Genomic DNA, 57,671 nt, shown 5'->3' with positions numbered 1-57,671 from the left:
GTTAAGTTTGAAGGTAAATCTATAGACGATGTTCTAAATCTTACCATTGATGATGCTATTGCATTTTTTGAGAAGCATAATCAAACTAAAATTAAAGGAAAACTACAACCACTTCAAGATGTTGGTTTAGGCTATGTTACTTTAGGACAGTCCTCTTCTACCCTTTCTGGTGGTGAAGCGCAACGTATTAAGCTCGCTACATTTTTAGGAAAAGGTAGTAAAAGTGATAATGCGCTTTTCATATTTGATGAACCAACCACAGGACTTCATTTCCACGATATTAAGAAGTTATTGAAATCCTTTCAAGCGTTAATTGCCAAAGGTCATTCAATTATTGTGATTGAACACAATATTGATTTGATAAAATGTGCCGATTACATCATTGATTTAGGTCCAGAGGGAGGAAAACATGGTGGACAACTCGTTGCGGCAGGCACTCCTGAAGCCATTGTGAAAAATAAGAATTCGGTTACAGGAAAGTATCTTAAAGAAAAATTATAAGATGGCTTTACCCGAAGATTTTCATAACGATGTTATTGAAACTAGAGAAAATACGCTTAGTGATACTAATAGTATAAAGTCTAGAGTTTCAATCTCGCCTTTAAAACCTGGTGGATCCAGTTTTAAAACGCATGTTTTAATTCAGGCATCTCCTTCAAAATTAATTTACAAGCCTTCCATTGGTGCTGCCATCTTCAGCTTCATATTCTTTGCTGTTGGTTTGGGAGTTTTATTTTTTAATCTCGTTCCTTTTTTTAAAGGTAATACAGAATCCGTTTCAATCAATTGGTTTCTCATCCTTTTTGGGTTAATATTTGCTGGAGCTGGTGGTTTTATGTTTTATATATTTTATAAACCTCGAGTTTTCGATAAACAAATCGGCCTGTATTATACCACATATGCTTTTAAACGTAATGAATCGCGAAAATCATTATCTAAAGATTATGTGCCGTTACCCTCTATAATAGCGCTACAAATTATAGGAGAACATGTAAGCAGTGACGATGGTTCTTATAAAAGTTTTGAACTCAACTTAGTTTTAGATGATGCTTCTAGAAGAAACGTTGTTGATCATGGTAATTTAAAATCTATTATTAAAGATGCTGAAATGTTGAGTGCATTTTTAAACATACCTATTTGGCATGCTGGCTCTAATAACAACTAATAATACATAAAAGCAAAAAGCCCTATTACTATTACTGCTATTAATACAAAAGGAAAGAACACCATAGTAGATAGAGACGTCTTAACAAAACTTAAAAACCATCCTTGATTATAAAAGCGTTTTATAGCTATGAAAAGATATATAAAACAAGATAACGCAATTAAAAAATCTATCGAATCTGGTATTTCATAAATTAAGTTGATACCAAAGATGATACTCAACACGGTAAAAATAAACGAAAAATAGTAAAAACTAAATACCAAGTGATGTGCATAAGTTCCTCTTTTAAAATAGAACAGTTTAAGAATTAAAGCAAAAATTGGTAGAACAAAAAACAAGGCAATAGGCACCGTATCATAAAATGTACCCACAATATTACCTGCATCCTTTGATTTGTAAAACTTAAGGACCTGAGCATATAATTTTCGCAAAAACCAGCCATCATCTTCCTCTAATCCCATGGATTTGTATATAACCTCATCAGATGCGTTAACACTAAGTAAAGAATCTATTTCTGACTCATCAAAACCAAATGATATGTCATTCTTCTTAGGTAAGGTATCTAATTTAATTATAGAATCAATTTCTTTATCGCTCATTCCTGTAATGAACTTATTCTTCTTAAGTGCCATTTCAATTTCTTTTCGAGCCACAGAATCTTTAACTTGTTTTATAGAGTCTCTTTTTCTGGTTTGAATTGAATCTAAAACTACTGTACTGTCTTTGTCAAAAATTTCTTGAAAATCATTGTTTAGCGTATTAACCTGATCTCTTGCCGTAAACGAAAAAATAAAAAAGAACACTACAGAAATAAACAAATACATCTGTGCAGGATGTAGATACATTAAACGTTTTCCTTTTATAAATTCTTTAGCTAAATAACCAGGTTTAAACATTAAAGGAATAAAGCTTACAAAAAAACGCGCATCAAATGAAAAGTAATTACTAATAGTATTATAAAATAGCACACTAATGGTCAGCTCATCATTTGCTTTTTGACCACAATGAGGACAAAATTGAAAACTCTCATCAAAAGATTGTTCACAATTCTGGCAATGTATTTGATTCGGTTTCATGGTCGATTGTTCGTCTTGCTTTAAAAGTAATAAAATTTACAACATCTCAAGTATAAATATTAAAGCACATACTACTAATTGTGGCTAATTCAGTTACACTTGTTTAAAACACACTAACAATCAATGTTTTATATTTTTGGCACACTGTTTGTTTTATACTAACTGAGTTTAATTTAAAACCCAATTATTATGAAACGAATACTATATTTATTTGCAGCTTTAGTCGCTATAAGCACTACGGCATTCGCAACCAACACAGCAACATCGGAAGCAGATGCTTCAATTAATAACTATGTGAGAGGTTATGGTAATTCTTTCATATTTACTGAAGCAGGCATAGAATTTTCGGTTTTTGCAGATGGTCAGTTTGATTTTTACTTACCTAATTATGGACCAGACGTAAGCGTTGGAATTAATACTCCTGGTTTTAGTTTGAGCTTTAATACTGGTTATGATTACAATCCATATGTACAGTATGATGAATTTGGAGCAATAATTCAAATTGAGAATACTCCAATCTATTACGATTATTATGGACGTGTAAATCAAATTGGAAACATTTTAATCAATTACAACAGTTTTGGTAGAATAAGTCGTGTTGGTGGATTAAATGTATATTATAGAAACAATGTGTTTTATAGATATGATGGTTTCATCAATATTTACAACAGATCTTATGTTTACAGACCATGGCATAGATTTTATGCTGTACCACATATGGATTTTCGTGTTGTTCATGTCAACCCATACAGACAGTTTTATGCACCTGTAAGACATATATATTACAGACCTTATACTAACAATGTAAGACATTATAATATTAGAAGAGCCAATAATGGTCATGCGGTAAGACGAGCAACTACGATACGAAGAAGTGTAAGTTATGCTCAAACTCCAAGAAATAGAACTGAACGTAGCATCAGAACACGCGTAACACGAAATAATGCCACTATTGCGAACACGAGAGCAGCTCGTATAAATAGAACGGCTAGAACAAGTACTCAACGCCCTTCTAATCGATCTGCCACTACACGTTCTAATTCTAGAGTTTCTACGCCTCATAGAACGGTAACAACAAGAACTGTTACCACGCGTTCTAACGGACCTACTACAACTTCAACACGAACAGCAAGAAATAGTAGTGCAAATACTAATAGAATTAAAAATAATGTGACCAGAAGTAAAACTACTGTGTCTAACAATACAAGAAGCACTTCGGTAAGAAAACCGAACACAGCAAATTCTCGTATACATAACAAAAGTACATCCAATACGAGGAGTCAACGAAGTGCTGTACAAACAAAAAGTAAATCGTCGTCTGTTAAAGCAAGATCGAGCTCAAGTAGAACAAGCAACCAAAGTTCAACAAGATCTATCTCAAGACGCGTAAGAGGATAAAAAGTTTTTTTGGTTGGTTAGAAGTTCCCGTATATAGTATGCCTCAAAGCGCTTTACGGGAATTTCTTTATAAAAAAAGTACCTAAAGTTTAAGGTATTTTTTTATTTGATTTGAAATATCTTCTGAAACATTCAGCTTATAAATTACCACCGCATAAATTAAGCCAATAACTACAGATTTTATAGCAATATTAACCATAGGTAAAAACGGAAAATCCCAGAAGTAAAATGTTATAGATAACACTATTAATGTCAAGATAATTTTTAGTGACGCCTTAGAAAATGGCAGCATATTAAACTTACGTTTTACAAATATTATTTTGATAGTATTATAAATACAAACTGCTAAAAATGTAGCAAATGCAGAACCTTCAATACCAAATACAGGAATAAAAATTGCATTTAAAACAATTGCCATTACGGCTAACAGCACACCAAATAGAAGTACCATTCTGTAATAATCGCTATTGAACAATATCGCATTATTGTTCCCTAAACTATTATCATAAAGTTTTGCCATACTTACTATTAAAACAGTAAAAAGACCACCTGTAAATTCCTCTGGAAGTAAATTATATAGTTGATTGATGTTTAAAATAATCAATAAAAATATGAATCCACTCACTACTAATAAAGTCAAAGAGCTACGTTTATATAAATCCTCCAAAGATGCATAATCTTTTTCGTTGAGATATTTAGCGGTCAACGGTAACATAATTTGATGCATGGCGCGTTGAGGCACAGCAATCACCGTAGCTATAAAAATAGCGACACTATAATAAGCAACTTGCTCAATATCGGGCAACATTAAGCCAATCATAAACTTATCTATATCTAAAATAAGCATGGCCACAGAACCCGCAATAATCATTAAAGCTGCATATTTTAAAATTGAAGATTGATTTTTTAAATTCTGAAATGTTAAAGACGGAAACCTTATCGAAAACGCATACAATTTCATGATGAGCATTCTTAAAACATAAACTCCAACTAAAGCGATAATAAAACTATCTACGGACAACCATTTTAAGTACACAGCAAATAGCAGTATCATAATACCAACTCTATGAAAAATCTCTTTCATTACATTTCCAAAAACGGTTTGCATTTGCACTTTAGTCCATGAAAAAAAGATTTCAAAATAAGCCATGGCTATAGCGAGTATAAATATATGCCACACGTAATTCTCTACAATTTGATTTTCATTTGACAGCCATTCTACCAGGCCTTCGTAAGCTATATAACCAACCAACCCAACAGGAATTATAAACAACAATGGTAAAAACAGCATAAGCGTTAAAAAACTATTAATGCTGTGCTTAGACTTAAATGTTGAATAAAATTTAACAATAGCGTTATGAACTCCAAAGGCCATAAAAGGCATCATAATATTAGCCGCTGAAAGCAAAAATGCGACCAAACCATAATAGTTATCCGATAAAAAATTGGTGTAAAGAAAAAGTGTATTAATGGCTCCAATACCAAAACCCACGTATGTGGTAACGGTATTTTTAAATGACTGGTTTAATACAATTCCCATAGTGAAGCAAAATACAACTATAAAATTTTAATTCTTACGCGATTTTATTAAACCTGCTAACTTTTCAGTTAAGGCCTTACGGCTATAAGATTGTAAACCAACCGCATTCACTTTTAATGTCTTATTTTGATAAGCTTCAAAATAACTAAGTAATTGCGCTTTTAGTTTCGATTTTTCGTGGTAATTAAAGTAAGTTCCGGTATTTGTTGATGTAATTATTTTAGCCACATCAGCATCTTTAGGACCTATGGCTAATATAGGTGTTTCAGAAGTTAAATATTCAAAAACTTTACCTGCGATGATAGCTTTGGTCACTTCAGAATCAATTTCAATTAATAGTAATAGTTGCGATTTCATTTGATATTTTATCGCCTCTTCATGACTTACATATCCCACAACATCAACATGATGTCTTAATCCTTTTTGATGAATCGATTCTATAACATCATCACTTACTACGCCTATTAATTGTAATCTAAAGGCTTCAGAAAAGGCTTTATTTTCTTCTACTAATTCAGACAAAGTTTCCCATAACACCAAAGGGTTTCGTTCTGATAGTAGCGACCCAATATGAGATAAAGTGAACTTTTCGTCTTTCGCTTCTACTCTAATTTGGTGTGTGTCGTATCCGTTTGTAATCACAGTAATGGGCTGTTTCGTTTTAGTTTGAAACTCATTTTTAGTATGATGACTAGTTACAATAATATGATCTGCTGTATTCAACACATCGCGTTCTAATTTTAAATGTTTGGCTTTTGATGCTGCTGTTAATTTTAAATCTTTATGGTAACCAATAGTAGTCCAAGGATCTCTAAAATCGGCAAACCAACTCAGGTTTAAACTGGCTTTTAATTGTAATCCTATTAAGTGTAAACTGTGAGGAGGACCAGTAGTAATAATGGTTTCGATGTGATGCTCATTTATATATTGCGTGAGAAACGCTACTGAAGGACTAATCCAATTTTTACGAGCATCGGGAATAAAGAAATTGCCTCTTATAAAAAGCATCGCTTTTTCTACAAACGACTGCTTTTTGACTTTAGGAATGACTCCTGAACTTATTTTTTTTGATTTTCCCTTTGAAAACAAACTGGCTAAGCCATAAGGCTCAATAATTGGTTGTTTTAAGATGGTTATATCTTTAGGAATTTCAGCTATTAGACTCTCATCCCTAATAGGATAATTTGGGTTTTCAGGACAATACACTACAGGCTCTATATTAAATTCAGGTAAGTACTTAACGAATTTTAACCAACGTTGCACACCTGGACCTCCTGCTGGTGGCCAATAATAGGTAATTATGAGTGCTTTTTGTTTGCTCATGTCTGTCATTCCTGCAAAAGCAGGAATCTATTTATTAATTACTAATTATGGGTTCCTGATTTTGCAGGAATGACAATTCAAGCTTTTTGTTTTTTCACCTCAAGAAATAAACCAGCTAATAACAAGAGTCCTAAGATAACAGAACTTGCCAAGGCTACTTTACTTCCCGTTTCTACGACCTGCGGTTCAAACTTAAATTCAACCGTATGCGTACCCTTTGGCAATTCTAAGGCTCTTAAGACATAATTCACTCTAAAATGTGGCACTAATTTACCATCGATGTAAGCCTTCCAACCATGCGCATAATAGATTTCTGAAAATACAGCCAATCCTGTATTACCGTTATTTGATTCGTATTTCAGATAATTCGGTTTAAATTCTTTTAGCTGTATAGAAGCTGTTGAATCTACTTGATAAGTCGTTTTTAACTTATATTCCGTTTGAACAGTTTGGTTTAAAACAGCCGTTGTTTTTGTATCTAAACTGTCTAATGCTAAAATTTCTTGATTGGCATCTGCGACGACTTTTAATTTTGAAACAAACCATGCATTGCCATTAGCATCAGTATTGGTATATGGAAATATTTGGCCTTGGTCTTCTGCAATGATATACTTGGTGTTTAACATATTGAGTACATTCATGTTGTTTTTATATACATGAAACTCTAGTAACTCTTCTGTACGTCCTAGTTTTGCAGCACTATAACCCAATAAAGAGTTATGATAATAGGCTGCTTTTGCAGGTTTACGCTGCCCTTCAGAAGACATATCCATAACCCTAAAATGCCCTTTATCTTTTAAAATTTCTTTATCAGCTTGATTTGGTTGATAAGGTTTATCGACTTTAACAGCGGATATAAAATTATCGTTATTTACATATTGTTTGTCAACCGTCACCAAATCAAAAAGAATTAACACCGCAAAAACAACCACAACTAAATTCTCTGATAATTTCTTCTTTAAGAATAAATAAATTGTACCTGCAGAAAGTAAAACTAAAATTAAGGTTCTAATTGTATCTGATGTCATTAATGATTTTCGGTCTTCAATAACAGCATCCATAAAAGCTTGTCCATAAGCACTAATATATTGATCATCTCTTATGCCTTCAAAATCAAATAACGCTGATTTAAACAGTAAAAATATAACTGCCAAACCAGCTGTGATTCCTGCCGAAAATAATAATGCTTTTAATTTATCCTCCTCTTTTTCAAAATCATTAAACAAACGCGATAATGCAAACATGCCTAAAACCGGGATACATAATTCTAAAATCACCTGTATTGAACTGACAGCTCTAAACTTATTATAAAACGGTATATAATCGATAAAGAAATCGGTAAGAAATCCTAGATTTTTCCCATAAGATAATAACAGTGATAAAACAGTACCTCCTACAAGCCACCATTTTAAACGGCCTTTTACTAAAAACAACCCTAATACGAATAGGAAAATTACAACAGCTCCAATATAAGCTGGAGCTTCAACGATTGGTTGATCTCCCCAATACATTGGTGCATTTCTCGCCGCATCTAAAGCTTCTATTGGAGAAGCTCCTAATTTAATATAAGCTTCATAAGTCTCAGAATCTTTGCCAACATCTTCGTAGTTGCCACCACCCATAAACTTTGGGATATAAAGATTAAAGGTTTCTAAAATGCCGTAACTGTATTCTGTTATGTAATCTTTATCTAAACCTGTTGTGACCTCTTTTGGTGATCCATCTGCAATAATGGTTAAATCGCTTTGGCCACGTGCACTTTCCTTAACATACTCTTGTGTTGCCATGATACCTGTAGCATTAAGGCCTACAGCTAACAAAGCAGCAATAGATAATAATCCAACCGATTTAAAAAAGTGAGGTAATATTTTTTTTCTATAGGCATCTATCAAATAAGCCAATCCAAGAACTAACACCAGTAATAAAAGGTAATAGGTCATTTGGAAATGATTAGCAACCAGCTCTAAACCTAAAGCTATTGCTGTTACTATAAATCCAAGTATATATTTCTTTCTAAATGTAAGTATAATACCTGCTAATACTAAAGGCATATACGCAATAGCGTGTGCTTTAGAATTATGTCCTACACCTAATATAATGATAAGGTATGTTGAAAAACCAAAAGCTATTGCTCCTAAAGCGGCAAGTTTAAAATCAACTTTTAAAGATAAGAGTAGTATATAAAACCCTATAAAATAAAGAAAGAGGTAATCTGCCGGTCTTGGCAGAAAGCGTAAGGTTAAATCGAGTTTTTTTATATAATTGTGCGGATATTTTGCCCCTAATTGATACGTTGGCATGCCACCAAAAGCACTATTTGTCCAGTACGTTTCTTCTCCAGTAGCTTCAGCAAACTCTTTTTGCTGTTGGGCCATACCAATGTAATGCATAATATCACTTTGGTTGATTTTTTTACCCTCTAAAACAGGACTAAAATAAACTAAAGAAACTACTACAAATCCGATTAAAATTAAGACATGCGGTAGTAAACGTTTTATAGAAAATGACATGAGAATGCTTTAAGTTGAGTGATTCTGAAAAGTAGTTATTTTTTTTGAAACTTTATAAAAGTTCCCCTTATACTGATTTAAAATCAGTAAGAATACAAGTAGAATTTAATCTATTTCTTCGTAATCAATGTATTCACCCACTTTAGGGTTAGAACCTTTATTTTGGCTCGGCATTTTATCAATTACTGTTTCTCCTTCTTTCTGCTTCTGTTGCTGTCTTTGTTGGCTAGAATTTTGGAATCCACCAAATTGACCACCAAATTTTTCTTCTGCTTTCTTTGCCACAAAACGTACCAATAGCGGAGCAAAAAGGCGAGACAATACCTTAAAGCCGTAGTACACTAAAAGTATAATTAATATCGTTTTTAATAATCCCATGGACTAAACTTCTTAAATGATAAAATTTAATATTATTCAAAAATACAATTATCACCATTTATAATACGTTATTATTCCTTAAAAAAACTATAAAATCTATATATTTGACTCGAATCTACGATAGACAAAACGGTTTTAAATCATAAATAAAATGAGAAAACTCAAATCAAGCTTTATAATATTACTCACAATTTCTTTTAATTCTGCATTTGCACAATACACCGAAGTGATTAATTCTAACAGACCTGGTGTCTCTAAAAGTGCTTTTTCAGTAGGAACAGGGATTGTACAGTTTGAAGCTGGTGCCTTTACTGTTAAAGAAGAACATGCCCTTGCCAATTATGACGTCTCAGGGTTTGGTCTCGATTTTGGATTAAGATACGGTGTCCTTTTTGAGCAGTTAGAATTCTCGTTAGATGGAGTCTATCAAAACGACAATATTACGTATAACAACGCAACGATTCCTATAGAAGATAAGCGTTCTAATTTTAAAAACTTTACGTTAGGTGCTAAATATTTAGTTTACGATCCATATAAAAATGCAGAAGATGCCCAACCTAATTTATACAGCTATCACGCCAACACTAAATTTAGCTGGAAATCTTTAATACCTGCAGTAGCCGTTTATGCAGGTGCAAATTTTGATACTGAAAACAATCCTTATACTGCAGCGGACATTGAAGGGTTTAGTCCTAAAATTATGATAGCAACCCAAAACAATTTTAACAACGGTTGGGTTTTTGTAATGAACTTAATAAAAGACAGAATTGGTACAGACCAGTCCGATTTTCAGTATATATTTACATTAACCCACTCGTTTACTCCACAGTGGGTCGTTTTTGGAGAAGCACAAGGTATAAAAAGTGATTTTTATGCCGATAATATTTTTAGATTTGGAGGAGCTTATCTCTGGACTAAAGATTTTCAGTTAGATGCCAATATTGCATTTAATACTAAAGACACACCAACAGTCTTTAATATTGCTTTCGGAGCTTCATATCGTTTAGACTTTCATAAGGATAAAGAAATCGACAATGGTAACGGTAATGATGGTAATTTTAAGAAGAAGAAAAAGAAGAAGAAAGAAAAGAAAACCGACGATTTCGATTCTTAATAAATAGCTTTCCTAACTACATGATAACAATTAAAGAAGCCACATCAAAAAAGGACTTAAAAGCATTTGTTCGATTCCCTTTTTCAATATATAAAGATTCTAAATATTGGGTACCACCTATTATAAGACAAGAGTTAGAAACCTTTAATAAAGATAAAAACCCCATCTTTAAAGATGCTGAAGCACGGTTTTTTCTCGCTTATAAAGGTGAAGACATTGTGGGTAGAATTGCAGCTATTATAAATTGGTTAGAAGTAGACAAACAAGGCATAAAAAAAATGCGGTTTGGATGGTTTGATTTTATTGATGATTTAGAGGTAAGTAAGGCTTTATTAGAAGTCGTTGAAAATATTGGAAGAGCACAACAATTAAGTTATGCAGAAGGACCCGTAGGATTTTCTAATTTAGATAAGGTTGGAGTCATGACCGAAGGTTTTGATCAATTAGGCACAATGATTACATGGTATAACCATCCATATTATATTGACCATTATATGGCGCACGGCTATACCATTGAAAAATCGTATTCAGAAAATAAATTTCCGTTTAGCAATGTAAAACCTGAATTCTTTAAAAAAGCGCAAGACCTTATTAAACGACGTTATAAAATTAGAGCACTCAACCTTACAAAAACACAAGAGGTAATGCCTTATGCCGATCGTATGTTCGATTTATTTAATGAGAGCTACTCGTCTTTATCTTCCTTTGTAGAAATAACCGATATTCAAAAGGCATATTTTAAAAAGAAGTTTATCAGCTTTGTCAACCCTGAATACATTAAATTTGTGGTAGATGAACACGATAAATTAGTCGGATTTGCTGTTGTAATGCCAAGGTTTGCAGGTGCATTACAAAAAGCGAACGGTAAGTTATTTCCGTTTGGGTTTTCGCATATTTTAAAAGCTAAAAAATACAGTAAAGACGTTATATTTTATTTAATAGGAATTCATCCAGATTATCAAAATAAAGGTGTACATGCTGTAATTTTCAATGAATACTATGAAACCTTTAGACAAAAAGGAATCGAAACTTGTTACCGAACACCAGAGCTTGAAGACAATGTGGCTATAAAGCAAATATGGAAACACTTTGACCCTAAAGTTTACGCACGTCGCAAAACATTACGAAAAGATCTGTAACAGTAAAAAATTACGGGAGTAAAAAACGGTCATCACTTAAAAGTGATGACCGTTTTTTTTTAGGGATAACTCTAAGTGAATTATTCACCCATTGCAGCTATTAATGCTGCTGACATTCTTTTATATGTACCGTTTACTAAGCGCTCTCTAATCGCATCAAAAGCGTCTAAAGTTTCTTTAACATCTTCTAGGGTATGTGTTGCTGTAGGAATCATTCTTAATAAGATTAATCCTTTAGGTATAACTGGGTATACCACTATAGAACAAAATATTCCATGATTCTCACGTAAATCTCTAACCAAAGCCATAGCTTCAGGAATACTTCCTTTTAAATAAACTGGAGTCACACAGCTTTGTGTCGTTCCTATATCAAAACCACGATCTTTTAAACCTGATTGTAACGCATTAACAATCGTCCAAAGATTCTTTTTAAGTTCTGGCATTGTGCGTAACATATCCAAACGTTTTAAAGCTCCGACAACGAGTTGCATTTGTAAGGACTTTGCGAACATTTGAGAACGTAAGTTGTATTTTAAGTAGTCAATAATTTCTTGATCAGCTGCAATAAATGCACCAGTACTTGCCATTGATTTTGCAAAAGTAGCAAAATAAACGTCTATTTCATCTTGTACACCTTGCTCCTCACCTGTTCCTGCGCCAGTAGCACCAAGTGTACCGAAGCCATGAGCATCATCTACAAAAAATCTAAAGTTGAATTTTTTCTTTAGTTCAACAATCTCTTTTAATCGACCTTGTTCACCACGCATTCCAAAAACACCTTCCGAAATCACTAAGATTCCACCACCTGTTTGCTCTGCCATTTTAGTAGCGCGTTCAAGGTTTTTCTCTAGGCTTTCAATATCGTTGTGTTTGTAAGTAAAACGTTTTCCCATATGCAAACGAACACCATCAATAATACAAGCGTGAGCATCTACATCGTATACTATAATATCATCTTTTGCAACCAAGGCATCGATAGTAGAAACCATACCTTGATAACCAAAGTTTAATAAATATGCTGCCTCTTTATTAACAAAAGCAGCTAATTCGTTTTGTAATTGTTCATGTAAATCGGTGTGACCAGACATCATTCTGGCTCCCATTGGGTAAGCCGAACCATATTTAACACCAGCTTCACCATCTACCTTCCTCACTTCTGGATGATTTGCTAAACCCAAATAGTCATTGATACTCCACGTAATAACATCTTTACCTTGAAACGTCATTCTATTAGAGATTTCACCTTCAAGCTTAGGAAAAACAAAATATCCTTCGGCTTGAGATGCCCATTTTCCTAGTGGTCCTTTATCTTTATAAATCTTTGCAAATAAATCCTTCATGCTCTAATTTTACAGTTATCAAATTGTTTACACAAAAAAACATGCATAATCAATCAATAATCATTAAGTTAATTTAATCTTGTTAGTGCTCGCAAAATTAATTAATAATATTATGATTGCATAATTTATTTAATTAAGTATTAACTAAGTTTTGAACAATAAAATGTGGCTAAATGATTACACATTCGTATTTCAAATTGTGGGATGATATGTATACCTTATTTTAATAATTTAATATTTATGCAAACGGTATAGAGAACAAGTAAAACTACAGCATTCTAAATGTTTATTTCGCTACAACAAAACCAAACTAATTAACTAGATAACAAGTCATTGAAGTCAAATATTTACTATAAAAAATACTATTAAATCATATAGAATATTTAGTTAAATTCTCGGCATATTTCCATACTAAAAGTGCTCCTTCAAAGATTTAAAAAATTCTCGCTTAGATAAATTAAAACAAAAAAACACCTATCACAGTTGCCTGTGATAGGTGTTTTTATAATCTATAAATACTTTATTTAACGTATTCTATACTCGATTGCACAAGACGCGAACTGTCAAAAAACCCTTGATCTTCCATCCATTTATCATTATAAACTTTACTCATATAACGTGATCCATGATCAGGGAATATCACTACAATTTTATCCGAAGCTTTAAATTCTCCTTCTTCTTGTAATTGTTTTATAGCTTGCATTGCTGCTCCACTTGTGTACCCAACAAATAGACCTTCAGTATTTGAAATTTCTCTTGCCGTATGAGCGCTTTCTTCATCTGTAACTTTTACAAACTTATCTATAGCATCAAAATCTGTGGCCGTAGGAATTAAATTCTTTCCTAAACCTTCAATTCTATAAGGGTAAATCTCTTTGTCATCAAACTCACGCGTTTCATGATATTTTTGTAATACAGAACCATAAGCATCTACACCAATAACTTTTACATTTGGGTTTTGCTCTTTTAAGTACTTAGAGATTCCAGAGATAGTTCCTCCGGTTCCACTACAAGCAATTAAGTGTGTGATCTCACCTTCTGTCTGTTCCCAAATTTCTGGACCAGTAGAGTTGTAATGCGCATCAATATTTAATTGATTAAAATACTGATTGATGTAGATAGATCCTTTATTCTCTTCGTGTAAACGTTTTGCTACTTCGTAATAAGAACGTGGATCATCTGCTTTAACATGCGCAGGACAAACATAAACCTTTGCACCCATAGATTTTAACATATCTATTTTATCTGCAGAAGATTTAGAACTCACAGCCAAAATACATTCATAGCCTTTTATAATACTTACCATAGCAATACTAAAACCTGTATTACCAGATGTCGTTTCTATAATTGTATCTCCAGGTGATAAAATACCTTGACGCTCTGCTTCTTCAATAATATGTAATGCAATTCTGTCTTTTGACGAATGACCTGGATTAAAAGCTTCTACTTTAGCATAAAAATCGCCATCAAAGTTGGCAGTCATTCTATTTAATTTGATTAGAGGAGTGTTACCTATAAGTTGTAACACATTATCAAATACATTTTTGTTGTTTTTCATAAATGAAATTTTTCAGCAGTCGTTATTTATTAGACACCTAAAACCTCGCAAAGGTAACATTTTTTTTCAAACTATTCTGTAATTCCTTCTAAATCGAGTAAGAACGCAAACTCTTCTGCGTCTTCTTTTAGGCTTTCAAAACGGCCAGATGCACCACCATGTCCTGCATCCATATTAGTTTTTAAATATAATTTATTTGAGTCTGTTTTTAGTTCTCTAAGTTTGGAAACCCATTTTGCTGGCTCCCAATATTGTACCTGAGAATCATGAAGCCCAGTTGTAATCAACATATTAGGATACTCCTTTGCTTCTACATTATCGTAAGGTGAATACGATTTTATATAATCATAATAGAGTTTATCGTTAGGATTTCCCCATTCGTCATATTCACCTGTAGTTAAAGGTATAGAATCATCTAGCATCGTAGTAATAACGTCTACAAAAGGCACAGCGGCAATAACACCATTATATAATTCTGGTGCAGAATTAACAATAGCTCCCATTAACAAACCTCCGGCACTACCTCCCATAGCATATAAATGTGAAGATGACGTATAGCGCTCCTTGATTAAATGAACAGAACACGCTATAAAATCTGAAAATGTATTCTTTTTATTTAATAATTTACCTCCTTCGTACCAATGACGCCCTAAATACTCACCACCTCTAACATGTGTAATGACATAGATAAATCCACGATTTAAAAGACTTAGCCTTACTGTTGAAAAATAAGGATCTATTGTAGAACCATAACTGCCATAAGCGTACTGCAATAGCGGATTATTACCATCCTTTTTAAGGCCTTTTTTATATACCAACGACATCGGAATCTTTGTTCCATCGTCTGCAGTGGCCCAAATACGTTCGGATATATAATTGTCTTTATTAAATGTTGGATCTAATACTTCTTGTTCTTTTAAAACAACTTTAGTTTTAGTTCGCATATTAAAATCTATAACCGAAGTTGGTGTTGTTAAGGAATTGTAGCCATATCTTAAAATTTCGGTTTCAAAGTCTACATTAATACTAGTATAGCATGTATAGGTTTCGTTATCAAAAGGCAAATAATAATCATCGGTTCCGTCCCAGCGTTTTATTCTTATTTCATTTAAACCATTTCTACGTTCACTGATAACTAAGTAATCTTTAAAAATATCAATACCTTCAATTAAAACATCATCTCTATGTTCTATGACTTCTGTCCAATGTTCAATTGCTGTATCAGATTCTGGCGTTTTCATCAATTTAAAATTCGTCGCCTTATCTTTATTCGTTAGAATATAAAAATGATTATCGTAATGCGAAATACTATATTCTAGACCTCTAATTCGTGGCTGAAAAACCTTGAATTTTCCTTCAGGATTATCGGCATCCAAAACATGGTACTCATTGGTTAATGTGCTGTAGCATGCGATAATAATATATTTTCTAGATTTTGACTTGTAAACGGCAGCACCAAAGGTATCATCGCCTTCTTGAAACACAAGTTCATCTTCAGATTGATCTCCTAAACGGTGTTTATAAATTTGAAATGCCCTTAAAGTAACCTCATCTTTTTTAGTGTAAAATAAAGTGGCATTGTCATTAGCCCAACTTGATGAGCCTGTTGTACTCTCTATTCTATCTTCAGCAACCTGATGCGTTTTTAAATCTTTTATATATATAGTGTAATTTCGTCTTCCTGTGGTATCAATTCCATAAGATACCAGTTTATTATCTGGACTAATACTAATGCCTGCCAATTTAAAATAGCTTTCCCCTTCCGCCATTTTATTGCAGTCAAATAATAACTCTTCAGGATTATCTAAGCTCTCCTTTTTTCTAGTATAAATAGGATAATCTTTTCCCTTTTCATATTTAGTAATATACCAATACCCATTGTATTTATAAGGTACAGAAGAATCATCCTCTTTAATTCTGGCTTTCATTTCTTCAAACAAATCTGCCTGAAACCCCTTAGTATGTGCCATCTGAGAATCACAATAATCGTTTTCGGCATTCAGGTAATCGATAACTTCGGGATGCTCTCTATCCTTCATCCAAAAATAATTATCAATGCGAACATCTCCGTGCTTTTCGAGTTGATGAGGAATTTTCTTAGCTACAGGAGGATTTATATCAGATTTTTTTATCATTTGTTATGAATATTTATTCTAAAAAGAGGCGCAATTTAGTAATTTTGCATCGTAAAATTTTAAAACACTAGATTATGTTTGGAGATATGATGGGAATGATGAGCAAATTAAAGGATGCTCAAAAAAAAGTTGAAGAGACAAAACAACGCCTACACACCGTTTTAATTGACGAAGCGAGTAATGACGATAAGCTAAAAGTAACAATCACAGCCAATAGAACTATTAAATCTATTGCCATTGATGACGAGCTACTAGAAGATAAGGATATGTTAGAAGATTATTTAATCTTAACTTTAAATAAAGCGATTGAAAAAGCAACAAATGTGCACGAAACTGAAGTTGCTGCTGTAGCTAAGGAAGGGATGCCAAACATTCCTGGCATGGATATGTTTAAATAGTTCTTACCAATTATAATGCTCGATTATTTTAAATCGAAGCATTTCTCACTCTTGTCACTTTTACGATTAAAGTACTTATACACATCATTAAAAATAGTACCCAATACATAAAAGATAGGTGAGACATTGAACTATTACTGGTAAAAAAATAGTCGTAAATTTTAAAAATAGATAGCAGTATAATAATGATATTGCTAAAATTATAAATAGCTATCCTATAGTTTAAAACTTTAAAATTTGATGCTTTGTCTAAAAGGTCTATCCTTTTAGGCAAGGCTTTGATATTCAATATTATACAGACTAAAGTCAAAAGAACAGTGGTGTAAAACCAAAAAATACTTCAATAAAAATATTCAACTAAACGAGAACTACCATATAACAAGAGTATGACAATAGCTGTATGGCAGCAAAATAGGTTCTGTTTTTATAAACCATCACTTTTATTTAAGCTTACGTAAAACTTCTAATAAGGTATTGTGCATAGCATCTGTATAATCTAGATGAGTAACCATTCTAAGCTTACGACTTCCCATACCAATTATAAAAATATTATTTTCTTTTAATTTATTTAAAAATTTTGCTTCATCGACATCTTCATTTAACTCAAAAATAACAATATTGGTTTCAATAGGTTCCACTTTTTTAATCATAGACAATGTAGACAACTCTACTCCTATTTCTTTAGCTTTTTTATGGTCATCAGCCAATCTTTCAATATTATGATCTAAGGCATACAAACCTGCTGCAGCTAAATATCCTATTTGCCTCATATTACCTCCAAAGAGTTTTCTTAAGCTTAAGGACCGCTTCATAATGTCTGCATCACCGATTAAAACAGACCCTACAGGACAACCTAAACCTTTACTTAAACAGACCGAAATGGTATCGAAAGTATGTCCATATTGCACTGGCATTTCATTTTTAGCAACCATAGCATTCCACACTCTTGCACCATCGATATGAAAGCCTAAATTATGCCTTTTACAAACGGTTTTAATTTTTTCAAATTCTTGAAAATCCCAGCAAGCACCTCCACCTTTATTAGTCGTGTTTTCAACCTCAACCAAACGGGTTTGACTATAATAATATTCGGAAGGATTAATGGCTTCTTCCACTTGCTCTGCTGTAAACATACCACGTTGACCATCGATTAATTTACAAGAAGCTCCGCTATGAAATGCCACGCCACCGACTTCATAATTATAAATATGAGCGTATTTATCACAAATTACCTGCTCTCCAGGTTGCGTATGCAATTTGATAGCTATTTGATTCGCCATACTGCCTGAAGGAAAGAATAGCGCCTTTTCCTTTCCGAATAAAGTTGCTAATCGTTCTTCAAGCTTATTAACCGTAGGATCTTCTCTAAAAACATCATCTCCAACTTCAGCCGAAAACATAGCATCTAGCATACCTTTAGAGGCTTTAGTAACTGTATCACTTCTTAAATCTATAATCATATTAATTTTTTCTGTAAGGTTGAAAATAATTAAATTAATGCTTTTTACAATCCATAAAACTACGGAAATTCCAAAAAACCGATTCAAAATTATGGCACTTTATTCACGCGCCTTATATTTGTATAAAACTATCTTAAACTATGATTACATCAGATCAAATAAAAGATCTTAATTCCCGTCTAGACGTACTTAGACAATATCTTTGACTTAGATGCTAAACTTATAGAAATCGCTAACGAAGAAGAACAAACATTTGATCCAAATTTCTGGAACGACTCTAAAGCGGCCGAAACGGTTATGAAATCCATTAGAGAGAAAAAGAGTTGGGTTAATGACTTTAACAATGCCAAATCGCTATTTGAAGATTTAGAAGTCATCTATGAATTCTACAAAGAAGACGAAGCGCCTATGGAAAATGTGGAAGCGCGTTTTAAAACTGCAACCGATGCCATTGAAAAATTAGAGTTTAAAAATATGCTGTCAGAAGAAGGAGACAGTCTCAGTGCTGTACTTCAGATCACTGCTGGAGCAGGTGGAACAGAATCTTGCGATTGGGCTAATATGCTAATGCGTATGTATTTAATGTACGCAGAAAAAAGCGGCTTTAAAGTTAGAGAACTCAACATGCAAGAAGGTGATGTTGCTGGTATAAAAACCGTGACTTTAGAAATTGAAGGAGCTTATGCTTTTGGATGGCTTAAAGGAGAAAATGGAGTGCATCGTTTGGTTCGAATTTCACCATTTGACAGTAACGCTAAACGTCATACCAGTTTTGCCTCGGTATATGTTTATCCGCTTGTTGATGACACTATTGAAATAGATATTAATCCAGCTGATATTGAAATTACAACAGCGAGATCTAGTGGAGCTGGCGGACAAAATGTAAATAAAGTGGAAACCAAAGTGCAACTTTTGCATAAACCATCTGGTATTCAAATTCAATGTTCAGAAACGCGTTCGCAACACGATAATAGAACAAGAGCGATGCAAATGTTGAAGTCTCAATTGTATGAAATTGAATTGCAAAAACAAATGGCTCAACGTGATGATATTGAAGCTGGAAAAATGAAAATTGAATGGGGAAGTCAGATTAGAAATTACGTTATGCATCCCTATAAATTAGTTAAAGATGTCCGTTCATCACACGAAACCGGAAATGTAGATGCTGTAATGGATGGTGATATTGAACCCTTTTTAAAAGCCTATTTAATGATGATGGGCCAAAAAGAAGATTCGGCATTATAATGGTGATAATCAATTTAAAATACAATTAAAACCATGATTTTTCACTATATTAGATTTCAAACATCATAACGTTTAACAACAAATAAAAGCCTCTCGCTTTCTCGAGAAATATTATGATTAAAATATACCACAATCCACGTTGTTCAAAATCGAGACAAGGTCTTGCCATATTAGAAGCATCTGGTAAATCTTTTGAAACCATAAAATATCTTGAAAACAATTTAACCTCTGTAGAGTTACAGGATATTATTATAAAATTAGGAATAAAGCCTATAGATTTAATCCGAAAAAACGAAGCCATTTGGAAATCTGAATATAAAGGAAAATCGCTTACCGATAACGAGATTATTGCAGCTATGGTTAACCATCCAAAGCTCATAGAACGTCCTATCGTTATTAATGAAGATAAAGCAGTTATAGGCAGACCACCAGAAGCTATTAAAGACATTATTTAACTTTACTATTATGAAAAAAGTAGTTTTATTTATTTTTGCTATTCTGTTAGGTTTAAACGTGCACGCGCAACGTCGAGGAAGTAGCCTCAACAATATACCACAAAGCAACAGAGAACCTACTAAACAAGAAATTGCAAAGTACGAGCGCGAAGCAGAAGAACGCAAAGAACAATACATTGCCAATTTCTTAACCACATTAGAAGCTGATGAGTTTCAAAAGCAAATCATTAAAATTAATTTAAACAGTTTTCTCGAGGAAAAAATAGCGCTTTTAAATACCAAGTTCGAACATCGTTTAGATCGTGAAGAAGCTGTAAAAAATTTAGAAGACACCCATTTTTTAGAATTGCAAGAACTGATTTCTAAATCTGACATGGAAAAAATTAAAGAACTTATTAAAGGTGATTTTAATGAAAAAGAGGTGGTTAAGGATAAGAAAAAAAAGCGTAAAAAGAAGAAGCGTAAAAACAATGACGATTAAAGAAATCTCTTACAACCATTGTTAAGCTGTCATCTGATTTATCTTTAACAGAAGATTAACCAAATCTAAAACAATGAAGTGTATTTTTGCATTTAATCAATGTACCAAATACTAACTCATTGCAATGAAACTACACACTTTTACCACATTATTTTTAATATTTTCTCTCACCTTTTCTTTTGCTCAAAAAGATGTAAAAATTGAAGGAACTGTTATTGAACAAGACACTAATATTCCTTTAGAATATGCAACTGTGGTTGTTAAATCAAATACTGACAACAATATTGTTACAGGTGGTATTACAGATGCCAAAGGTAAGTTTAAAGTGGAAGTTCCGGAAGGAACTTACGTTATAAGCGTAGAGTATATTTCATACAAAACCAAAACTTTTCCTGCTCAGAACATCACAAAAGACACCAATTTAGGTACTATTAGTTTAGCCTTAGACGTCGATACTTTAGACGAGGTAATGGTTGTTGCCGAGCAAACTACTGTAGAAATTAAATTAGATAAAAAAGTATACAATATTGGCAAAGATTTAACCACAGCTGGTGGTACTGTTAGTGATGCACTAAATAATGTTCCTTCTGTCGCTGTAGATGTTGAAGGCGCCATAAGTCTTAGAGGTAATGAGAATGTTCGTATATTAATAAATGGAAAACCATCCGCAATGGCTGGTTTTGGAGATAGCAATATCTTAAGTCAATTACCTGCAGAAGCCATTGAGCGTGTTGAAGTGATCACCTCTCCTTCTGCAAGATATGATGCTGAAGGAACTGCCGGAATTTTAAATATTATACTTCGTCAAAAAGAAACCTTAGGTTTTAATGGTTCTGTTAGTCTTACAGCAGGACACCCAGATAACATAGGCCTCTCTGCCAACCTTAATTACCGTACTGAAAAATTCAACCTATTTTCTAACTTTGGTTGGAGATATTTTGATGCGCCAAGAAACAGTTTTAATGATGTCACCTATTTTGATCGTGAAGAAGACGGAACAATTGTAGAGCCAGATTATAGACGTATTCGCGAAACTCAAGAAGTAGAGCGACTTAACCGAAATTATAATGCAAATCTCGGAATGGAGTACTTTTTAAGTGAATCGTCTTCTATTACCGGAAGTATATTTTATAGATTGGGTAGCGATGCGGATTTATCTTTAAATAACAGTGAGCGATTTATTGACGGTGTTATTGTAGAAGAAACTTTGAGACGCGAAAAAGAAACACAAGATGACAATAGCTACCAAATTGCCTTAAATTACGAAAAACGTTTTGGTGACGATAGCGACCATAAATTAACTGTAGATTTTCAGTTTGAAGATGATACACAAGAAGGATTTACCAATTTAAATGAAGATTATATATTTATAAATACTAATAACCCAACGGATTTTCAAATTGAACAAGAATTCACCGACGAGGATAATAAAGAATACTTATTTCAGGCCGATTACGTGTTACCATTAGGAGAAAATTCTAGATTTGAAGCCGGATTCAGAAGTAATCTTGAAAACGAAGTAACAGATTACAGATTGATACAAGAGGATACGTTAACCGGATTTTTAGAAGTTAATGATACGCTTACTAACAAATTTGATTATGATGAAAATGTAAATGCCATCTATACGCAATATGGTACTAAACTTGGTAAATTTTCATTCTTATTAGGACTACGCTTAGAGCACACACAATTAAAAGGAAAGATCGATTCGCGTTTAACAGATGAAGAGCTAGTTGAAGCATTTGGATTTCCAATTGAAACCGATTTTGACAATAATTATTTAGGCTTATTTCCAACCGTTAATTTAATTTATAATCTAAGTGGCGATGAATCTGATAGTGAAGAAAGTATTACTTTAGGCTATAATAGACGTATCAATAGACCAAGAGGCTGGTTTATTAACCCTTTCCCTAGCCGATCTAGTAGAACAAATGTATTTCAAGGAAACCCTAATATAGAACCTGCTTTTTCAAGTGCGTTTGATTTAGGTTATTTAAAACGTTGGGACGATTTCACTTTAACAACTTCAGTGTATTACCAACACGAAACAGATTCGTTTGAGCGTGTTGAGGAAAATACAGGTCAACAAACTACTGACGGGATTGATATCATTAGAACAATACCAATTAACCTATCTTCTAACAAACGTACTGGTGCAGAATTAGGAGTATTATATAACCCTGCAAAATGGTTACGTTTAAATTCTAGCGTGAATGTATTTCAATTTGAAACGGATGGTGAATTTAATGGTGTAGATTATAGCACTAAAAACACTAGTTGGTTTGCTCGCTTTAGTTCTAAGGTTACTTTACCTGGACAAATAGATTGGCAAACAAACGCAAGATACCGCGGAGCACAACAAGATGCTCAATCAGATACCGATGGTATTTTGTCTATTGACTTAGCCTTTAGTAAAGAGTTGCTAGAAAACAATCTTACGGTTTCATTAAGTGTACGTGATTTGTTAAACTCTAGAAAGCGTCAATCTACAACGACTACAGAGTTTTTTGAACGCTATAGCGAAAACCAATGGAGACAACGCCAAGTCAACATATCGCTTATTTATCGCTTTAACCAAAGTTTAAATAAACGAGATAATCAGCAGCGAAATGCTAATGGTGGTGGCGGAGATGATATGGAATTTGAAGGTTAAGAGCTTCGTTTAAATAAAAAAAAGCACAATCTACTAAATGTAAATTGTGCTTTTTTTTATGCAATAGAATAAAATCTGATGTTATTACTTTATTTCTTTAAGAGCATTATCAATTAATATTCTTAAGTGCTCTTTATGTGCTTTACTCGAAACATTTCCACTAGGTGCAGCCATAGTTCTTATTTGCTTTAAATTATAAAGTGCCATTGATTTTGCATTATTAGAGTAACGGCTATTTTGCTTTCCAGTTAACATAGCAATAAGCCTATTTGTATATGCTATTTGTAAATTTTGTCTGAATGAATTCACATTCCCATAAATATCAGCTTTAAAAATGGCTGTATTTAAATCAGTCATAAATCGGGACAAGTTGTAGGCGTTACCATAAAGTTCACTATCTGTAATTCTCTGTAACGTATTATAATGCAAAATATGATTTAGTACATTTTTCTGATAAGTTAAAACCTGTTGGTGAATTTTAGGGTCTTCTGGACCTCTCATAAAACCAAACCCACGCCGTTGCATCGCCAAATCATTATATAAATCACTTGGTGCACTAAAAGCCGTTGGAGCAAATGCATAAGACGTTAAAGCTTTCATTGCACGCTTTTGTTCTTGTAAGCTTACTGGAGTAAAAGGCTGCGTTCCACCTTTTTGACCAATCATAGCTCTATCCACATAAACACCACCTATAAATCTAGAAATAATGTTTACTGCAGTAGCACGTTGCCTACTTAACAAATAATAAGCACGCCTTAGTTCTTGGTACGATTGTCCGGTTTTAGAAAATTTAGTTTTAACATCGTTCATCATGCTATCCACTAACTTAATTCTATCAATTGAGTACCCGATTTGATCATTAGATAAATCGCCTACCATAACTCTTGGGTCAATGGCTTTTCCGGGAACTCTCATATCATCAGCGTCATTACCAAATATCAATTCTGGTTCAGTAGATCTATTTAATAAGGCTACTTTTTCACCTTCAGTTGTAAACGGCGTATATCCAAACTGAATAGCCCAAACATCATAAGGCCCAACTGATGTATCGTAATACTGACCTTGTTTCGTTCTATCGTTAGTTAAGTTAATACCAGCATAATCCATTACTGAACCCGTTAGACATTTACCTTCGATAAATGCTTTATCTGCGAGCTGTTCTGGTGAAAATAATTGACTCGCTTTCATATTATGATTTAAGCCCAATGTATGTCCTACTTCGTGCATTATTAAAGCTAGCATTGCTTCCTTTTTCATGCGAGCCATTTCCAAATCAGATCCACCAGCAGCTTCTACTACGGCTTGACCGAACAAGGTATTTTCATGCATTACATGGCCAAAAGAACATAGCACTGTATTTTTTTGTAGATATTCTGAAGCATTAAATTCTACGTCTGCTTTGGCCAAATCAAATAACTGATCGTAAAATACTCTATTGGTAAAATGTATATATTCTAACATGATGTCTGCACCAATAATTTCTCCAGTTTTTGGATTTACAAAACTTGGCCCATAACCTCCAAAAGGTGGATTGGGAGAAGACGTCCATCGTAATACATTATAATTTATATCTCCAGCATCCCAGTCCGCATCGTCTGGTTGCATTTTTACCACCATGGCATTTTTAAATCCAGCTTTTTCAAATGCTTTATTCCATTCTAAAACCCCTTGTTTAATAGTTTCTCTCCACTCAACAGGTGTTGAATTTTCCATCCACCATGTTATGGGCTTCACTGGTTCAGAAATTGCTGCTTCAGGATCTTTTTTAACAAGATTCCAACGATGAACTAAATCTTTAAACGGTACTGAATTTGTTGCGGTTTGGTCGTTAACCTGCGTGGTAAAATAGCCCACTCTAGGATCATCAAAGCGTGGTTTGTAGTCATTATCAGGCATGGCAATTAAACTGTGAAAGACCTTTATACTTACATTTCTACCATCTGCCAAAGCTTGTGACCCTCCATTTAAAACCGAAGGTTTTGAATAGACATATTCAACTTCAAGATTGGTATTATCTTCATAATTTTTTATGGTGTTAATTTTTGTTTTAGTCTTATCTAAGTTACCAAGGCTAAAAGCCATAGGACTAGCTCCAGGAAAACGTGGAGGTTTAACCTGAGAAAATGTTTCTTTTAAAAATAATCCATCTGCCTTAATTAGATATAAACCTGCTTTCTCGTCCTGCGCTTCAATTTTTACTGTGGCCATGATACCTTCACTGGTATTAGCTTCTTGAGATTTAGAAATGGCACTATTAGGATCGAAATAAAAAGAGGTATTTTGAGAAACAAACTCTATCTTATTATAATACTTTTTAACCTTAAATATTTTAGAACCACCATAAGCACCTCTAAAACGACCAGCATCTACAACTCCGTTAGAAATTTGATTAAAATGAATAAAATCCTTTCCTAAATGATTTTCGCTAATAAGCATTTGCAAGGATCCTGTAATGGTATCTCTATACATTGTAAAGAGACCTTCAATTTTCTTACTCGATTTTGTAAGGTCTTTTATTGATTTTTCTTTTTTGGAAGACGGAGCAGCTGTCTCCGTTTTACTTTTTTTGTTTTTCTTTTTCCGCTGAGCTTCTACATTTTGAGGAGCAAGAAAGGCACTCAATAATAATGCTACTGAGAAAAACCTTACGACAGATCGTTTTTTGATGTTCATAATGATAACTTATTAGTTCGTTTATGTTTGAAGAGATACAAGATAAGCATTATCTAGCAAACACTTATAATTACATAAAACACTATAAATCAGCTATTTAAAACAGACAAATTCTAAACGACTCGTTGCAAGAAGCATAAGTTTAAGATGATAACCCTCTTAACATCTATTAAAATTGGAATACAAAGAAGTGAATTATACCGCATTAAAAAAGTTCTGAGCTTTAGAATATGTGATCTCATCAAAGTGAGAAATCACCACATTTGCTCTAGTATAATCCTGACCGGAAGAATGTTCACTTTTAAAACCTACACAAAAAATACCTGCAGAATGCGCAGCTTTAATACCATTAGTAGAATCTTCAATAACCATACATTCCGACTTTTTAAAACCAGTATGTGCCGCAGCTTTTAAAAAGATTTCGGGATGCGGTTTCGACTTTTTTAAATCTGCACCACTAAATTTTCCTATAAAAAAAGGATTCAATTCAAAACGAGTAAATATGCGGTTAATATTAGGCATAGAAGCAGACGAGGCTACAACTAACTTTAAGCCATTGGCATGGTAATCTTTTATACGCTCTAAAACCCCTTCTATTAAGGTTAAATCAGAATCATGCTCAAACAAGTATTTAAAATGCTTTCGTTTAATAGCTACTAAGTGCTCTGGATTTACGGTTAAATTAAAATGATCCACTAACCGTTTACAAATATTAATAGTAGATTGTCCGGTAAAGGATTCGTAAAGCACATCATCAACATTAATATTCACATCATTAAACATCAGATAATAAGCTTTTCGATGTAATGGTTCTGTATCTACAATTACACCATCCATATCAAATAAAACCGCTTTTAACATACCTACTACTTTAATTTGAGGCGAAGATAAAAAAGTAAATGTTATAGCGGAATTTATACCAGCAACATTCTCATTATTGTTCTATTAAATTATATGTAATTTTACCACTTGATATTTATCTCTTAAAGATGGCAAAAAAAGGACGCGAGAAGAACACTAATAATAAAGCAAAACACAGCAAACTTATTGCTCAGAAAAAGAATAAGCTAAAATCTAAATCCGAACAACGCCAAGCGCGCTTAAAAGCTATTATGGATAAAGCCAAAGCTTCTAAATCTTAAACACTTCGTTTTGAGTAAAAAAAAATCCAAAACTAAATATGAAGCTTTGGATTTTAAAATTTTGATGGTTATAGTTTTATTTTACGTTATCAATAATACGCTGTACAACTTCAGGATTCAACAAAGTACTTGTGTCTCCTAATTGATCGAATTCGTTTGTAGCAATCTTTCTTAAGATTCGACGCATAATTTTTCCTGATCTCGTTTTAGGCAACCCTTCTGTAAATTGAATTTTATCTAGCTTGGCAATAGGTCCAATGCGATCTGTAATAAGCTGATTAATTTCATTTCTTAAATTTCCATGATGTCTACTTTCACCAACATCTTTTAATGTTACATAACCATACAATGCATTTCCTTTAACATCGTGCGGAAATCCTACAATAGCAGATTCTGAAACTGCAGGATGTTCATTAATAGCATCTTCAATTGGAGCTGTGCCTAAATTATGGCCAGAAACTATAATAACATCATCTACGCGTCCTGTAATTCTGTAATACCCAACCTCGTCTCTAAGCGCACCATCACCAGTAAAATACATATTTTCATAAGCAGAAAAATACGTGTCTTTATAGCGTTGGTGATTTCCCCAAATGGTTCTTGCCATAGATGGCCAAGGAAATTTAATACACAAGCGCCCTTCGACCTGATTCCCTTTAATAACCTGACCATTTTCATCCATCAACGCAGGCTGAACACCTATAAACGGTAGCGTTGCATAAGTAGGTTTTGTCGGTGTAGAAAAAGGGATTGGTGTAATCATAATTCCACCCGTTTCGGTCTGCCACCACGTATCTACAATTGGGCTTTTCTTCTTTCCGACGTTTTCATCATACCAGTGCCATGCTTCCTCATTAATAGGTTCTCCAACAGACCCTAAAACTTTTAGTGAAGATAAGTCATATTTATCTACAAATTCAGCGCCTTGTTTTGCCAATGCTCTAATAGCCGTTGGTGCAGTATAAAATTGTGTAATTTTATGTTTCTCTACAATATCCCAAAAACGTCCGTAATCAGGATAACTCGGTACACCTTCAAACATTACGGAAGTTGCTCCATTTGCTAAAGGGCCATACACAATATAACTATGACCAGTAATCCAACCTATATCTGCTGTGCACCAATACACATCATTATCGCGATATTGAAATACATTTTTGAACGTATAAGCGGAATATACCATATAACCGGCAATAGAATGTACCATACCTTTGGGTTTACCAGTAGAGCCCGAAGTATATAAAATAAATAATGGGTCTTCAGCATCCATAACTTCGGCGGTGCATTCTCCATACGCATCATCTAAAAGCGGCTGCAACCACACATCTCGTCCTTCTTTCATTTGCACATCTGAATTTATACGATTTACCACTAATACAGATTTTATACATGGAGCATCATTGAGCGCTTCATCTACAATACCTTTTAAATCAATAGTTTTAGAACCTCGATAAGAACCATCTGATGTAATTACCATTTTGGCATTACAATCGTTAATGCGTGAAACAATAGCTGAAGACGAAAAGCCTGCAAAAATAACAGAGTGAATGGCACCTATTCTCGCACATGCCAACACTGCAATAGCCAATTCTGGAATCATTGGTAAATAAATACAAACCACATCACCTTTCTTAATTCCTTGATCTTTTAATACATTGGCAAACTTACAAACACGCTCATGTAACTGATTGTAAGTTATATGTTCTGCCGTTTCCTCAGGATTATTAGGTTCGAATAAAATAGCGGTTTTATCACCTCTGGTATGTAAATGTCTATCGATGCAGTTTTCGGTTATATTAAGTTTTGCATTTTCAAACCATTTGAATTCAGCATTTTTAAAATCGTAACTTAAAACGTTAGACCACCGTTTTTTCCACACAAAATGTTCTTCAGCAATTTCCTCCCAAAATTGTTCTGGATTGCGTACTGATTTTCTATAAACCTGAAAATATTCTTCAAATTGTTTAATGTGATAATTACTCATATATAGTGTTTAGTTTATTTGGGTTAAAAAGGTAGTTATTTTGAATTAAAAAAGGAAGTTTCTTCATCTGTTAATAATCGCGAATGAATTAAGAATCGAAGTCCCAAAGGAATTTCTAACGAAAAACTTGCTCCTCTCCCTTCTGTAATATCTATTGTAAGGTGCGTGTGTTTCCAATATTCAAATTGATCTTGATTCATATAAAAATTCACACCTTCAACGGTTCCCAAAAGAATATCACTTTCATCTAAATACATATCTCCTTTTTCAAAAATCATAGGAGCAGAACCATCGCAGCATCCTCCACTTTGATGAAAAATTAATTCACCATGTTTGGCTTTAAGTTGTTTAACAACCTCTGCTGCTTTATCTGTTATTTCTACACGTTTCATATCTTAAAATATAATAAAAAAAGGCCGAATTAAAATTACTAATTCAGCCCTAATTAGCTATTAATAAAAGCTTAAAAGAAGCCTAATTTATTTTTATCATAAGAAATCAGCATGTTTTTGGTTTGTCTATAATGGCTCATCATCATTAAGTGGTTCTCTCTACCAAATCCAGATTTTTTATACCCACCAAATGGTGCGTGTGCAGGATAAGCATGGTAACAATTTACCCAAACACGACCAGCTTTAATAGCTCTTGGTACTTGGTAAAGCTGATGTGCATCTCTAGTCCACACACCCGCTCCAAGGCCATACATCGTATCGTTTGCAATTTCGATAGCCTCTTCTACATCCTTAAACTTTGTAACACAAACGACTGGGCCAAAAATCTCTTCTTGAAAAACTCTCATTTTATTATGCCCCTCTAAAATTGTAGGTTTAATATAATAACCGTTTGCCAAATCTCCCTCTAAGATATTAGCTTCTCCTCCGGTTAAAACCTTTGCTCCTTCCTCTTTTCCGATTTTGAAATAGGATTGTATTTTTTCATACTGATCATTAGAAGCTTGGGCACCAACCATAGAATTCACATCATAAGGACTTGTTTGAACAATGGCTTCTGTGCGCTCAATAACACGTTTCATAAACGCATCATAAATATCTTCTTGCACCAAGATTCTTGAAGGGCACGTACATACCTCACCTTGATTGAATGCAAATAAAACAGCTCCTTCTATGGCTTTATCTAAAAAGGCATCATCCTCATCCATAACGCTATTAAAAAAGACGTTTGGCGACTTACCTCCGAGCTCCATGGTCACAGGATTAAGATTTTTTGAAGCATACTGCATAATTAATTGACCTGTAGTAGTTTCACCAGTAAAAGCCACCTTATCTACTTTAGAACTAGACGCTAACGGTTTACCTGCTTCGGGACCAAAGCCGTGTACTACATTTACTACACCTGGAGGAAAAACATCTGCTATTTTCTCCATTAATAAGGTGGCCGATGCCGGAGTTTGTTCTGCTGGTTTTAGAACCACACAGTTACCAGTAGCTAAAGCTGGAGGTAATTTCCAAGACAACATTAAAAGTGGAAAATTCCACGGAATAATTTGTCCGACAACACCTAACGGTTCTTTTATGTTCATCGATAAAGTATGCTGATCTAATTCTGTAGCGCTACCTTCTTCCGATCGAATACACGCTGCAAAATAGCGCCAGTGATCTATAGATAAAGGCACATCTGCATTTAGAGTTTCACGGATAGGCTTTCCATTATCACAGGTTTCAACTACAGCAAATTCTTCTAAATTTGCCTCAATTATATCAGCTACTTTATTTAAAAGTGTAGCACGCTCAGTAGCAGAAGTATTTCCCCAAGCCTCTTTCGCTGCATTAGCTGCTTCAACAGCATTTTCGATATCTTCTTTTTGAGATCTCGGATATTTTGCGATAACACTTCCATCTACAGGAGAGGTGTTTTCAAAATATTCTCCACCTACAGGTGGTACAAATTTTCCGTTTATAAAATTGGAATACTTGTCTTTAAATTCTGGTTTAGAATAGCTCATACCTTAATTTGTTTTATTGTTAATTATACATTTATTTAGCACAAAAATTATTTATAATTTAGTTTTGATAAAGTTATTTTATCAAATTTCAATTTTATTGAACATATTTATTATATTTTTGAACATATCTCTTATTAACAATTTTTAAGCGTATTTTTTTGTAATATTGAATATGAGCCATTTATTATCTCAACATAAAAGCCATAGAAAACTTACGACTTTAGTAGAAAATAGAACGACGTATAATGCCGAATATGCTGAGTTAAATATCTACGAAACGCATATCGCAGCAGAACAAGTAGCGTTAAAATTTGACTTTCCAATAATTGCAAGCATGCTTACTGGTAAAAAAGTCATGCACATCGACGGTTTTGATGCCTTTGATTTTTTTCCTGGTGAATCTGTTGTGATGCCTACAAATAAAGAGATGATCATAGATTTTCCGATTGCTACAAAAACGGAACCAACACAATGTTTAGCTTTGGGTATCGATGCATTTAAAATTGAAGAAGTGGTAGGAAAATTTAATCACAGTGTGGCTATTGAAAACGAAAACAACAATTGGGATATAGATCAATCTGCATCACACCTTATAAATAATACCGATGTTAATCATTTAATAGAACGCTTAACGTATACATTTACACACTCAAATACATCTAAGGATGTTTTATTAGATTTAATGATTCAAGAATTAATTGTTAGATTACTGCAAACCAAAGCAAAATCCCTAATTACAAATGACACACATATTTTTAATGATACCCGAATTGGCACTGTAATTAAATTTATAAAAGATAATTTAACCAATAAGGATATTACCGTCGATCAGTTAGCAGCAAAAGCATACATGAGTACCTCCCATTTTCATAAGCAGTTTAAAAATACCTTAGGCATTTCCCCTATCGATTATATTAATTCGGAAAAAATTAAATTTTCTAAAAAGCTTATTAAATCTTCACCTCACTTAAGAATGTCTGATATTGCTTATAAATCCGGATTCAATAATACTAGTTACTTCAACAGACAATTTAAGAAAACTGAAATGATGACGCCACAACAGTTTAAAATGTCTATAAGTAGGTAACTATTTCTCTTTTATACGTTTCGCATAGGCTTTGAGTTCTACTAATACTTTGGGAGCTAAAATTAGCGTAGCTATCATCGTTGGGATGGCCATGAGTGCGAATACGCCATCAATTAGGTTAATCATCATCGATAGGCTTGTTGTTGCTCCAATAAAAATACTAAGAATATAGATATAGTTGTAATAATGTTTCTTATCCGCCCCAAAAAGAAAAGACATACATTTGGTTCCATAATAGGAGTACGAAAAAAGCGAGCTCAAACTAAACACCGCAATACAAATAAGTAATAAGTATTTACCATAACCAGGCATTACATCGGCAAAGGCAGAAGCTGTAAGACTTACACCATTATTAGATGTGGTTTCCCAAACACCTGTTACTAGTATAGCCAACGCCGTTAAAGTACATACAACTAAGGTATCTATCGCTGGTCCTAACATGGCAACTAACCCTTCGCGAATGGGTTCATCTGTTCTTGCAGCACCATGTGCCATTGGCGCAGTACCAATTCCCGCTTCATTAGAAAATGCTCCACGTTTAACTCCATGAAGAATTAGTGCTCCTAAAACACCACCTAAAAACGTATCATCTTTTGGGTAGTAACTTGCAGCAAAAGCATCCGTAAAAATCAGTTTTAAATAGTACACTAACACATCACTATGTGCAATAAGAATAAAAATTACTAATATAAAGTATAGCGCCACCATACTTGGCACTAAGCGCGATGCCACAGTACCAATACGTTTAATACCACCTAAAATAACCAAGCCAGTAATAAAAACTAAAACAACTCCGATAGTAAGGTTAGTGTACAAACCTATTTGTACTCCGTTTGGTACTAATAGAATATCGTTTAAAGCCTGAGTAAGTTGGTTAACATTAAACACAGGCAAAGCTCCAATAAGTCCGCAAAGACTAAAAAATATAGCTAAAGGTTTCCAAGATTTCCCTAAACCTTCTGTAATAAAATACATAGGACCACCTTGAATTTCACCAGCAGTATCCTTACCTCTATACATAATAGCTAAACTTGAAGTAAAAAACTTGGTAGACATACCTACTACAGCGCTGATCCACATCCAGAAAACAGCGCCAGGACCACCTACAGAAATAGCCACGGCAACTCCGGCTATATTTCCCATACCAACAGTTGCAGAAAGTGCCGTTGTTAAAGCTTGAAAATGCGAAATATCACCAGGATCGTCAGGGTCATCGAATTTGCCACGAAGCACATTTAAAGCGTGCCCTAAATACCTAAATGGCAAGAAATGAGAACGAATTAATAAATATAAACCGCCTCCAATTAATAATATAAGCAAGGGTAAACCCCAAGCTAATGCTGAAAACTTACTTAGTACTTGATTTAAAATTTCCATAGATTATAAATGTAGTAAACTGTTTGAATTTATTGAGTCCGGTTTCATATTAATTTATAGTTAAAAATAATGTCTTAACAATTGCAAACTAAACTATAAGTTTTAATGTAACTCGAAAATAGTACATTTGCATACCAACCATTCTAATTTGAGCACAAATCGTTTATACTTTATCGATGCTGTAAGAGCATTTGCTATTTTAATGATGCTACAAGGGCATTTTATAGATACGCTTTTAGAGACTTCTTACCGTAGCGATAGTTACATGGCTTTTAAAATCTGGGAATATTTTAGAGGTATTACTGCACCCACTTTTTTTACTATTTCAGGACTTATTTTTTCTTATTTATTAATAAGAGCTAAACAAAGTGGCACTATAAAAAAACGAATGTATAAAGGCCTTACTCGAGGAGTTATGCTTATTAGTGTTGGGTATATATTGCGTGCTCCTATTTTTCAATGGCTCACAGGTGAATTTTCGAGTTATTTTTTAATTATCGATGTTTTACAATGTATAGGATTATCACTTATACTCGTAGTTTGCATTTACAAAATTACTTTTCATAAAACCTTGTTTTTCTCCATTCTAATGCTTCTTTTAGGAATAACAATTTTCTTAACTGAACCAATATATCGACACTTAGAATTACCCGAAATTCCTAAGGTGTTTTCAAATTATGTTTCTAAATCTAATGGCTCTGTTTTCACTATTATACCTTGGTTTGGTTATGTTGCGTTAGGAGCTTTTATTGCCACATTATTTTATCGTTATGTAGAACGACCAAAATTTAAAATAGCCATTGTCTCAGGTTTTTTTATTGTTGGAATGGCACTTATTTTTGGATCTTCGGAATTATTAATGCATCTCTATTTCGCTTTTGATATTTCCATTTTTAAGGAAGTGGCTTATTATAATTATTTATTTGCAAGGTTAGGCAATGTATTCATTTTATTCGGCTTATTTTACTTGGCAGAACGCTACATTAAACAACCTTTAATTCTTAAAATTGGTCAAAAAACGCTCTCTATTTATGTCATTCATTTTATTATAATCTATGGGAGTTTTACCGGCTTTGGACTACATCAAATTATTGGCAGAACGCTAGAACCTTGGCAAGCTATTTTTGGAGCTATAGCATTTCTTTCTGTGGTATGTTTTATTTCATTTTATTATGCTAAAACAAACGAATTTGTGTATTCTAACGTACAAAAAATTATTGCCAAATTTAAAGATAAAACGTAGTCTCCATTTAGCACCTATACGTTATAACCTCTGTATTTAAACGCGCACTTATTATTTCTATATATTTAACGTTTTTGTTTCAAGTGAGTTTTAATTAATACCGATAGTTTTTTTAGTAAAAAAGCCCTCTTAAAATAAGAAAGCTTTTATATTTTCATAGCAATAGTTCCCTTTCGATATGCAGATTAAGAATTAATAGTATTATACTTACGTATCTTTATACCAACTGGTTTTAAAATTAAGAACAAATATGAAAAAACTGATAGAAACATTTTACACAGCACTTGATCAATCTGATGGTTCAACAATGATTTCTTGTTATCATGATGATATTGTTTTTGAAGATCCTGCATTCGGTATTTTAAAAGGTGAACGTGCTAAAGCCATGTGGTTAATGCTTTGCGCTTCTCAAAATAACCGTGAATTTAAGGTGGAGTATTCTAATATCACAGCTAATGAACAGAAAGGTTCTGCTCATTGGGAAGCGTACTATACATTTAGTAAAACAGGAAGGCCAGTTCATAATATTATTGATGCCACTTTTGAGTTCAAAGATGGGTTAATTATTAAGCATACTGACGAATTCAATCTTCATAAATGGGCTAAACAAGCTATTGGAGTAAAGGGTATTTTCTTTGGAGGGATGCAGTTCTTTAAAAATAAATTACAGACCCAAACCAATGCCGTTTTAGATAAATTTATTGCAGAACAATAAGCCGTATAACATCTATACGGCTTCTACTCTAAATAAAATAAACATTCTGCTTAATCTTCCAAATGCCCTAATGATGTAGAAGCTAATGTACTATTAAAAGTTGGAGCTATATTTCCACCTGCTGAAACGTTAGAAAAATCTAATATACGACCACTATCGTTTCCTGCTTCGGCAATATATACCATTTTATTTTCGGCGTCGTAAGCTACATCAACCGATCTTCCTAATAACGTTCCAGACTCAGAAACTCGAACTTGATTTCCTGCCACAGCCATTGTTTCTCCGTTTGCCACAGCGTTAAATTTATTGGTAAAGACTTTTATTATATGGAATTCACCGTCATCTTACCCATTAGAAGCTTCACCAATAGCCGTCGTAACTAAAGTATCTGTATCATCATCATAAGTAATACCATTTGAATTGTTAGAAGCATATACAGTTAGTTTTGTAATTGTCGCCTCCATCGTTATTATCGTCATCATGTCTACAAGATGTTACACTGATCTTTAGTACTAATAATTAAGCGAAAATTGAATTGATTTTTTTGTTAATCATAATACTCATTTTTTGTGGTTAATTGTTTGCATAGATACATACAAAAAAATTAGTCTTTGGTTTAAAAAAAATAGTGATACAAAACCAAAATACCATTTAAGACACTGATAAACAAAACACTTACACTATAAAATAAATTAATTTTTACACTTTAAACTATAGGAATTTCATGAAAAATGATAAAAAAAGCTATCCAATAAAATGGATAGCTTCTGAGGCAATGTTTCTTTTTAGGGACTTGGAGTTTACTTTATGTTTCATTGCATTATAAATACTTCAATTCTTATGCCAAAATTTAAATTGTTTGAGTTTAGCTGTATGCTTTTACCTTACCTTCAACACCTTGAAAAAATGCTTTCATATGTTTTAAATCTGCTTCAATATTATCAGTAGGATAAAAAGGCTCTGAGATTTTGTTCTGTCTATTCTTAAAATCTAGGGTAAACATGATGATAGGTACTTTGGCTTTTTTAGCAATGTAATAGAACCCTGTTTTCCAATTCTCTACTTTTTTTCTTGTGCCTTCAGGTGCTAAAGTTAAACGAAATTCATCGGCTTCATCAAAGAGTTTAGCGATAGATTCAACTTTATTTTGACCAGAGGTTCTGTCTAATGCTCGTCCGCCTATGGCTCTAAAATAATAACCAAATGGCCAGACAAACAATTCTTTTTTTCCTACAAAATTGGTTTTAACGTTGGTGACTTTTCGAAGTAAAACACCGATATAAAAGTCGTGCCAACTGGTATGTGGTACTGCAATGATAACGGATTTCTTTACCGTGTCTTTTGAAAAATTAGTATTGCCTGCAATTTTCCAGCCTAACAACTTAAAATATATAAATTTTGCTAACCAGCGCATGTTACATTTTTTTATATAACTCTTGAAGCTTTTGTCTGGTTATAATGGTTTTCCAGTTTTTACCAATTGCATTTTCCCATAATGGCTCTAAACTTAAAGCTACATCTATCATGGTATCAAACTGATCTTGTTCTAAATTTGCACAAATACCTTGAGGCAATTGAATATTATGCTTCGCTTTCATCTGTTTAAAAATAGCAACACCTTCTGGATAATATTCTTCTAAATGATCGAAAACAATACAATTACCAACACCATGTTTTATTCCTAAAAGATATCCCAAACCATAACTCATTGCATGTGCAACACCAACCTGAGAGTACGCAATACTCATGCCGCCGTGCCACGATGCCATCATTAATTTATCTTGAGATTCCTCTTTAGATAAGGTATCTTCTAAAAATATTTCCTTACAAAGTTCATATGCTTTTTCGCCATAGCTTTCACTAAACGCATTTAAATAGGTACCTGTTAGAGACTCTACACAGTGCACAAAACAATCCATACCAGTATAAAACCATTGATCTTTTGGTACGTCTTTAGTTAATTCCGGATCTAATATAACCTGATCAAAAGGTGTGTAATCACTATTGATACCTAATTTACGAACAGGTCCTGTTAAAATAGTAGTCCTAGAAACCTCTGCACCAGTACCAGAAATGGTAGGAATACCAACGTGATATATGGCTGGATGTTTTATTAAGTCCCAACCCTGATAATCTTTAGATTCACCTTTATTTGTTAGCATAAGAGATACGGCTTTAGCGATATCTAAAACGGTACCACCACCTATACCTATAATACCCGAAGGAAGCTCACTATATTCTAAAATAATATCTTCCACTAACTGGTCAATTTGATCAGTTCTTGGCTCTTCTTTAGTTGGTACATATATAATTTTATCCTTGTACGATAAGGTAATTCGGGACGTTAACCAATGATTGCCTTTAAAGACATCATCAACATAAAATATAAACGGTGCATTACGGCCTTTGCGTTTTGTATCGAGGATTTCATCGAGTTGATTAAAACTTCCTCGTCCAAAAACAACTCTGGACACCATTGGATAATTTTTGAATATCATTTACTTTATATCTTTAACAAAAATAACAACTTAGTTTATAATTAGTGACTATTTAGATGAAATTGTAATTTTTCATTAAACAGTCCAACATGGTAGCCATCTACCAACGCATGATTGACACTTACAGCAACCTGCATTTCTTTTTTAGTTCCTAAATCTTCCATTTTACTAAAAGCTAATTTAGGCACAGAATCTTTACCGCCTTTAAAAGGTTCTTTATGACCTGTAAAACCAACCCAAGGCAAGGATGAACAATGCACACAATCGAGTCCGGCTACTGGTGGAAATAAATCATTAGAATTAAAAATTCTTTCTTTTTCTCTTAAAAAATGAGCTTGAAATTTTAAAATATCTTCATCATAATTAATAAACGAAAAACCAAAAGTTTTATTCGGCCTTAATATCGTTGCAGAGGCATGAATGGTATTGAATTCCACCACTTCATTTGATGCATTTATTCTATACCTAAAATTTTCGATATCATTGATTGCGCACATGGTTGCATGCAGATACTTTACAAAAAATGACACTTCATTAGAACGCGAAAATTCATAAGCTTTTGTAACATCGACCTTAAAAGTGACACCGAAATAAGGGTCTACAAAGGTGTTAAAAAACTCAAAATGAGCTTGTCTATTCCAGGTATGTTTATCGAGTATTTTCAAATTACGAATTAAAAAAATCTAAAATTTCAGTTAGACATTCTATGGTTTTATAGTCAGAACCATTGGCTTCTTTTTTAGTCACGGTTTCGTGTTGCCAAGTTGTATGAAAGGGCACATGTATGGCTTGTGCACCTATCTTTACCAATGGTAGAATATCTGATTTTAATGAGTTTCCGATCATTAAAAATGAATCTGGTTTAATTTCTAATCGTTTTAACAATTGTGTATAATTACTTTCGTGTTTTTCACTCAACACTTCGATATGATGAAAATATTTTAGTAATCCCGATTTTTCTAATTTACGTTCTTGATCTAATAAATCGCCTTTTGTCGCCACAATTAATTTGTAATCTTTAGACAATACCTTTAACACATCTTCTACTCCATCTAATAGTTCTATTGGCTTATTAATCATATCCTTACCAATATCTAATATTTTAGAAATAATTGTATTGGAAACAGTGCCGTTAGACAATGTTATAGCCAATTCAATCATGGATAAAATAAACCCTTTTACACCATAACCGTAGGTAGGAAGATTTACAATCTCCATTTTAAACAGCTCTTGGTCTATTTTATTTGGAGTTTCGTAATGCGATAACAATTGCCCTACGCTTTCTTCAGCCTCTCTAAAATAGGTTTCATTAACCCACAATGTATCATCGGCATCGAAGCCTATAACTTTTATGTTACTATAATCTACTTCCACAACCGTTTTGCTTTTTCTAAATCTTCTGGTGTATCTATCTCAACGCCTTGTATTTTGGTTTCTACCATTTTAATACGTTTTCCATATTCTAAATATCGAATACATTCAATTTTTTCAGAGGCTTCTAAAAATTGCATTGGTAACACCGCAAAATCTAATAACGCTTCTTTTCTAAAAGCGTAAATGCCTTTATGTTTAAAGTAACGTGCACCTGCATTTTTATCTCTCGGAAAAGGAATTGGGCTTCGTGAAAAATACAAAGCAAAATTTTGTTGATCGACAATAACTTTTACGGTGTTTGGATTGTTGATTTCTTCCAAATCATCTATCTCAACCATAAGAGATGCTAAATCAATCTCTTTAGCGTCATCATCTTTAAAAACTTCTATGACTTTCGCTAAACTTTCACGTTCTGTAAACGGCTCATCTCCTTGTACATTGATTACAATATCACAATCTATATGGGCTACAGCTTCTGCTATACGGTCGCTTCCAGACTCGTGTTCTTTAATGCTCATAATGGCTTTCCCTCCATTATTTACAATCTCATTAAAAATAATTTCACTATCAGTTACCACATAAACATCACTAAATAACTGTGCAGCCACTGTGGCTTCATAAGTTCTTAGAATAACAGATTTACCTGCTAAATTTTCCATCAATTTACCGGGAAATCGAGAAGCACTGTAACGTGCAGGAATCATGGATATAATTTTCATCTATATGATTTGTATAATGAATTCATTCAATTTCAAAAATAAGGTTTATAAGATGATTTTGGTCAATTTGACCGCAACTTTTTATAGAGTTTATAAACGAGATAAAATATACCTAAAACGCAAACAAAAGCAAGAATTGGTAAAAATATAGATACAATAGACATTACCACAGAGGTTCCTGTTTCAATGGTTGAAACCACAGGATTACCAAAGCCGGCTGTAGAGACCGTTGTGCCTAAACGTGTAGCACTAGCAGAACTCTTTACTGCTGCCGCAGTGCCACCACCAGCGATAATGGCTAATGCCCAAGTAATTACAGGGCTTAAATCTGCAACGGTAGACACCATAACTGCAGTGCCTGCAATAGTAGCCAAAGGTATGGCTATGGTATCTAAGGCATTATCTACTACAGGAATGTAATAGGCTGTAATTTCTACTAAAGTTGCTATTCCTAAGGTTACGAGAGCGACATTGCTACCAATCCATTGCCAAGATGCATTGAGTTCCCAGACGCCAAAATACGCAGCTAAACTTAATGCAAACAGCGGTAAAAAAACTCTAAACCCAACAGAAGCGGAAAGTCCGATACCTAAAAAAATACTTAGAATTGTGTCTGACATCATTGCTCTATTTTAATCTTTCTCTACAAACATTTCATCTTTAAAACCGATGAGATATAATTTTTCTTTTGCTCTTGTAATAGCCGTATACAACCAACGAATATAATCTTTGTCCATACCATTTGGTAAATACGGTTGTTCTACAAAAATAGTATTCCATTGTCCACCTTGTGATTTATGACACGTAATGGCGTAAGAAAACTTTACCTGTAATGCATTAAAGAATTTATTATTCTTAACGCCTAAAAAACGTTTATATTTAGAAGTCTCGTCCGCGTAGTCTTTTAAGACTTCTTGATACAGTCTATTAGACTCTTCATAACTTAGTGAAGCACTTTCTACCTCAATAGTATCTAAGAGTAATACGGTTTCAAAAGGTTTCATATTAGGGTAATCGACCATTCTTAATTTCACTTCAGCAAACCTAAAACCGTACAATTCCTTTATGCTAAAAATCTCTAAGACTTCAACAATATCACCATTAGCAATAAACCCAGCTTCACTAGTTGGCTTTAACCAAAAATAATTATTCTTTACGACCATCAGATAATCTCCCGAAGACAATTCTGACTCATTAAATAGAATCCGTTGTCTAATTTGCTGATTATAAGCATTTGCACGTTTATTACTTCTTACAATGATTGCTGTTTCCTCATAACCATTAGCACTGTAGGCATCGTTAATGGCATCCATAATTTCGTAACCATCAATTAAACGGACGCTGTCTGAAAACCCATGTACATTAAACTTAAAACTTTCATAAAACTTAGATTTTAAAACAGCCCTAAGCTCTGTAGCGTTACTTAAAATCCCTGAATCTTGTTCTTGTCGTACCACTTCATCTAATTCAATTCCTACGACATCTTTATTATAATTTAAGCTTAATCTATTTTCATCTAAAGCCGGACTCAGATCTGATTTAACAGGTGGTAACTGTGCTTTATCTCCAATTAACAACAATTTACATTCGTGGCCAGAATATACATATCTCATCAAATCATCTAACAACGAGCTACTATCAATAGATTTAGAATCTGGTGGAGTATCTGAAATCATAGAAGCTTCATCTACTATAAATATAGTATTGCGATGTTTATTAGGTTGCATAACAAAATTTACTCCACCTCCTCTATCCTTTTTAGGGAAATAGATCTTTTTATGAATAGTAAACGCTTCTTTTTTGGAGTAATTGGAAATAACCTTAGCAGCTCTTCCTGTTGGAGCTAATAAAACAGCACTTTTTTTAGCTTGCCATAAGTTAGAAACTATCGTTCCGATTATACTTGTTTTTCCGGTTCCAGCATATCCTTTTAATAGGTATATTGAATTTTTATTACCATCAAAAATAAATTGAGATAATTGCATAAGCACCATATCTTGCTTAGAAGTTGGTGCAAATGGAAATTTGGATTTTATTAGCGAATAGAATGCAGAAGCATTAGAAATCATATAGTAAATAAATATAAAGCAAGATAGTATTATTCTGTATTTTTAAAGCGCATATCTTAATTAGTTCTATATTTTTATTAATTTTATTTTAGATAGTTTTAACGAACAAAAAAAAATTGTAGATTTGCGATAGACCTAATAAATAAAAACTAAATATGAAAGTAATTATAGCAATTGTAGTTATTATACTCTTAACCATCGGAATTGTTTGGTTAATTGACAAATTTGTACCAAAAAAAATAAAACCTGTAATAAACATTTTACTTTGGGGCTTAATTATTTTATTAGGATATATGACCTATATGTCTGTATATAGAGAGATTGAATTTAACCAATTAAAAGAAAAACGTTTTGCCATTGTTATTGACCGTTTAATAGACATTAGAGATGCACAATTAGCATACAAAGATGTAAACGGTACCTACACTGATAGTTTTGATAAATTAATTGATTTTGTAGAAAACGGTAAAGTGCCAATTACACAAAGACGTGACACACTTGTATTAGATGAAGAGCGTACAAAATTATTTGGTGGTGTAGAAACAATGAAAACCATTACGTTAATTGACACCTTAAGTTATTACTCTGTTAAAGATTCATTATTTAACAATAGTGATCGCTACAAAACCATGATGAATGTAGGTGTTGGTAAAGAAGGTGCTAAGTTTACACTTAAAGCTGGTAAATTAGACGAATTTGAAGTCTTTGAAGCAAGTGTTGAAAAATCGGTAATATTAGATGACCAAGAGCCTTATTTAGTAGAAAAAGAAAACCAAGTAGTATCTGTAGATGGTGTAAATGGACCAACTTTAAAAGTAGGATCTATGACTGAAGTTTACACAAAAGGAAACTGGCCAAAAAGCTACACAAATAAAGAATAGTTTGAAAATAAATGATATTAAAGAACTGTCCATTCAAATTAGTTTGAATGGGCTTTCTTTTTGCATTCTAAATAAAACTCAAAATACCATTGAGTTCCTTAAAACACTTCCTTTTGAACATAAAACAACACCGATTGAACTTCTCAATAATTTAAAATTAGAGCTAAGTAGTACTATTGTTTTTTCTGAAGATTTTGATGCTGTAATTGTAATTCATCAAAACGAATTATCTACGCTAATACCAAAGGAATTATATAACTCTGAATATAAAGCTGATTATTTAAAGTTTAATTCTAAAATACTCCGAAACGACTTTATCTCTGAAGATGATATTGAGATTAATAAAAGTGTTAATATTTACGTACCTTATGTAAATATTAATAATTACATATTTGAAACCTTTGGAGAGTTTGTATATAAACACGCCTCAAGCGTTCTAATAAATTCTCATCTACAGCATGTAGAAACCAAAGAGACACCTATAGTTTATATTAATATTAATAAAAATACAGTTGAAGTCTTAGTCGTTGATAAAAATAAATTACAGCTCTTTAATGTATTTGAATACTTTAGTAAAGAAGATTTTATTTACTACATTTTGTTTGTCTACGAACAATTACAACTCGATGTAGAAACGACAGCTATTGAAGTCACGGGTGCTATTGAAAGGGATGACGAGTTATATAACACCCTTTACACCTATATCAGACACGTTTCATTAATTGATAAACGTTATAAGTTTTCGATAGCTAATACTATAAACAAGTATCAGTTGCATAAACATTTTTTAATCTTAAATTCATTTTAATGCGAATAATATCCGGATTATTTAAAGGTAGACGTATTACCGCTCCTAAAAAATTACCTGTAAGACCAACAACAGATATGGCTAAGGAAGCGCTATTTAACATCTTAAATAACCAATATTATTTTGATGATATCTCAGTACTAGACTTGTTCTCTGGCACAGGAAATATAAGTTACGAATTTGCATCTAGAGGCACAGAACATATTACAGCAGTAGACGACAACTATGGTTGTATTAAGTTTATAAACGAAACGGCAGAAGCTTTTGAGATGACAATTAGCACTGTAAAAAGTGATGTGTTTAAATTTCTAGAAAAATCTAAGCAAAAGCATACTATTATATTTGCCGATCCACCATACGATTTTGATACTGAAGCATTTTCAAAAATTCCAGAATTAGTATTTGAAAACCAATTATTGGAGGACGAAGGCCTTTTAATAGTTGAGCATTCTAAGCACACTGATTTAAGCACATTAAAACAATACTCACATTCTAAAAGCTATGGCGGTAATATGTTTAGCTTTTTTGATTATTCAGATTAAAACTAATACAACATAAAACACATTATAAAAACAAAGCTTCATGGTGTACATGAAGCTTGTTTGTTTTAGTAAATCTATAAGCCGAATTCTGTACACTTTCCTTAAAAAAGAAAATGCCCTTATCATTTATCTATGTTTACTGTTACCAGCAAACTTTAGCTGTCTACCCTCTAACAATCGCGCGTGCACGCTCAAACGTTAGTATACATGACATTGCACCACATAGAGTTTACCTGGTTTCACTACAGCATGACCTGTACATTCTTTCTGTTGCACTTTTCCTCACCTTACGATGGATGGCTGTTAACCACTATGATTGCACTATGGTGTTCGGACTTTCCTACCCTAAATTACTTTAGAATCGATAAGGCGATCTACTAAGCGCAAAAGTACACAAATTGTTAATAACTCATATTAAATTTTAAGACTAACAATCGCGTATTTATAGGTTATTCTTAAATTTGTAATTCAGTAATTTTTCAATGGAACACTTTGTCGTATCGGCTCGTAAATACAGACCACAAACCTTTAAGGATGTTGTGGGTCAGCAAGCTATTACCAATACTTTACTTAATGCCATTGAAAACAATCATTTAGCACAAGCCTTATTATTTACAGGACCACGAGGAGTTGGTAAAACAACTTGCGCACGTATTTTGGCCAAAATGATTAATAGTGATGGCAATACTAGTGAAGATGAAGATTTTGCTTTCAATATTTTTGAACTCGATGCGGCCTCTAACAACTCGGTAGATGATATTAGAAGTTTAACCGACCAAGTTAGAATTCCGCCACAAGTTGGAAAATACAAAGTGTATATTATTGATGAGGTACACATGTTATCTCAATCCGCTTTTAATGCTTTTTTAAAGACTTTAGAAGAACCACCAAAACACTGTATTTTCATTTTAGCTACAACCGAAAAGCACAAAATTATACCAACTATATTATCGCGTTGTCAGATTTTTGACTTTAAGCGTATTACGGTTTCTGACGCTAAAGAATACTTAAAATATATAGCCGAAGAACAAGGTATTAATGCCGAAGACGATGCCCTTCATATCATTGCTCAAAAAGCAGACGGTGCTATGCGAGATGCTTTATCCATTTTTGACCGTGTGGTGAGTTTTTCTGGTAAAAATTTAACGCGACAAGCGGTTACCGAAAATTTAAATGTCCTTGATTACGAAACCTATTTTGCAAGTACAGATTTAATCTTAGAGAATAAGATTCCTGATTTACTGGTACAATTTAATAGCATTATATCTAAAGGTTTTGATGGTCATCATTATATTGCAGGTTTAGCTTCCCATTTTAGAGACTTAATGGTTTGTAAAAATCCAGCGACTATTCCATTGCTAGAAGTTGGTGAAGAGACCAGTTTAAAATACATGGATCAGTCTAAGAAAACAACACATAGTTTTCTAATGGAAGGGATTCGATTAGCTAATGAATGCGACTTAAAATATAAGACCAGTAAGAATCAACGATTACTCGTTGAACTAACACTTATGCAACTTGCCTCTATCACTTTTGATGGAGAAAAAAAAAACTCTAAGCACTTCATAATTCCTCCGTCGTATTTTAAAGCACGAGGTATTGCACCTGTTTCTGTTACAAAACCAAAAGTTGAAACCGTTAAAAAGGAAGAAAAGTCTATAGCAAACGATAAACAAAACATTTTTAAAGCTACTGCTAATGTGGTTAATGAGCCTATAAGCATTCCTAAAATATCCATTAATCAACCTAAGAAATCAACATCGGGATTATCTTTAAGAAGTATTAGAGAAAAGAAGGAACATCAATTACGTCAAATGGAAGTGGTTATTGATGAAGACAACCTCCCTACAGAACCCGTTACACAAGAAGCTTTAACTGAAGCCTGGAAAGCATACACACAAAAAATGGATGCAAAAGGAGAAAAAATTATGGCTTCTATCTTACAAATGGACCAACCCACACTAAAAGATGGCACTACCATTTGTTTAACTTATTCAAACAACACCAATAAAATAGAATTAGAACGTGCAGAGTTTCCTTTAATGACCTTTCTAAAGAAAACACTACTAAATTACGATCTTAAACTAGACATTACTGTAAATGAGGAAGTGGCAAAAAAATACGCCTTCACACCTCAAGAAAAATACGAAAAACTAAAAGAGAAAAATCCTAATATTGAAGTATTACGAAAAATGTTTGGGTTAGATATTTAAAAGTGAAAGGCTACTTTTTTATAAAGTCGATATTATGAAAAAATTCATACCTTTAATTGTAATAATAACAAGCGTTTTACTGATGTTAGCCAACTTTATTTTTGAGGAGCATTACGATCAAGGATTTTGGTTTTCAATATTATCTAGTGTCTTAATCATCATTGCAATGGTTTTAACCCTAAGAGAACATCAAAAACACAAATAAGCAGCTTGTTTTAAAATATTAAACAACATGAAACATTTACTTGCCATAGTAACACTTTGTATTATAGCGTTAATGAGCTGTGAAGGTCGAAAAACACAACAGCAAGCATTATCTGAAAGTATTGAAGAATTCAAAAAAACAGTGTCTTTTGAAAAGCGTGTCTATATACCTGAATCCTATATGGAACAAGAAGTTGACACCCTTATGAGCAATGGATTTAGAGTAAAAATTAAAACATATGCAGACATGACTAATGCTGTGCATTTTTCAAAAATTAAAGACACTATTAACTACCAGACGTATTATAGAAATTTCAAATTTGACATTAGCGTGACTAAAGACAAACAAGAAATTTACAACGAAAGTTTTGATAAGCAGAAAGCTAACAAAGTCTTTAATTTTAATACTAATATAATCGCTGATTCAGATTTATATCAATTTAGTACGTTAGCGGTTTTAAAATCCATTCAGGTTAACGATGATCTGGCTTATACAGACAGAGTCGCTATAGATATTTTATATAGCATTCCTGAAACTGATAAATTAGTATCACATACGTTGTTTATAGATAAAAATGGAAAGTCGAATATTATTCAAGTTGAAGTAAATTAATTATGTTAGGACTAAAATTACCAACCGATCCAAGATGGGTAAATATTGTAGAAAAGAATATTGAAGATATATTAACCGATCATGCCTATTGTGAGCAAAAAGCCGCAAGTACCGCCATATCATTAATTGTAGGATTCCCTGAATACACAGAACTTGTACAAGAAATGATTGAACTCGTCAATGAAGAAATGAGCCATTTTAAAATGGTGCACGATAGAATTTTAGAAAACGGCTGGACACTTGGTAGAGATCGAAAGGATGAGTATGTACTTGCACTCTTAAAATTCTTTCCAAAAGGTGGCAGTAGAACAACACAGTTAGTTCATAGACTCTTATATGCAGCACTGATTGAGGCTCGAAGCTGCGAACGTTTTAGATTACTATCTGAAGAACTAGAGGATAAAAAATTAGCAAAATTTTACCGTAAACTTATGATTAGCGAAGCTGGTCATTACACTATGTTTTTAAACTTCGCAAGGAAATATGGAGACCGACAAGAAGTGGATCAGAAATGGGAAGCACTGCTTGATTTTGAAGCTGATATCATGAAAAACTTAGGAAACAAAGAAACGATTCATGGGTAATAATATAATCAAATGATATTTAATTTCAATTAGATTATAACAGCTATAAAACCCAATAAAAAAAAGCCTCAACAAAAGTTAAGGCTTTTTTATTTATATAAATTAACGTTGTGTTCTATAGCTTAATTCCAAAACCAAATTGAATGACATGGTTTTTAGCTTCTACGTCAGTAACATCCTCTTCAAGAATATTTGTAATACCGTAATAATACCGAGCATCTAAAAACAATTCATCTGTAATCATATATTCTAGGCCTGCAACACCCGAAAAAGCAAATGTTGAAAAGGCATCTTCATACTCCCATGTTTTTAAAGCAATTTGAGGACCAACACCTAATAATAAATCATCTGATATAGCGAATCTAAGCAGAATTGGTAGTTTTAAATAGTCAGCTCTCAGGTTTCTTTCTTCTGCTCCTTCTGCAGACCATTGTAATTCCGTAAGTAAAGATAAATTATCTGATAAACTAAAATCAACAAAACCAGCAAAAGCAAAGCCATTTCTGTGTTTATTTTCAAAATCAGCGTCTGGATCAAAGTCTACATTAGAGACATTTAACGCACCTCTAACACCATATAAAATATCTTGGGACATTGCTACAGATGTAAAAGCAACTAATAATAAGGCAACTACGTATTTTTTCATAATTAATTAGATTTGAGACTACGAATATATATTAAATAATAAATCCCTATAAATTAATAGGTCTAGATAGAAAAAAATCGGATAAATGGATTAAAATTTCTAAAAACTAAACTTCAATACTAGAAACTGTTTCGTAATACATACTTTTTATTATACCATCTGAAAGTCCTATTTTAGGTACATAAATATCTTTTGCACCACTCCACTTCATTGCAGATAAGTATATTCTGGTGGCTGGAATAATCACATCAGCCCTATCCTGATTTAGGTTTAATTTTGTAATGCGCTCTTCGTAAGAATAATTTTGAAGCATTTTATAATAGCTAGTGAGATAAAAATAGGTTAATGGTTTACCCACATTTTTACCAGAGATTTTAAAAATCTTATTGATATTACCACCAGATCCGATTAACTCTATTTTATCGTATTGTTTGGTGTTTTCTTTAATCCAATGTTCTACTTGTTGCCATGTTTCGCTTTTTACAATATCATTTAATAATCTTACCGTTCCTATTTTAAATGATCTCGATATTTTCTTATCACCATTGTGTATAATAGAAAACTCAGTACTCCCACCACCAACATCTACATAAAGGTATGTTCTGTTTGGGTTTATAAATGATTGTAAATCGGTTGCCGCGATTATAGCCGCTTCTTCTTCGCCATCAATAGTTTCAATATTTATACCGCAAGTTTCAAATATTTTCTCAGATAAAGGTACGCTGTTACTAGCTTCCCTCATTGCAGATGTAGCACAAGCTTTATATCTAGATACTCCATGCGATTTTATGATGAGACTAAACGCTTTCATGGTATCTAACATACGTTCTTGGTTATATTCCGATATTTCCCCTTTTAAAAACACATCAGCTCCAAGTCTAATGGGCACACGTACTAATGAGTTTTTTTTAAATATTGTAGGTTCATCATCTTGTTCTATAATATTAGAAATTAACAACCTTACAGCATTAGATCCAATATCGATAGCCGCAAATTTCTGTATCTTCAGCATAATTATCTTTCTAATTTATTTAAGTAATATTTATATGTATCAAATTGCGCTCTTACTTTAGGCTTATCATTTCTTTTGTAAGAATTGTCTTGATGTTCATTTATAATACGCGCTTTTACATTATCGTTCCAACAAATATCATATAAATGTTGTAATTCATTTTTAATATCTTCATCATAAATAGGACAACTGACTTCTACCCTATTATCGATGTTCCGTGTCATCCAATCTGCAGAGGAAATATAAATTTTAGGATTGTCGTTATTAGAGAAAATATAAAGCCTAGTATGTTCTAAAAACTTATCTATAATACTAATAACTTCAATGTTTTCACTCATACCTTTAATGCCTGGAACCAGACAACAAAGTCCTCTAACAATCATCTGAATTTTCACACCAGCTCTACTCGCTTCATATAATTTATCTATCATTTTATAGCTACTAATGCTATTCATTTTTAGTTTAATATAAGCGGGTTTACCATTTTGAGCACATTCTATTTCCTTGTCTATTAAATTAAACAACTTGGTTCTGGTATAGTGTGGTGAGGTAATAATATGTTTGTATCTGTTAATTTTATAATTGACTTCAAAAAAATCGAAGACCTTATTAATTTCTTTTAAGATTTTAGAATTTGCGGTCATTAAAGTAAAATCCGTATAAACTTTGGCTGTAGATTCATTAAAGTTTCCTGTACTAATAAAACCGTATCTCACCAATTTATCTTGTTCTTCGCGTTCAATAACACACATTTTACAATGCACTTTTAAACCTGTTACACCAAAGAACATTTTAATACCTTCATCTTGCATTTGCTCGGCATAATTGATATTAGCAGCTTCATCAAAACGTGCTCTAAGCTCAATAGAAACCGTTACTTTTTTACCATTTTTAGCAGCATTTATTAAAGAACTGGCCACATGAGATATTTGAGCCAACCTATAAATTGTGATTTTTATAGTTTTAACCTGAGGATCTAATGCCGCTTCTCTTAAAAACTTAACGATGTACGAGAAAGTATGATAAGGAGTATAAACCATATAATCCTTTTGGGCAATAGTTTTAAAAATACTCTCTTCTAAGCTCAATCCTTTTACCGGAAGTGGTTTAATCTTATCGTAGAGTAAATCGGTTCTACCCAAACTTGGAAAATTCATGTAATCTCTTCGATTGTGATATCTTCCACCAGGAATAATACTCTCTTTTTTATCGATAGACATATGTTTTAAAAGAAAACTTAATGTGTCTTCATTGATGTTCATATCATAAACAAATCGCACTGGCTGTCCACTTTGTCTATCCTTAACACTTTCTGACAGTTTATCGATAAAACTTTTACTTAAATCACTATCGAAATCTAACTCTCCATCTCTAGTAATCTTAATCATGTGCGCACTGATACTATCGTATTTAAAGATATTAAATATGTCATCTAAGCAATATCTTAAAATATCATCAACCATAATGATATAGTTAGCCTCATCGATGCTAGGCAATACCACAAAGCGATCCATGGTAGAAGAAATTTCTATTAAAGCCACCTGATCTTTTCCTTCTAAATTGGTCATCTTTACCGTTAAATAGGCGGAAATATCCATAAGTTCTGGCAAAGCCACATCTTCATTTAGCATTATAACCACTAACGCTGGACTCAGTTCTTGATAGAAATAGTTTTTAATAAAATCGTGATGAATCCCTTTAATTTCGGTCTCGTTAATAACATGAATATTTTCTCGTCCAAGCTCTAAATCTATCTCTTCTAAAATCTCTAAACTATAACTTTGTTGGGCGATAACAATTTGTGTAATTTCTTCTAATAAATCACCTGCTTTGATGCCTCCTAATTCCGATTTTCCACCTTTTCCAGCTTCGTAAATACGCTTTACTGTTGCATATCTAACCTTAAAAAATTCATCTAAATTGTTAGAAAATATACCTAAAAAACGAAGTCTTTCAATCAGTGGTACATCTTTATCTGCAGCTTCTTGCAATACACGCTCATTAAATTTTAACCAGCTTAATTCCCTGTTAATATAAATGTTTTTGTCTTTTGTCATTCTTTTAAATCCTTTGGGATAATTATAAATTCTGTTCTTCCTTTTTCAAGGTCTTTCCAATCTTCAATATTAAAGATTAGCTTTACTAAACCGCTTGTAGGAAGATTATCTATAAATGTATCCCCAAATATATTAGAAATTGACGTGAATGCATGATTGTGACCAAAAATCATAACCTTATTTAATTCATTTGGTAATGATTTCATAAAGTTAATGACGTTTCTACCATCGAAATCGTATAAATCCTCAACTATGGTAATGTTGTCCTCCGAAATGCCTAAGGAGTTAGTAAAAATTTTACAGGTACTTAGCGCTCTTTTTGCTGGACTGGAAAAAACCACATGAGAAATATCCTCTTTCATTGCAAGCGCTTTAGCCACCAAATTAGAGTCTTCCCTACCTCGATCCTTTAAAGGCCTGTCATAGTCCGGTACATCGTACTTCCACGAGGATTTACCATGTCTAATAAGTAAAATTTCTTTCATAAATTATCGATAAAATACGTTTTTTTTCGACAAAAGGTTGCATATGTCCGTTTTGACGATTATATTGCCGCTTCAACTTGAATATTTGATTATCAGTTAAGTTATAAGTTATTTTGCTATGTAAAATTAATGTAAAACGCCCCAAATAAAAAATATATTAATAAATCCATTTTTGGTAGTAAAGTATCAAAATCCCTCCCTCTAAATATTTGAATTATTCAATTAAACAAACATAATTTTTGTTTAATAAGTGATTGATGTATTTCATCAATAAAAAAAAAACATCGCTAAGCGAACATAAAATTTGTTAATCAATTTTAAATATGAAAATAATTTTACCTAGTATGTGTTTTACGTCAGGATTTTCATCATCAAGTAAGTTAAGCAATAAGCTGTCCGCTGACCGTTGTGCTATTGCTGACTACAACTTAGCAACAGCGTGTTTAACTCTATCACTAACCAATACAACGGAAGCTAAAAGTTATCTGTATCATTATGATAACTATAATTACAAACATTTACAGCCTTATATTTTTCAGACCTTTTCAAACTATATAACTCAAAATCATATTTTAAAGCAATCATAACCTGATTTACTTAAAAAAGCTTAAGATGAAACATTTATACAATCCCAAATCGAAAACACCTAGAACGTCTCTTATGAGATTGGTGTTTATCATGACGTTAGTTCTGATTAATTTTTATTCTTTTGGTCAAGTTTTAATTCCAAATAATAAAGCGCTGAAGACAAAGCAAGTCCCATCTGAAGATTTCAGTTCTACAAACGCACCATTTTTACTTCATAAAGCTTCTAATTATACTAGTTTGCAAAAAGCGAATATTGGAGAAGCAGATACACCTTTTGGTTGTAGTAATGGTTTTGGTTATATATTAACTAATGCCAGTAGCTCTAACGGTAATGTTACAGGTTTATATGCTTTTGATTTATCAACGAATTCTCTTTCAGTTATTAAAGATCCAATTATAGATGAGACCACAACGTCTCAGTTTATAAATGGACTTGGGTATAACATTGTAGACAATTACTTATATGGGTTATTACAAGGAAGCAATAACATTGTAAAAATTGACAGCAATGGTGATATCGAATTGTTACCCGTTACAGGTTTAATTGGTAATAATTATCCTTCTGGTGATATTGACCAAAATGGTATCTTATACTTATATGGCCAAGGAAGATTCGTCGCAATAGATTTAAACCCAACAAGTCCTGATTATTTAGTAGCAAACGTTGTGCTACAACAATCCGTTGGTATTAATGATATGGCTTTTAGTCCGGTTGATAACAACATATACATGTTAACCAGTACAGGTGCAAGAGCATTATATAAATTTGATACATCAACGAATACCGTTAGTAACCTAGGACAGGTTGCCGGATTAGAATCTGAGGCTACCAATTCTTTCGGAACCGCATATATGGACTCTTTAGGAAATATGTATGTTGCCAATAATGTATCTGGAAACACCTATAAAATAAATACACCTCATTTAGGAGGATTAACAGCAACGTTTTACAGTAATTTACCAGGTGTTAGCCCTGGAGACGGTGCACGTTGTCCTTCGCAAGCAACTAAGCCAATGGCTATTGCAGATAGTGTATGTATTACGTCGGATATTACTGAAACGACTTTAAATGTTGCAGGTAATGATTCTGAAGGTACATATCCTATTGATATAACATCTGTTGAACTTATTGATCCTAATACATATTTACCTTCAAATTCAGTAACCATTGCTGGTCAAGGTACTTTTACGCTTGGAACAAATGGTGAAGTTACGTTTGAAGCCTTGCCTGGATTCTCAGGAACTTCAATAGAATATACAATTGCAGATAATTTTGGATACACCTCTAATCCTGGTGTTATTTCTATTAATCTTAATAATACTGAAGCACCAATTGGTTCTGCTACTCAAGAGTTTTGTGAAAATGAAAATGCGACAGTGGCCGACCTACAAGTATCTGGTGAAAATATTATCTGGTATGCAAGTGAAAACAGTGATAACCCAATTGACTTAGATACTATTTTGGATAATGGTGAAACGTACTACGCCTCACAAACAAATGCTGAAGGCTGTGAAAGTATCGATAGATTCGCGGTTACAGTGGAATTTAGTAATGAAATAGAATTAGTTGCGCCAGAAGAAACAAGTTGTACAGTAGAGCACGGTACAGTTTATACCATTGAAGCTACTTTTACTGGTACAGCTCCTTTTTCAGCTACAGGCGATGGACAATCAGGAACATTTACAGATAACAATGATGGTACTACCACTTGGGTTTCGGGTCCGATTGAAAGTGTTGTAGAAACTTATAATATTACAATTCAAGATAAATGTGGCTCAATTGATTTAACAGGTGCTTCTCCTGCAGAATGCTTAAACACACCTTTTAACTGTGATGATGGCTTTGCTTATATCATTATTAACGAAAGAGATAAAGACAACAATTTTATTTCTGGATTATACTCTTATAATTTAGCTACACATGCTCAAACTTTAATTAAAGCACCTTTAATTGAAGATCCTTCTCAATCTCAGTTTGTTAATGGTATTGGGTACAATACCTTAGACAATAATATCTACGGAATTCAACAAAACACAAATAATATTGTAAAAATAGATGCTTCTGGTAATGTAGAGTATCTTCCTATCGTTGGTCCTTTTACTATTGGTGATTATAGTTCTGGTGATATCAACGATGATGGAATTCTATTCTTATATGGTGAAGATAAATTTGTTGCTATTGATTTAAACCCATCGAGTCCAGCCTATTTAACATCAACAACCTTATTAAGTTTCAATGTTACCATTAATGATATTGTAGTGAGTCCTATAGATGGTAACATTTACATGGTAACAAGTACTACAAACAGAAAATTATTACGTTTTAATACTGGAAATAATACGATTGATGATCTTGGAGTTGTCACTGGTTTAGGTTCAGAAACGACTAACGCATTCGGAACAGCTTACATGGATGCATTAGGTAACATGTACATAGCAAACAACAGTTCTGGAACTATTTACAGAATTGCATTGCCACATACTGGAAATTTAAATGCCACAATTCATGGAGAATTAATTGACATAAACCCAGGTGATGGAGCACGTTGTCCTTCACAATTAATCATTCCAATGGCAGATGATGATTCTATTTGTGCAACTTCTGATGACATCGATACAGCTATTGAAATTAATGTTTTAGATAATGATTCTGCAGGAACCTACGATATTGATATTACAGGAGTTCAATTTATTGACCCAGTATCATCTGCAGCAACCACTACTGTTACCATTCCTGGTCAAGGTACATTTACTGTAAGTACTTCAGGTGTTGTTACATTTGAAGCGGTACCAGAATTCACAGGAACATCAGTAGAATATATTATTACAGATATAATCGGCACACCATCAATGCCTGCTACCATTACAGTGAGCCTAAATACCACAGCAGCTCCTACCGGAAATACTAATCAAGAATTTTGTGCTTCTAGTATGCCTACCGTTGCCGACTTAACCGCAACTGGAGATACTATTCTTTGGTATGCTAGTGCAACCGAAACAGAAGCTTTAGACCCAACGGAAAATTTAATTGACGGAAACACCTATTACGCGACTCAAACCTCAGCTGAAGGTTGTGAAAGCTTAGATCGTTTAGCAGTAACTGTTACATTAAATGCAGATATATCTTTAGAAATAGAAGAGGAAACAATTTGTTCTGAGGATAACACAACATATACTATTGTTGCAACCTTTTCGGGAACTGCACCATTTACAGCTATTGGAATTGGTCAGCCTGGTACGTGGGTAGCTAATAATGATGGCACTTATACTTGGACCTCTGATGCTATTTCAGCCAACGAACCTTACAGTGTTGATATTCAAGATGCTAATTCTTGTAACACTATTACACTTTCAGGCGAAGCCGCAATATGCTGTGAATTTATAGTAAGCTGTCCAACGTTTTCAAATACTACTCTGACATGTTATAGTGAACTACCATCTCAAATAACCTATTCTATAGATGAATTTGAAACATTAGGTAATGGTGATGGCATGATAGGAGATAATGCATGTGGCATTGTTGAAATTACAGCGCAGAACAGTCCAGATCAGAATACATGTAATCAAAATGTTACCAGAACATATACAATTATATCTTATGAAGATACCAATGGGAACGGCGTCCGTGACACAAATGAAACCACAATTTTAAATAGTGTAGAGTGTTACCAGTCAATTTTTATAAATGATGATATTGCTCCAACATTCACTGTCCCAGATGATATTACAGTAGAATGTGATTATGATTCTTCCAACTTATTTATTACAGGTTACGTAGATGATGAAGCTGATAATTGCTCTATTGATCTTAAAGCTACCTTTGCAGATACAATTACAGAAGGTGCATGTTCTGGTTCTTATGTTATTTCTAGAGCATGGTCTTTATCTGATGATTGTGACAACACAATAACAAAAGTACAAACGATAACAGTACAAGATACGACTGCACCGACTTTTACTAGTCCTGCAGATATTACTGTCGAATGTGGTATAGATGTTACTGATTTATCAATCACAGGAGATGTTACTGATGAAGTAGATAATTGTGCTGTGGATCTTGAAGCAACATACACGGATAGTGTTGAAGATGGTAGTTGTCCTGGTGCTTCTGTGATTACGAGAACGTGGACGTTAAATGATGGCTGTGATAATACTACAACACACATACAAACCATTACAATTCAAGATACAACTGCTCCAACCTTCACTGGTCCTGCAGATATCACCCTTGAATGTGATGTTGATATTACAGACGTATCAATTACAGGAGATGTTACTGATGAAGCGGATAATTGCGCTGTAGGTCTTGAGGCAACGTATACAGATAGTATTGAAGACGGAACTTGCCCTGGAGCCTCTGTAATCACAAGAACTTGGACATTAGCCGATGATTGCGATAATACTACAACTCACGTACAAACCATTACAATTCAAGATACAACTGCACCAACCTTCACAGGACCTGCTGATATCACTTTAGAATGTGATGAAGATATTTCAGACATCAACATTACGGGAGATGTTACAGACGAAGCAGATAATTGCGCTGTTGATCTTAATGCTACGTACACTGATAGTATTGAAGACGGTAGTTGTTCTGGTGCTTCTGTGATTACAAGAACATGGTCTTTAACAGATGATTGCGATAACATTACGACATATATTCAAACAATCACCGTGCAAGACACTACAGCGCCGACATTCTCAGTCCCTGCAGATATCACTATAGAATGTGATGAAGATATTTCAGACATCACCATAACAGGAGATGTTACAGACGAGGCTGACAATTGTACAACGGACTTAGAAGCGACTTATTCTGA

The 57,671-nt window shown here is 33.3% G+C and carries 51 protein-coding genes and 1 other RNA gene (1 of these 52 running past the window's edge); 23 read left to right on the top strand and 29 right to left on the bottom strand.

Annotation, left to right across the window (positions count from 1 at the left end; all coding sequences use genetic code 11):
* Nucleotides 1-501 carry the 3' portion of an excinuclease ABC subunit UvrA gene (gene uvrA / locus C8N41_RS11760; RefSeq protein WP_115839386.1) on the top strand. Its footprint begins 2,289 nt before the window's first position, so only the last 501 of its 2,790 coding nucleotides appear in the window; its start codon lies beyond the left edge, outside the window; the stop codon is at nucleotides 499-501.
* A gap of 1 nt (nucleotide 502) precedes the next feature.
* A complete protein-coding gene (locus C8N41_RS11755) occupies nucleotides 503-1,165 on the top strand; it encodes a hypothetical protein (protein ID WP_115839385.1) in 663 nt (220 codons plus the stop codon).
* Here the strand turns inward: C8N41_RS11755 and C8N41_RS11750 are convergent.
* Nucleotides 1,162-2,241 (bottom strand): DUF3667 domain-containing protein, encoded by a 1,080-nt coding sequence (locus tag C8N41_RS11750; protein WP_092447344.1) that lies wholly within the window; start codon nucleotides 2,239-2,241, stop codon nucleotides 1,162-1,164. The two genes, C8N41_RS11755 and C8N41_RS11750, sit on opposite strands and share 4 nt — an antisense overlap.
* A gap of 189 nt (nucleotides 2,242-2,430) precedes the next feature.
* Here C8N41_RS11750 and C8N41_RS11745 point away from each other — a divergent pair, with 189 nt between their 5' ends.
* Nucleotides 2,431-3,639: a hypothetical protein gene (locus tag C8N41_RS11745; protein ID WP_115839384.1), complete on the top strand. Its 1,209-nt coding sequence runs from the start codon at nucleotides 2,431-2,433 to the stop codon at nucleotides 3,637-3,639.
* Nucleotides 3,640-3,721: 82 nt separating this feature from the next.
* On the opposite strand, the gene C8N41_RS11740 is transcribed toward C8N41_RS11745, so the two are convergent.
* From C8N41_RS11740 to C8N41_RS11725, 4 genes are all read right to left on the bottom strand, one after another.
* Complete coding sequence (locus C8N41_RS11740; RefSeq protein WP_115839383.1) at nucleotides 3,722-5,179, bottom strand: oligosaccharide flippase family protein; 1,458 nt, start codon at nucleotides 5,177-5,179, stop codon at nucleotides 3,722-3,724.
* A gap of 27 nt (nucleotides 5,180-5,206) precedes the next feature.
* Nucleotides 5,207-6,502: a glycosyltransferase gene (locus tag C8N41_RS11735; protein WP_170137120.1), complete on the bottom strand. Its 1,296-nt coding sequence runs from the start codon at nucleotides 6,500-6,502 to the stop codon at nucleotides 5,207-5,209.
* A gap of 77 nt (nucleotides 6,503-6,579) precedes the next feature.
* Nucleotides 6,580-9,012, bottom strand: coding sequence for a YfhO family protein (locus C8N41_RS11730; protein ID WP_115839381.1), 2,433 nt, complete (start codon nucleotides 9,010-9,012; stop codon nucleotides 6,580-6,582).
* 105 nt (nucleotides 9,013-9,117) lie between these two features.
* A complete protein-coding gene (locus C8N41_RS11725) occupies nucleotides 9,118-9,390 on the bottom strand; it encodes a DUF4834 family protein (protein ID WP_092447339.1) in 273 nt (90 codons plus the stop codon).
* A gap of 151 nt (nucleotides 9,391-9,541) precedes the next feature.
* Here C8N41_RS11725 and C8N41_RS11720 point away from each other — a divergent pair, with 151 nt between their 5' ends.
* The gene (locus tag C8N41_RS11720) at nucleotides 9,542-10,504 is read left to right on the top strand and encodes a transporter (RefSeq protein ID WP_115839380.1); all 963 of its coding nucleotides are present in this window, start codon (nucleotides 9,542-9,544) and stop codon (nucleotides 10,502-10,504) included.
* Nucleotides 10,505-10,524: 20 nt separating this feature from the next.
* A complete protein-coding gene (locus tag C8N41_RS11715; RefSeq protein ID WP_092447337.1) occupies nucleotides 10,525-11,643 on the top strand; it encodes a GNAT family N-acetyltransferase in 1,119 nt (372 codons plus the stop codon).
* Between the two features lie 80 nt (nucleotides 11,644-11,723).
* On the opposite strand, the gene C8N41_RS11710 is transcribed toward C8N41_RS11715, so the two are convergent.
* The 3 genes from C8N41_RS11710 to C8N41_RS11700 form a co-directional block, all read right to left on the bottom strand.
* Nucleotides 11,724-12,983 carry an aminotransferase class I/II-fold pyridoxal phosphate-dependent enzyme gene (locus C8N41_RS11710; protein ID WP_092447336.1) on the bottom strand — a complete coding sequence of 420 codons (1,260 nt, stop codon included), beginning with the start codon at nucleotides 12,981-12,983 and terminating at the stop codon, nucleotides 11,724-11,726.
* Between the two features lie 520 nt (nucleotides 12,984-13,503).
* Nucleotides 13,504-14,541 carry a PLP-dependent cysteine synthase family protein gene (locus tag C8N41_RS11705; RefSeq protein ID WP_092447335.1) on the bottom strand — a complete coding sequence of 346 codons (1,038 nt, stop codon included), beginning with the start codon at nucleotides 14,539-14,541 and terminating at the stop codon, nucleotides 13,504-13,506.
* A gap of 71 nt (nucleotides 14,542-14,612) precedes the next feature.
* Nucleotides 14,613-16,676 (bottom strand): S9 family peptidase, encoded by a 2,064-nt coding sequence (locus tag C8N41_RS11700; RefSeq protein ID WP_092447334.1) that lies wholly within the window; start codon nucleotides 16,674-16,676, stop codon nucleotides 14,613-14,615.
* Between the two features lie 74 nt (nucleotides 16,677-16,750).
* Here C8N41_RS11700 and C8N41_RS11695 point away from each other — a divergent pair, with 74 nt between their 5' ends.
* Nucleotides 16,751-17,074, top strand: coding sequence for a YbaB/EbfC family nucleoid-associated protein (locus tag C8N41_RS11695; protein ID WP_092447333.1), 324 nt, complete (start codon nucleotides 16,751-16,753; stop codon nucleotides 17,072-17,074).
* Between the two features lie 440 nt (nucleotides 17,075-17,514).
* Here C8N41_RS11695 and C8N41_RS11690 read toward each other — a convergent pair whose 3' ends face one another.
* Nucleotides 17,515-18,534 carry a threonine aldolase family protein gene (locus C8N41_RS11690; protein ID WP_115839545.1) on the bottom strand — a complete coding sequence of 340 codons (1,020 nt, stop codon included), beginning with the start codon at nucleotides 18,532-18,534 and terminating at the stop codon, nucleotides 17,515-17,517.
* A 140-nt stretch (nucleotides 18,535-18,674) separates the two neighbouring features.
* Between C8N41_RS11690 and prfB the strand changes: the two genes are divergently transcribed.
* The 4 genes from prfB to C8N41_RS11670 all read left to right on the top strand — a co-directional run bounded on the left by prfB (nucleotide 18,675) and on the right by C8N41_RS11670 (nucleotide 23,371).
* Nucleotides 18,675-19,779 (top strand): peptide chain release factor 2 gene (prfB, locus tag C8N41_RS11685; protein ID WP_115839379.1). Its coding sequence is split into 2 segments (ribosomal slippage): nucleotides 18,675-18,737 and nucleotides 18,739-19,779, totalling 1,104 coding nucleotides; the frame shifts between segments, so codons are not numbered across the junction.
* 113 nt (nucleotides 19,780-19,892) lie between these two features.
* A complete protein-coding gene (gene arsC, locus C8N41_RS11680) occupies nucleotides 19,893-20,234 on the top strand; it encodes an arsenate reductase (glutaredoxin) (protein ID WP_115839378.1) in 342 nt (113 codons plus the stop codon).
* 10 nt (nucleotides 20,235-20,244) lie between these two features.
* Entirely contained in the window at nucleotides 20,245-20,715 is a 471-nt protein-coding gene (locus tag C8N41_RS11675; protein WP_115839377.1) for a hypothetical protein, read from the top strand.
* 124 nt (nucleotides 20,716-20,839) lie between these two features.
* Nucleotides 20,840-23,371, top strand: coding sequence for a TonB-dependent receptor domain-containing protein (locus C8N41_RS11670; RefSeq protein WP_115839376.1), 2,532 nt, complete (start codon nucleotides 20,840-20,842; stop codon nucleotides 23,369-23,371).
* 84 nt (nucleotides 23,372-23,455) lie between these two features.
* Here C8N41_RS11670 and C8N41_RS11665 read toward each other — a convergent pair whose 3' ends face one another.
* Both C8N41_RS11665 and C8N41_RS11660 read right to left on the bottom strand, forming a co-directional pair.
* The gene (locus tag C8N41_RS11665) at nucleotides 23,456-26,044 is read right to left on the bottom strand and encodes a zinc-dependent metalloprotease (RefSeq protein WP_115839375.1); all 2,589 of its coding nucleotides are present in this window, start codon (nucleotides 26,042-26,044) and stop codon (nucleotides 23,456-23,458) included.
* Nucleotides 26,045-26,239: 195 nt separating this feature from the next.
* Nucleotides 26,240-26,905 (bottom strand): HAD family hydrolase, encoded by a 666-nt coding sequence (locus tag C8N41_RS11660; RefSeq protein WP_115839374.1) that lies wholly within the window; start codon nucleotides 26,903-26,905, stop codon nucleotides 26,240-26,242.
* A gap of 128 nt (nucleotides 26,906-27,033) precedes the next feature.
* Between C8N41_RS11660 and C8N41_RS16985 the strand changes: the two genes are divergently transcribed.
* Entirely contained in the window at nucleotides 27,034-27,186 is a 153-nt protein-coding gene (locus tag C8N41_RS16985) for a hypothetical protein (protein WP_170137119.1), read from the top strand.
* A 76-nt stretch (nucleotides 27,187-27,262) separates the two neighbouring features.
* On the opposite strand, the gene acs is transcribed toward C8N41_RS16985, so the two are convergent.
* The 3 genes from acs to C8N41_RS11645 form a co-directional block, all read right to left on the bottom strand.
* Nucleotides 27,263-29,170: an acetate--CoA ligase gene (gene acs / locus C8N41_RS11655; RefSeq protein WP_115839373.1), complete on the bottom strand. Its 1,908-nt coding sequence runs from the start codon at nucleotides 29,168-29,170 to the stop codon at nucleotides 27,263-27,265.
* A gap of 35 nt (nucleotides 29,171-29,205) precedes the next feature.
* Nucleotides 29,206-29,562, bottom strand: a complete 357-nt coding sequence (locus C8N41_RS11650) for a DUF779 domain-containing protein (protein ID WP_115839372.1) — start codon at nucleotides 29,560-29,562, stop codon at nucleotides 29,206-29,208.
* Nucleotides 29,563-29,633: 71 nt separating this feature from the next.
* Entirely contained in the window at nucleotides 29,634-31,133 is a 1,500-nt protein-coding gene (locus tag C8N41_RS11645; RefSeq protein WP_092447323.1) for an aldehyde dehydrogenase family protein, read from the bottom strand.
* 172 nt (nucleotides 31,134-31,305) lie between these two features.
* Between C8N41_RS11645 and C8N41_RS11640 the strand changes: the two genes are divergently transcribed.
* Nucleotides 31,306-32,220, top strand: a complete 915-nt coding sequence (locus C8N41_RS11640) for an AraC family transcriptional regulator (RefSeq protein WP_092447322.1) — start codon at nucleotides 31,306-31,308, stop codon at nucleotides 32,218-32,220.
* Here the strand turns inward: C8N41_RS11640 and C8N41_RS11635 are convergent, their stop codons facing one another.
* Nucleotides 32,221-33,597 carry an alanine/glycine:cation symporter family protein gene (locus tag C8N41_RS11635; protein ID WP_115839371.1) on the bottom strand — a complete coding sequence of 459 codons (1,377 nt, stop codon included), beginning with the start codon at nucleotides 33,595-33,597 and terminating at the stop codon, nucleotides 32,221-32,223.
* A gap of 148 nt (nucleotides 33,598-33,745) precedes the next feature.
* Between C8N41_RS11635 and C8N41_RS11630 the strand changes: the two genes are divergently transcribed.
* Together C8N41_RS11630 and C8N41_RS11625 are read left to right on the top strand one after the other, a co-directional pair.
* Entirely contained in the window at nucleotides 33,746-34,840 is a 1,095-nt protein-coding gene (locus tag C8N41_RS11630) for a heparan-alpha-glucosaminide N-acetyltransferase domain-containing protein (protein ID WP_115839370.1), read from the top strand.
* A gap of 250 nt (nucleotides 34,841-35,090) precedes the next feature.
* Nucleotides 35,091-35,555: a nuclear transport factor 2 family protein gene (locus tag C8N41_RS11625; RefSeq protein WP_092447319.1), complete on the top strand. Its 465-nt coding sequence runs from the start codon at nucleotides 35,091-35,093 to the stop codon at nucleotides 35,553-35,555.
* Nucleotides 35,556-35,605: 50 nt separating this feature from the next.
* On the opposite strand, the gene C8N41_RS11620 is transcribed toward C8N41_RS11625, so the two are convergent.
* The 9 genes from C8N41_RS11620 to C8N41_RS11585 form a co-directional block, all read right to left on the bottom strand.
* On the bottom strand, nucleotides 35,606-35,848 hold the full coding sequence (locus tag C8N41_RS11620) for a hypothetical protein (protein WP_147298960.1): 243 nt from the start codon (nucleotides 35,846-35,848) through the stop codon (nucleotides 35,606-35,608).
* Between the two features lie 51 nt (nucleotides 35,849-35,899).
* The gene (locus tag C8N41_RS16980; protein WP_157724110.1) at nucleotides 35,900-36,037 is read right to left on the bottom strand and encodes a hypothetical protein; all 138 of its coding nucleotides are present in this window, start codon (nucleotides 36,035-36,037) and stop codon (nucleotides 35,900-35,902) included.
* Nucleotides 36,038-36,420: 383 nt separating this feature from the next.
* Nucleotides 36,421-36,969, bottom strand: a complete 549-nt coding sequence (locus tag C8N41_RS11615; RefSeq protein WP_092447317.1) for a 1-acyl-sn-glycerol-3-phosphate acyltransferase — start codon at nucleotides 36,967-36,969, stop codon at nucleotides 36,421-36,423.
* A 1-nt stretch (nucleotide 36,970) separates the two neighbouring features.
* On the bottom strand, nucleotides 36,971-38,053 hold the full coding sequence (locus tag C8N41_RS11610) for an iron-containing alcohol dehydrogenase family protein (RefSeq protein WP_170137118.1): 1,083 nt from the start codon (nucleotides 38,051-38,053) through the stop codon (nucleotides 36,971-36,973).
* Between the two features lie 41 nt (nucleotides 38,054-38,094).
* A complete protein-coding gene (locus tag C8N41_RS11605) occupies nucleotides 38,095-38,718 on the bottom strand; it encodes a CatA-like O-acetyltransferase (protein ID WP_115839369.1) in 624 nt (207 codons plus the stop codon).
* A 1-nt stretch (nucleotide 38,719) separates the two neighbouring features.
* The gene (locus tag C8N41_RS11600; RefSeq protein ID WP_115839368.1) at nucleotides 38,720-39,427 is read right to left on the bottom strand and encodes an HAD family hydrolase; all 708 of its coding nucleotides are present in this window, start codon (nucleotides 39,425-39,427) and stop codon (nucleotides 38,720-38,722) included.
* Complete coding sequence (kdsB, locus tag C8N41_RS11595) at nucleotides 39,418-40,146, bottom strand: 3-deoxy-manno-octulosonate cytidylyltransferase (protein ID WP_115839367.1); 729 nt, start codon at nucleotides 40,144-40,146, stop codon at nucleotides 39,418-39,420. The genes C8N41_RS11600 and kdsB overlap by 10 nt, the downstream gene beginning before the upstream one ends.
* Nucleotides 40,147-40,208: 62 nt before the next feature.
* Nucleotides 40,209-40,769 carry a DUF4126 domain-containing protein gene (locus C8N41_RS11590; RefSeq protein ID WP_092447313.1) on the bottom strand — a complete coding sequence of 187 codons (561 nt, stop codon included), beginning with the start codon at nucleotides 40,767-40,769 and terminating at the stop codon, nucleotides 40,209-40,211.
* 9 nt (nucleotides 40,770-40,778) lie between these two features.
* Complete coding sequence (locus C8N41_RS11585) at nucleotides 40,779-42,215, bottom strand: ATP-dependent DNA helicase (protein ID WP_115839366.1); 1,437 nt, start codon at nucleotides 42,213-42,215, stop codon at nucleotides 40,779-40,781.
* Nucleotides 42,216-42,370: 155 nt separating this feature from the next.
* On the opposite strand from C8N41_RS11585, the gene C8N41_RS11580 reads away from it, so the two are divergent.
* Genes C8N41_RS11580 through rsmD form a run of 3 tightly spaced genes read left to right on the top strand, consistent with a single transcriptional unit; the run spans nucleotide 42,371 to nucleotide 44,446 of the window.
* A complete protein-coding gene (locus C8N41_RS11580; RefSeq protein WP_092447311.1) occupies nucleotides 42,371-43,096 on the top strand; it encodes a hypothetical protein in 726 nt (241 codons plus the stop codon).
* A 1-nt stretch (nucleotide 43,097) separates the two neighbouring features.
* Nucleotides 43,098-43,904 carry a DUF3822 family protein gene (locus C8N41_RS11575; RefSeq protein ID WP_115839365.1) on the top strand — a complete coding sequence of 269 codons (807 nt, stop codon included), beginning with the start codon at nucleotides 43,098-43,100 and terminating at the stop codon, nucleotides 43,902-43,904.
* Complete coding sequence (rsmD, locus tag C8N41_RS11570; RefSeq protein ID WP_092447309.1) at nucleotides 43,904-44,446, top strand: 16S rRNA (guanine(966)-N(2))-methyltransferase RsmD; 543 nt, start codon at nucleotides 43,904-43,906, stop codon at nucleotides 44,444-44,446. The genes C8N41_RS11575 and rsmD overlap by 1 nt, the downstream gene beginning before the upstream one ends.
* A 61-nt stretch (nucleotides 44,447-44,507) precedes the next feature.
* Here the strand turns inward: rsmD and rnpB are convergent.
* An RNA gene (gene rnpB, locus C8N41_RS11565) (RNase P RNA component class A) lies at nucleotides 44,508-44,827 on the bottom strand.
* Nucleotides 44,828-44,928: 101 nt separating this feature from the next.
* Here rnpB and dnaX point away from each other — a divergent pair.
* The 4 genes from dnaX to miaE are packed head-to-tail and all read left to right on the top strand — an operon-like array spanning nucleotide 44,929 to nucleotide 48,060.
* On the top strand, nucleotides 44,929-46,659 hold the full coding sequence (gene dnaX, locus C8N41_RS11560; RefSeq protein ID WP_092447308.1) for a DNA polymerase III subunit gamma/tau: 1,731 nt from the start codon (nucleotides 44,929-44,931) through the stop codon (nucleotides 46,657-46,659).
* Between the two features lie 34 nt (nucleotides 46,660-46,693).
* Nucleotides 46,694-46,864, top strand: coding sequence for a hypothetical protein (locus C8N41_RS16975; RefSeq protein ID WP_157724108.1), 171 nt, complete (start codon nucleotides 46,694-46,696; stop codon nucleotides 46,862-46,864).
* A gap of 27 nt (nucleotides 46,865-46,891) precedes the next feature.
* Nucleotides 46,892-47,476 carry a hypothetical protein gene (locus C8N41_RS11555; RefSeq protein ID WP_147298959.1) on the top strand — a complete coding sequence of 195 codons (585 nt, stop codon included), beginning with the start codon at nucleotides 46,892-46,894 and terminating at the stop codon, nucleotides 47,474-47,476.
* A 2-nt stretch (nucleotides 47,477-47,478) separates the two neighbouring features.
* Nucleotides 47,479-48,060: a tRNA-(ms[2]io[6]A)-hydroxylase gene (gene miaE / locus C8N41_RS11550; protein WP_092447306.1), complete on the top strand. Its 582-nt coding sequence runs from the start codon at nucleotides 47,479-47,481 to the stop codon at nucleotides 48,058-48,060.
* A gap of 115 nt (nucleotides 48,061-48,175) precedes the next feature.
* Here the strand turns inward: miaE and C8N41_RS11545 are convergent, their stop codons facing one another.
* The 4 genes from C8N41_RS11545 to C8N41_RS11530 all read right to left on the bottom strand — a co-directional run bounded on the left by C8N41_RS11545 (nucleotide 48,176) and on the right by C8N41_RS11530 (nucleotide 52,260).
* Nucleotides 48,176-48,706, bottom strand: coding sequence for a porin family protein (locus C8N41_RS11545; protein WP_092447305.1), 531 nt, complete (start codon nucleotides 48,704-48,706; stop codon nucleotides 48,176-48,178).
* A gap of 106 nt (nucleotides 48,707-48,812) precedes the next feature.
* A complete protein-coding gene (locus C8N41_RS11540; RefSeq protein ID WP_092447304.1) occupies nucleotides 48,813-49,718 on the bottom strand; it encodes a Ppx/GppA phosphatase family protein in 906 nt (301 codons plus the stop codon).
* 2 nt (nucleotides 49,719-49,720) lie between these two features.
* A complete protein-coding gene (gene ppk1, locus C8N41_RS11535; RefSeq protein WP_115839364.1) occupies nucleotides 49,721-51,775 on the bottom strand; it encodes a polyphosphate kinase 1 in 2,055 nt (684 codons plus the stop codon).
* The gene (locus tag C8N41_RS11530) at nucleotides 51,772-52,260 is read right to left on the bottom strand and encodes a SixA phosphatase family protein (RefSeq protein ID WP_092447302.1); all 489 of its coding nucleotides are present in this window, start codon (nucleotides 52,258-52,260) and stop codon (nucleotides 51,772-51,774) included. The genes ppk1 and C8N41_RS11530 overlap by 4 nt, the downstream gene beginning before the upstream one ends.
* 323 nt (nucleotides 52,261-52,583) lie before the next feature.
* On the opposite strand from C8N41_RS11530, the gene C8N41_RS16820 reads away from it, so the two are divergent.
* Nucleotides 52,584-52,847 carry a hypothetical protein gene (locus C8N41_RS16820; protein WP_147298958.1) on the top strand — a complete coding sequence of 88 codons (264 nt, stop codon included), beginning with the start codon at nucleotides 52,584-52,586 and terminating at the stop codon, nucleotides 52,845-52,847.
* Nucleotides 52,848-52,872: 25 nt separating this feature from the next.
* The coding region (locus tag C8N41_RS16970; protein WP_170137117.1) for a DUF6923 family protein at nucleotides 52,873-57,671 on the top strand (4,799 nt) is incomplete at its 3' end.

It is taken from the genome of Winogradskyella sediminis, from assembly GCF_003387355.1.
GTDB classification, from domain to species: Bacteria; Bacteroidota; Bacteroidia; order Flavobacteriales; family Flavobacteriaceae; genus Winogradskyella; species Winogradskyella sediminis.
The sequence above is the reverse complement of the archived record's forward strand: the minus strand, read 5'-3'. Positions and strand labels throughout refer to the sequence as shown.

Bases quoted from the DNA above. Each gene is read 5' to 3' on its own strand.
- kdsB (WP_115839367.1), bottom strand. From the start codon at position 40,146: ATGAAAATTATATCCATGATTCCTGCACGTTACAGTGCTTCTCGATTT.
- C8N41_RS16980 (WP_157724110.1), bottom strand. From the start codon at position 36,037: ATGATGACGATAATAACGATGGAGGCGACAATTACAAAACTAACTGTA.
- C8N41_RS11585 (WP_115839366.1), bottom strand. From the start codon at position 42,215: ATGATTTCTAATGCTTCTGCATTCTATTCGCTAATAAAATCCAAATTT.
- C8N41_RS11740 (WP_115839383.1), bottom strand. From the start codon at position 5,179: ATGGGAATTGTATTAAACCAGTCATTTAAAAATACCGTTACCACATAC.
- C8N41_RS11715 (WP_092447337.1), top strand. From the start codon at position 10,525: ATGATAACAATTAAAGAAGCCACATCAAAAAAGGACTTAAAAGCATTT.
- C8N41_RS11720 (WP_115839380.1), top strand. From the start codon at position 9,542: ATGAGAAAACTCAAATCAAGCTTTATAATATTACTCACAATTTCTTTT.
- C8N41_RS11615 (WP_092447317.1), bottom strand. From the start codon at position 36,969: ATGCGCTGGTTAGCAAAATTTATATATTTTAAGTTGTTAGGCTGGAAA.
- arsC (WP_115839378.1), top strand. From the start codon at position 19,893: ATGATTAAAATATACCACAATCCACGTTGTTCAAAATCGAGACAAGGT.
- C8N41_RS11530 (WP_092447302.1), bottom strand. From the start codon at position 52,260: ATGAAAGAAATTTTACTTATTAGACATGGTAAATCCTCGTGGAAGTAC.
- dnaX (WP_092447308.1), top strand. From the start codon at position 44,929: ATGGAACACTTTGTCGTATCGGCTCGTAAATACAGACCACAAACCTTT.
- C8N41_RS11645 (WP_092447323.1), bottom strand. From the start codon at position 31,133: ATGAGCTATTCTAAACCAGAATTTAAAGACAAGTATTCCAATTTTATA.
- ppk1 (WP_115839364.1), bottom strand. From the start codon at position 51,775: ATGACAAAAGACAAAAACATTTATATTAACAGGGAATTAAGCTGGTTA.
- C8N41_RS11635 (WP_115839371.1), bottom strand. From the start codon at position 33,597: ATGGAAATTTTAAATCAAGTACTAAGTAAGTTTTCAGCATTAGCTTGG.
- C8N41_RS11650 (WP_115839372.1), bottom strand. From the start codon at position 29,562: ATGAAACGTGTAGAAATAACAGATAAAGCAGCAGAGGTTGTTAAACAA.
- C8N41_RS11710 (WP_092447336.1), bottom strand. From the start codon at position 12,983: ATGAAGGATTTATTTGCAAAGATTTATAAAGATAAAGGACCACTAGGA.
- C8N41_RS11730 (WP_115839381.1), bottom strand. From the start codon at position 9,012: ATGTCATTTTCTATAAAACGTTTACTACCGCATGTCTTAATTTTAATC.
- C8N41_RS11610 (WP_170137118.1), bottom strand. From the start codon at position 38,053: ATGATATTCAAAAATTATCCAATGGTGTCCAGAGTTGTTTTTGGACGA.
- C8N41_RS11640 (WP_092447322.1), top strand. From the start codon at position 31,306: ATGAGCCATTTATTATCTCAACATAAAAGCCATAGAAAACTTACGACT.
- C8N41_RS16975 (WP_157724108.1), top strand. From the start codon at position 46,694: ATGAAAAAATTCATACCTTTAATTGTAATAATAACAAGCGTTTTACTG.
- C8N41_RS11705 (WP_092447335.1), bottom strand. From the start codon at position 14,541: ATGAAAAACAACAAAAATGTATTTGATAATGTGTTACAACTTATAGGT.
- C8N41_RS11735 (WP_170137120.1), bottom strand. From the start codon at position 6,502: ATGAGCAAACAAAAAGCACTCATAATTACCTATTATTGGCCACCAGCA.
- C8N41_RS11540 (WP_092447304.1), bottom strand. From the start codon at position 49,718: ATGCTGAAGATACAGAAATTTGCGGCTATCGATATTGGATCTAATGCT.
- C8N41_RS11590 (WP_092447313.1), bottom strand. From the start codon at position 40,769: ATGATGTCAGACACAATTCTAAGTATTTTTTTAGGTATCGGACTTTCC.
- C8N41_RS11750 (WP_092447344.1), bottom strand. From the start codon at position 2,241: ATGAAACCGAATCAAATACATTGCCAGAATTGTGAACAATCTTTTGAT.
- C8N41_RS11545 (WP_092447305.1), bottom strand. From the start codon at position 48,706: ATGAAAAAATACGTAGTTGCCTTATTATTAGTTGCTTTTACATCTGTA.
- C8N41_RS11690 (WP_115839545.1), bottom strand. From the start codon at position 18,534: ATGATTATAGATTTAAGAAGTGATACAGTTACTAAAGCCTCTAAAGGT.
- C8N41_RS11745 (WP_115839384.1), top strand. From the start codon at position 2,431: ATGAAACGAATACTATATTTATTTGCAGCTTTAGTCGCTATAAGCACT.
- miaE (WP_092447306.1), top strand. From the start codon at position 47,479: ATGTTAGGACTAAAATTACCAACCGATCCAAGATGGGTAAATATTGTA.
- C8N41_RS16820 (WP_147298958.1), top strand. From the start codon at position 52,584: ATGAAAATAATTTTACCTAGTATGTGTTTTACGTCAGGATTTTCATCA.
- C8N41_RS11580 (WP_092447311.1), top strand. From the start codon at position 42,371: ATGAAAGTAATTATAGCAATTGTAGTTATTATACTCTTAACCATCGGA.
- C8N41_RS11700 (WP_092447334.1), bottom strand. From the start codon at position 16,676: ATGATAAAAAAATCTGATATAAATCCTCCTGTAGCTAAGAAAATTCCT.
- C8N41_RS11670 (WP_115839376.1), top strand. From the start codon at position 20,840: ATGAAACTACACACTTTTACCACATTATTTTTAATATTTTCTCTCACC.
- C8N41_RS11625 (WP_092447319.1), top strand. From the start codon at position 35,091: ATGAAAAAACTGATAGAAACATTTTACACAGCACTTGATCAATCTGAT.
- C8N41_RS11555 (WP_147298959.1), top strand. From the start codon at position 46,892: ATGAAACATTTACTTGCCATAGTAACACTTTGTATTATAGCGTTAATG.
- C8N41_RS16985 (WP_170137119.1), top strand. From the start codon at position 27,034: ATGGCAAAAAAAGGACGCGAGAAGAACACTAATAATAAAGCAAAACAC.
- acs (WP_115839373.1), bottom strand. From the start codon at position 29,170: ATGAGTAATTATCACATTAAACAATTTGAAGAATATTTTCAGGTTTAT.
- C8N41_RS11665 (WP_115839375.1), bottom strand. From the start codon at position 26,044: ATGAACATCAAAAAACGATCTGTCGTAAGGTTTTTCTCAGTAGCATTA.
- C8N41_RS11725 (WP_092447339.1), bottom strand. From the start codon at position 9,390: ATGGGATTATTAAAAACGATATTAATTATACTTTTAGTGTACTACGGC.
- C8N41_RS11675 (WP_115839377.1), top strand. From the start codon at position 20,245: ATGAAAAAAGTAGTTTTATTTATTTTTGCTATTCTGTTAGGTTTAAAC.
- C8N41_RS11755 (WP_115839385.1), top strand. From the start codon at position 503: ATGGCTTTACCCGAAGATTTTCATAACGATGTTATTGAAACTAGAGAA.
- C8N41_RS11660 (WP_115839374.1), bottom strand. From the start codon at position 26,905: ATGTTAAAAGCGGTTTTATTTGATATGGATGGTGTAATTGTAGATACA.
- C8N41_RS11695 (WP_092447333.1), top strand. From the start codon at position 16,751: ATGTTTGGAGATATGATGGGAATGATGAGCAAATTAAAGGATGCTCAA.
- rsmD (WP_092447309.1), top strand. From the start codon at position 43,904: ATGCGAATAATATCCGGATTATTTAAAGGTAGACGTATTACCGCTCCT.